Source organism: Chloroflexota bacterium (assembly GCA_013152435.1).
In the GTDB taxonomy this organism is placed as follows: Bacteria; Chloroflexota; Anaerolineae; order DUEN01; family DUEN01; genus DUEN01.
Genome location: JAADGJ010000106.1, coordinates 1 through 57,671 on the forward strand (window position 1 = coordinate 1; position 57,671 = coordinate 57,671).

A 57,671-nucleotide genomic window follows, 5' to 3' on the forward strand; every position below is an offset into this window, starting at 1 on the left:
TCATCCTGATCTCCTTGGTGTGGACGTGTTAGTATACGACTATGTTAGCAAACTCCCCCTTTCTTTGTAAACCTATATCAGGACGACACAACCCCCCTCAGACACCTTGCCGGTACATTTTCAGACACGCCCTTAGATGCCTATGGGGGTCAGCGTGCTGACCCCCTGCTTTTGGGAAACGAACCGTCAATGGAAAGTCGGAGATAGGGAGAAGCCATATGTCAGAACTCGATGCTGCCATCAACTACGCCAGGGAACACGAGCAGGCCTTCCTGGAAGATCTGAAGGCCCTGCTGCGCATTCCGTCGATCTCGGCCCTGCCCGAGTGGAAACCTGATATCCAACGGGCAGCCGAGTGGATCGCAGCCCAATTGCAGGACCTCGGCTTCGACGCCGTCCAGGTCATGCCCACGAAGGGACACCCGGTCGTGTACGGCGAATGGTTGAAAGCCGGCCCGGACGCGCCCACCATCCTCTTCTATGGGCACTATGACGTGCAACCCGCCGACCCCCTGGAGCTATGGGAGACCGATCCCTTCGATCCCCAGGTGCGCGGGGATAACATCTTCGCCCGCGGGGCCTCCGACATGAAGGGACAGGTGGTCGCCCACCTCAAGGCCATCGAGTCTCTGATCCGCACGACCGGGCTGCCAGTCAACGTGAAGTACATGATCGAGGGCGAGGAGGAGATCGGGTCGCCCAGCCTGGGGGCTTTCATCGAGGAGCACCGAAGTCTGCTCTCATGCGATCTGTGCCTGAACGGCGACTCGGGCATCCTGGCCCCGGATCTCCCCTCCATCGTCTACGCGCTGCGCGGCCTGGCCTATTTCGAGATCCACGTCCAGGGCCCGGCCAGCGATCTGCATTCGGGCACCTTCGGCGGCGTGGTGGAGAACCCGGCCCAGGCGCTGTGCCGACTCATCGCCGGGATGAAGGACGAGCGCGGCCGAATCACGCTGCCCGGCTTCTACGACGATGTGCGTCCGCTGAGCGAGGAGGAGCGAGCCGATCTGGCGAAGCTGCCGCAGACGGATGCCTGGTGGCAGGAGCAGACGGGCGCCCCGGCGCTGTTCGGCGAGGAGGGATACACGGCCACCGAGCGAGCGACCGCGCGGCCGACGCTGGACGTGAACGGCCTGCTCAGCGGATTCATCGGCGAGGGCACGAAGACGGTGCTGCCCTCGAAGGCGATGGCCAAGATCTCGATGCGGCTGGTGCCCGACCAGCACCCGGACCGGATCCACGAGGGATTGAGGGCCTACCTGGAGGCCAACGCCCCTCCGACGATCACGTGGGAGCTGGAGTACATAGCCAGCTGTCTCCCGGCGATCGTCGAGCGGGATTCCAAGGCCATCCGGGTCGCCAGCCAGGCGCTGGAGGCCGTGTGGGGCAAGCCGCCGCTCTTCACGCGGATGGGCGGCAGCGTCCCCGTGGTGGGCATGATCAAGGAGCTGTTGAACGTGGACAGCCTGATGTTGGGCTTCGGCCTGCCCGACGACAACCTGCACGCCCCCAACGAGAAGTTCCACCTGCCCAACTTCTTCCGGGGGATTGAGACGTATATCCGGTTCATGCACGAGATAGCAGTCTGATCGTCGCCACACCACGCCTAAGAGTGTCTCTGAGAAATGCCATTGCTTCTGCCGTGGGGAGGCCCGGAGGGGCGGCGGAGCCCCTCCGGAAAAAGCCTTTCTCCCGCCTTCAACCTGCCTGGCCTCGGCCTGGGCCCTTCGGAAAGGGCCGAGAAAGGCAGGTGCAGGCAGGAAAAAATAGGCTTCCGTGGAGGGGAGATCCCCTCCACACCACCCCCTGTAGAGCTGGTAGCTGAGGGAGACCCTCAGACACCGTGCCGGTAAATTTTCAGATACGCTCTCAGGGGGAACTCTCCTCCATACCTCCCTCTGGGGCGCGCCTACCGTGAAGACGCGACGAGGCCCCCGATCCGTCGGGGGCCTTACTGCTTCCAGCCGCTCATGAGATGGCCCGGGGAACCGCTCTAGCGATCCCCCTGCAACAGGTGCGCGTATTTCAGCCCGCTCCCGGTCAGGAAAAGTACCACCCGCTCATCGGGGGCGATCCATCCCTGAGCGAGCAGATGCCGGAGGGCGGCCAGGGTGGCGGCGGCCTCCGGAGCGACGAACAGCCCCTCCACGCGACCGATCTCCCACAACGCATCCAGGATCTCCTCGTCCGAGACGGCGATGGCCGTCCCGTCGCTCTCCCGAAGCGCCCGCAGGATGAGGAAATCGCCGATGGCCGATGGGACCCGCAGCCCGGCGGCGATGGTCGCCGCATGAGGCCAGGGTTCGGCCGTCTCCCGCCCGGCCTCGAAGGCCCGCACGATGGGGGCGCATCCGGCGCTCTGCACGCTCACCATGCGCGGGCGCTCCGGCCCGATCCAGCCCAGCGCCTCCATCTCCTGGAACGCCTTCCACATGCCGACGATCCCGGTCCCCCCGCCGGTGGGATAGATGATCACGTCGGGCAGGGTCCAGCCGAGCTGCTCGGCCAACTCGTACCCCATCGTCTTCTTTCCCTCCACCCGATACGGCTCACGCAGGGTTGAGACATCGAACCAGCGCCCTTCGGCAGCTCCCTCGCGCACATACCGGGCGCAGTCGGTGATCAGGCCGTCCACCAGCGTGACCTCGGCTCCTAGCGCTCGCATCTCCGTCACGAAAAGCGGAGGCGCATCACTGGGCAGGAAGATGTGAGCCGGCAATCCGGCGCGGGCGGCATAGGCGGCCAGGGCGCTGCCCGCGTTCCCCGCGCTGGGGATGGCCAGGGCCTCGACACCCAACTCGGCGGCGCGAGCGACGGCCAGGCACAGCCCCCGAGCCTTGAAGGAAGCGGTCGGGTTGGCGCTCTCATCCTTGGCATACAGGTTGGCCAATCCCAGCTCAGCCCCCAACCGCTCCAGCCGCAACAGGGGCGTGAACCCCTCCCCCAGGGTCAGCTGGTAGGCGGGATCCCGCACCGGCAACATCTCGGCGTACCGCCACAGCGTCGCCGGCCGATCCTGCAGCGCATCGACCGGGAATCCGGCGCAGGCCGCCGCCAGATCGTATCGGGCCAGCAACGGCCGTTCACAGGCCGGGCAGACGTTCCAGAGCCGATCCGCGTGATAGCTGGCCCCACACCACGAGCATTCCAGATGCGTCAAATAGGTCCGCATGCCCCACCATCCTCACCGCAGGATCACCCCGCCCGCTTTCGCCGGGCGATCAGGGCGCCGGCATCCCATTCTGCTGCGCCCACACCGGCTGCGTCCACGCCGATCGCCCTTCGAAGTCAACCACCTCGATCCGGAAGTACTCCTGACGCGGGTGCAACGTCACGGTCACCTCGGTGATCGGCTTCCCATCCCAGGCATGCACGGCGTTGGGACAATAGTTGTAGCCCCCGGTCACGTACACCGAGCGGGCAGGCGAGCACCGCACGGTCACATCACGTCCGTCCAGCGTCACATCATGGATCTCCGGCCCCATGCTGGCGTAGAAGGCCCCCGCCCGCAGCGCGTCCAGGATGGCCCTCGGCTCGTTCTCAGCCGTCCGCACCACCACCCATCCCTTCCCGTGATCCGGATAACGCCAGTGACAATCGTCCACGGCGAGGCCCCAGATGCGCTGGCCGCGTCGGAGCAACAGATCCCAGTGGACCAGCGAGTGCCCCTTCTGGATCTCCAGCCAACAGCCGGTGTTGAAGATCTCGATGCCCACGTGCCCATGCAGCGGGCGCAGGTCCTCCAGGGAATGATCGTGCCAGTACGGGTGGGCGATAAAGGCCAGCCCACCGGCCGCGTTGACCGCGTCGATGACCGCCTGCGGGTCCTCGCCGACGGCGATCGGCATCTCCGTGATCCCCAGGGCCACCACGTGATAGCCGACGTCGCCGCGCTGAGCGCTGATCTCCACGCCGGGGATCAGCGTGATGGGCGAGCCATCCACCGGCGGCGTGACCTGGTTGTGATCCGTGATGGCCAGGAAATCGTGGCCCTGTCCGGCGAACCAGTCGACGGCCTCGGCGGGGCTTACGCGACCATCGGAGGCCGTCGTATGCGTGTGCAGGTTCCCCTTCAGCCACACGCCCGGCTGGCCGAACGGAGGAATGGATGGCATGGATCACCTCCCAGCTCTTTGCAGTTCGCAGGGGCACACGGCCGCGTGCCCCAGGGGAAGCCCCTCCGAGCCACCCCAGAGATGCGGGGCCACGCTTCCGTATCGCTTAACTTGATACCTAATGAGGGCACACAGTCGCGTGCCCCCATCGTGCGATCGAGGCAACGCAGGCGTTACCCCGACATCACCCGAGGCGCAACCGCAACGTCCGGATCTGATATGGCGTGATATACAACGTGACGGCGTGGCCGTCAACCACGTCCAGCTCCGCCTCGTTCCGCTCGATGAGGTCGGTCTCCCACGCGGCCTCGATCGGCCGGCTGCATCGCAGCGTCACCGGCCCGCGCTGACGGTAGCACTCGTACAGGCGCAGGATCACGCCGTCCCCATCCTCGGCCTGCTTCACCGTCTCCAGGATGACGTTGGGCGCGTCGACCTGGAACAGGCTGTAGGCCAGGGGGAGTTCCCCACCCTGGCCGGTGAACGGTCGGACCACCAGGGGATCGTTCAGCTCGTAGCCGGCGCGCACCGTGCCGTTCCGCCAATCGCCGGAATGCGGGAACAGGGCATAGGTGAACTCATGCTGCCCCTCGTCCGCGTGGGGATCGGGGAAGTTGGGAGAGCGGAGCAGCGACAGCCGCAGCACGTTGTCCCGTACATCGTTTCCGTACTTGCAATCGTTCAACAGGGAGACGCCGTAATCGCCCTCGGACAGATCGGCCCACTTGTGCACGGCCGTCTCAAAGCGGGCCCAATCCCACGACGTGTTGCGATGGGTCGGTCGCTCCACGTTGCCGAACTGGATGTCGAACGTGGCTCGCGGTGAGAGGACATCCACCGGGAAGGCGACCTTGAGCAGAATGTCCTTCTCCCGCCAGTCCACTCGGGTGTGGAACTCCAGGCGGCGGCTATCGGCGTCCAGCGAGATGCGCTGCTCGATGGCGGAGTTCAGCAGCTTCAACCGCACGCGCAGCGTCTGGCGCAGCGGCCCTGCCTCGATCCGCTCGATCTCACCCGGTTCCTCCACCGTCCACATCTTGTCATCGAAGTAGACCTCCACATCCCACGCGGGCCAGTTCATCGGCTTGTCCTGGAAGGCCTGGAACTGGTTGGCGACGGCGCCCTCCGGCAGCACCTCCCGGTTGTGGTCCTTGTCGAACAGCCGGACGAGCTCACCCTTCTCGTTGAACTCCGCCCGGAGATGGGTGTTCTCCAGCACCAGCGGCTCCGCCGGGGCCGACGCCTCCCCCTCCTCCGGCGGCGCGTCCACGATCTTGTACACGCGATAGCCGGTGGCCGGGACATGCGCCTGGAAGAGGATGCGGTCGCCCGATCGCTGCATGGGCGCCAGCGCGTCGGTCTCCGCGTCGGCCACCGCCTTGCCCTCCGGCACCCAATCCGCGGGCACGTCGATGATCCCCCGCCGATCCCAGCCCAGCGCGTTGTAAACCAACAGCCCCGGCCGCCCGGCGGAGAGGCTCGTCGCCGCCGCGATGCGATCCAGCGCCTCGCGCAGCGCCAGCCGCCCGATGGATAACACCTGCTCGTACTCCCGGGTGCTGTCCTCGTACACCTCGTGGATGGAGGAGCCCGGGATGATGTCGTGGAACTGATTGCGACAGATGATGGTCCACGCCTCGGTGAAGTCCGCTGCCGGATAGGTCGCGCCCAACAGCGCGGCGCCCACCGCGGCCAGCTCCGCCTGGTGCATGAGCACCTCGCACTTGCGGTTGTATCGCTTATTGCGGGCCTGAGAGGTCAGCGTGCCCCGATGGTATTCCAGATACAGCTCCCCGTTCCACGTGGGCAGGTCCCGAGCGTTGCGCTCCAAACTGCGGAAGAACTCCTCCACGCTGCCCTGGCGCACCTGCGGCGTGCCGGGCACGGCGGCCAGGGCGCGGGCCCGCTCGATCATCTCCAGGGTGGGGCCGCCGCCGCCGTCGCCGAACCCATAGGCGGTCAGCAGCTCGTCGTGGTGCTCCTTCTGCTGGTAATTCTCCCAGGTGCCGATCGCCTGCTCGCCGGTCATCATGGCATTGTAGGTGGAAGCGTAGGCGCCGGGATCCGGCGTGGTGATGAAGTGGGTCAACACCCGGGTGCCATCCAGGCCCTGCCACCAGAAGGAGTCATAGGGCAGGCGATTGTACTGGCTCCAGCCGATCTTGATGGTCATGAAGTAGTCGAGGCCCGCCCGCTTGATGAGCTGGGGCAGCGCCCAGGCGTAGCCGAACACGTCGGGCAGCCACAGGACGGGGCTGTCCTCCCGGCCGAACTCCCGCTGGAAGAAGCGCCGGCCCAGGAGGAACTGTCGGGCCAGCGACTCAGCGCCGGAGATGTTGCAGTCCGCCTCCACCCACATGCCGCCGATGAGCTCCCAACGTCCCTCCGCCACCCGCTGTTTGATCTGCTCGTACAGGTGCGGGTAGTCCTCCTTGACGTACTGATAGAGCTGGGGCTGCGACTGGGTGAAGTGGAACTCCGGGTATTGCTCCATGAGGCGAAGCATGGTGGCGAAGGTGTGCGCCGCCTTCTCCCGCACCCGCTCCAGGGTCCACAGCCAGGCCACGTCGATGTGTGCGTGGCCGGTGGCCACGATCTTGACGGGCATCGGATCGTATCGGGCGAGGCCGGCCTGCAGCGCCTCCCATGCGGCGGCCACCGATCCGTAGAAGTCGCCGTTGACGCGGAAGTCCAGGAGCTGGAAGGCGTCGTCCAGGGCGTTGAGGATGGCGTGGCGGGCGAAATCGTTCTCGTCCATGGCGCGGGCGGCCTGCAGCGCGGCCTCCGCCGTGTGATAAAACCGCCGCGTGGCCATGTCCACCGTCACCAACTCGACGCCCTGGAAGATCTGCTCGAAGGGCCAGGTGGGGTTCCAGCGATGCATGGTACACCAGGCGTGCAAAGCCAAATCGAATCGCTCTCCGCCCTGCGCCGACTCGGCCAGCAACAGCTCCTTGTGATTGCGATCGATGCCCTGCACGGCCACGCCGTTCAGATAGGCCAGGGCTTCGGAGTGCACGGGCGCCATCGGATGGCTGAGGGCAACATGCGCAGCCACCCGCTGCCCGGCCCACTCCTCCGGGATGCGAAGCTCCGCCCGGAACCAGCGCCACTGATCCCAGCCGCCCCACATTTGCCCGTGCTCAATGATGGGCCAGGACGACGCATCGGCAGCGGCGCCATCCAGCAGATCCTCCGGGCTGATGCGCACGGTGACCGGCCTGCGCTCCCGGTAGATGCGCGCCTCCACGTCACGCAGCAGGCGCTCCAGTTTCTCCACGGTGAATCGGATACGATGTTTGCCCATTCGTCACCTCTATTATTGCGGTGTTACGTATTGCGTGTTGCGTATTGCGTACCGCGTATTGCGTTACGTGTTACGCTCCCCGCCCGACGTCTATCGTCACCACCAACCCGATGTGATCCGACGGGAACTCCCCGTCCTGGTCCGGCTGATCCGCCACCGGCTCAATAGCTCTCAGGTAGGGCACAAGCTCCGGGCTGGCCCAGGCGTAATCGATGCGCTGCCACGGCCCATCGGATCGATAGGTGTACCCGGGCTCGCGCGGCCTCAGCGCGGCCCACACATCTGTCCAGCCGGCATCGCGCAGCATCGCCATGGGCGCCTGATCCGGCAGCTCGTTCAGGTCTCCCACCAGCAGGCGAGGACCGGAAAACCGGTTCAGATAGGAAAGGGCCTCCCGCACGTTGCAAACCCGGGCCGCCCGGCTGAGTGATAGATGGGTATTGAAGAGGTGGAACAAGCCGTCCGGCAACTCGAAATGCGCGTGCAGCACGATCCGCTGGTGTCGATCCTCCGGATCATCCGAATCCCGGGAGAGGCACACCCAATCACGGCCGGCGAAGGGGATCCGGGACAGGAAGGCCAGCCCCTCCCACGCTCCAGTGGGGTAATACATGGCGGGCTGGAAGGCCAGGTGCGGGTACTCGGGGAGCCGGGCGGCGATCTGTTGCGCCTGGTTCAGCCGCTGCCCATCATCGTCCCGCTCATCCCGTTCGGGATCGCTCCGGATCTCCTGAAAGGCCACCACGTCGGGGGCCGCCGCGCGCACCGCCTGGACGATGAGCTCCCGGCGTCGCGGCCAGGGCTCGTTGTAGTTCCAGATGTTCAGGCTCATCACACGCATGGAGTTCTCCAGCACGAGAGTTCAAGGTGGACCGGCACCGGCGCTCCATCGCCAGCGGCCGGCGAGGCGGCGACAGGATACCATGACCGCAAACAGGGAGCAAGTACAGATCCGATGACACACGGCCGGAGGCTTTGCCCGGAGGGTAGGCCTATGCTATAATCGCGCCAGCATCGTATAGGAGTGCTGCGAATGGCGAAGCGCCGCCGCCGAAGCGCGGTGAGTCGATGGCAACAGTGGGTGTTCTGGGGGATCAGCCTTCTGGTGGTGCTGAGCATGATCCTGGCGTACGTGCTGACGGGTTCGCCACCTCCGCCGCCACCTACGCCGACCCCCACGCCCATTGTCCAGGCACCGTAATCGAAGAGGCTGGTCCGCCCCACGCGGCCGATCGCCGCGCGGGCTCACGCGGTGTACGAGATGATCTTTCGTCGCCTGTGCGATCTTCCACAGGCGACGAATTTTTGGGCTCGCCCTCCCGATAGAAACGCCCATGACACAAGACGAACGAATCGGCCTCCTCTGGGGCGCCCTCGCTGTGGTCTTCTTCTCCACAAGCCCCGTGCTCACCCGGTGGGCGGCCCCGCTCTCCCCCTACGAGATCACCGCGTGGCGCCTCGGCGTGGCCGCCTGCGCTGTGATCGGGCTGGCCCGCCTGAACCGGCAATCGCTGAGGCTGCCCAGGGAGGATTGGCGCCGATTCCTGGCGTTTGGCCTGGTGACCGCGCTCCATTTCCTGTTCTATATCGCCTCCCTGAGCTTCACCACCATCGCGCACTCGTTGGCCCTGGTCTACACGGCGCCCATCTTCGTCACCATCGCCTCGGCCTGGTTCCTGCGCGAGCCGATCCCACGGCGCAAGTGGGTGGGCGTCATCATCGTCGTGCTGGGGGTCGCCGTCCTGGTCGGGTTTGAGCCCCAGATGAGCCGCCGCATGTTTATCGGGGACCTGCTCGCGCTGGGCTCGGCCATCACGTTTGGGCTATACTCCGTGGCCGGACGCTCGCAACGCACCCAATACCCGCTGTTCACCTACGCGAGCGCGGTGTACGGGCTGGCCGCCTTCTGGATGCTGCCGGCCGCGGCGTTGACCTTCACGCCCTCCGGCTACGGGGGGCGCCAGATCATCTCCCTCATCGCGCTGGGGATCTTCCCGCTGGGCTTCGGCCACACCCTTTACAACGCCGCCCTACGACGCACCCATGCCACTTATGTAAATCTCATCGCCACCCAGGAGGTGACCGGCGGCATCCTTTTGGGCGTGCTGTTGCTGCGCGAGATCCCCAGCCTGAACGCCATCGTCGGCGCGATCGTGACGCTGATCGGCATCGCATTCGTCATCGTGTAAGCAGGAGGAGGGGAACATGACGGGATTCCAGCTCGCCTCCATCGCGGCGATCATCTTCTCGGGCCTGTGCCTGGTGATCGGCTTCGTATGGATCATGGCCGGCCGGGCGAAGTGGCAACGTGACGACCAGGCCGCCCCCACGCTGATGTCGGAGGAGATCGATGACGAGACCCTCATCGAACGCACAGCCTTCCGGGGCAAGGCCGTAGGCGCCTCCGGCGGCTACGAGATCAGCTTCGGGGAGATCCTCGAGATGCTGCGAGAGGGCCGATTCTACGAGGCAGCCCCGATCCTCCTCGCGTTCGTCGGCCTGTTCGGGATCCTCTGGTCCATCGGCCTGATCCTATTAGCCTTCCAGCAGACGATCATCGGTGCGATCATGCTGGCCATGGCCGCCTACACCACAGTGCAGACGACCCGATCGTTCCGTCGCTCCTCCCACGCACCAGGCGAGGGTCAAGACGCAGATGATGAATAACCTCTCCTCGTTACAACACATCCTGCCGATGACGGCGCAGGTGATCGACGGTCGGCTGTGGGTGGCGGGCTGTGATCTGACGGCGCTGGCCGACACGTATGGCACGCCGCTGTACGTCTACGATGCCGCCACGTTAGAGGCAGCGGTGGAAGCCTACGCGTCGGCCCTCCGTCGGCATTATCCGGGCCCCTGGGAGATCGCGTACGCGGCCAAGGCCTTCTGGTGCCTGGCGATGGCCCAATGGGCCTCGTCACGCGGCCTGGGGCTGGACGTGGTCTCGGGCGGGGAGCTGGCCATCGGTCTGCGGGCGGGCTTCCCGCCGGAGCGCATCCACTTCCACGGCAACTATAAGACGGACGCCGAGCTGGAGATAGCGCTGGACGCGAACGTCGGGCGCATCGTCCTGGATCACGAGGGGGAGATCGAGCGCCTGGAGCGGCTGGCCGCGGCGCGGGGGACCGTGGTGGAGGTCTGGCTGCGCGTCTCCCCGGGCATCGACGTTCACACCCACGATTACGTCGTCACCGGCCGCGCGGATACCAAGTTCGGGATCCCATTGATGGGTGGGATGGCGAGGGAGGCCGCCCGGCGCGTCCTGCGCTCGCCTCACCTGCGGCTGGTAGGGTTGCACACGCATTTGGGCTCCCAAATCCTCGATGCGACGCCCTTCGCCCGCGCCGTGCACACGCTCCTGGACCTCGCCGCCGACCTGGAGGACGAGGGGTTCACACTTCGGGAGTTGAGCCCCGGGGGTGGATGGGGCGTACCCTATCGGCCGGATGACCCGCCCACCTCCGTAGACGCCTACATCGCCGCCATCGGGGAGGCGGTGGTCACGGGATGCCGCGAGCGCGGATGGCCGCTTCCCCGGCTGGTGATCGAGCCCGGGCGCAGCCTGGTCGCCCGGGCCGGCATAGCGCTGTATCGGGTGGGCAGCGTGAAGCGCCAGCCGGGACGCACCTACGTGCTGGTGGACGGCGGGCTGGCGGACAACCCTCGCCCCGCGCTGTACGGAGCGGCTTACACGGCGCTGCTGGCGAATCGAATGGAGGAGAAGGCTACAGAAACGGTGGCGGTGGCCGGGCCATACTGCGAAAGCGGCGACATCCTGATCCGGGAGCTCAGGCTGCCTCCCGCCCGGACGGGAGACCTGCTGGCCGTCCCGGTGGCGGGGGCGTATCAGCTGAGCATGGCGTCCAATTACAACGCGGCGCGACGGCCGGCCGTCCTGTGGCTGGCCAACGGACGGGCTCACCTCATTCGGGAACGCGAATCATACGAGGATCTGATGCGACGGGATCGGCCGTTGCCGGCGGAGGGAAGCGGTTCATGGCGAGACAGGTGAACTGCCGCTACTATTACTACGACTACTTCCGGGGACAGGAGCGAGAGGAATGTCGGCTGATCACCCGGAATCCGCACTCCCGCCCGTGGCGCCGGAGCCTATGCGACACATGCCCGGTGCCGGGGATCCTCCGCGAGACGAACTGCCGCCACCTGGTGTTGGAGGCCACCGTCGTGCGCAAGTGGAAGCTATTCGATCGGGTCGAGGTCTTCGCCGTGTGCACAGGGGCGATGGAGGAACTGCGTGACCCCCGACACTGCCCATATTGCGCGGAGGAGGCCGACACCGGGTCCTCGTCGCCATCCGGCCAGGATTGACCCCTCTTGCGTCTCCCCAATCGGCTACAAACCGACTCCAAGCGCTCGATCGAACGATAACGGTCCTCTAATCCGACATGGGATCGGCAGGGACGTAGCGACACTGCATCCCATTGATATCAAGTTAAGCGATACGGAAGCGTGACTTCGCATCTCCGGGGTGGCTCGGAGGGGCTACCGCCTCTCCGAGGAAATCTATTTTCAGCCCCTCACCTGCCCCGTGGGGCCAGAGGCCATCGGCCAAAGCTCCAACCAGGCAGGGAAGAGGCGAGAGAAAGAGATTTTCTGCGGAGGGGCTTCCCCTCCGCACCTCTCCTTTCATTCGAGCCATCGGCTTTCATTATGCTCCCCCACACCCCAGAGGGGCATGGGCTCCTCCATCGCATCACATACCTATCATGGCCGATAGACACGTGTATCCGGCCGAAACGCGGCCCACGAGAACCAGAAGTGGTTGATGTTCACAACAGGAGTTAGCTGTTTCCCGGCCAGCTTGCCGCCAACGGCCCTGCCCAGCACATTCCACTCGCTGTTCGTCTGATCATCAATGACACGCTGACCGTCGTATCGGAACGTGAACACCTCGCCCTCCAGCTTCCGAGAGAACACATTTGCTGTGCCGACATCGCGCCCCTGCGCCACAGCGCCCACGTCCAGCGGCGATGCGATGCCCGGAGCCCAGAACACGACGATCGGGATGCCTCCCACCACATCGTTCACCACATGAACCCGCTGCAAGATGTCATAAGGGTACGCCACAGCCTCGCCGTTCAGATCCACGGTCACCACACGAGCCATGGCGGGCAAAACACCCGGCGTCTCGGGCCCGTCGTACAGGAACGGCGATTGATCCACATCATCGTAGCCGACATATGGATTGCGGCCGTAAGAACGCCGGTAACCGGTCTCGCGAGAGAGCACTTTGCCGTCGGGGTAGACGGTCTTGAAATCCGCCCAGGAGACGATCGCGGCGGGCAGAGGCATCAGACGACGCCCGGCGAAGTCGCCCGCTACGGCCTCGCCCGACGCCTGTTGCCACCAGGATTCCGTCTGTCGATCGTACATAATCAGATTGCTAAAGCGCAGCCGACCCGTGGTGCCGAAATCCAGAGCCCGTCCTCCAACCATTCGCTCAAAGGCGATGGCTGTATTGCACAACGGACAGAAGGTGACCACGACAGGGACGTTCCCCACTCGATCGTTGACGATCTCATGCCATATCAGGATCTGGATTGGATAGGCCCGCACATCGTCGCCCACCTGGAGCAGGATCACCGGCTCCCGGGGTTCGAGCCACGCATCGGCTTCCTCCACACCAACGAATCGAGGCTCGTCGATGGCCGGGATGCCGTCTTTGGGCGGCCCTCCGGACAGGATCTCCCGATATGAGACGGTATGTCTCGTGAAATCGGTGGTGAACTCTTCCTCGGCGCCGGCCGGAGGTGGCTCATCTGGGGACAAGAGCTCCTCCGCTCCAGGCGATGACTCCACCGGAGCAGGGGAGAAATCCGCCTCGTCAGAAGTCGAGGGGATCGCCAGCGAACTCCTCTCCGGGGCCGAATCTCCGGTGGGAAGCACCAGCGCGCAAGCCCCCACAATCAAAGCGAACAATACGATGCCCATCGATATGCTCAGTCGCATCAGTTTCCCTCCCACACGATCACGGCGGGAGATCCCGCCGCGCGTTCAGCCTCCACCCGGGAGATCCGTAAACACAACGCCTTGCGCTGCAATCCCAGCGCTCATGAGCATAGACGTGGCAAACCGGTGAACTCTTACTCACAGAACAGGGAATGAGAGAGGTGAGGGCACACGATTATGAGGGGAGCATACTCACAAGAGGAAAACAACCAGGAGAAGCCTCCGCCCATCTCGCTCAGAGCATGTCTGAAAATTTACCGGCAAGATGTCTGAGGGTCTCCCTCAACCCCGGCTCCACAGGGGGAGGTGTGGAGGGAACCTCCCCTCCACGGAAATCCCACTTTTCCGGCCTGTACCTGCCTTTCTCGGCCCTTCCCGAAGGATCCAGGCCGAGGCCAGGCAGGTCGAAGGCAAAAGAAGGGCTTTTTCCGGAGGGCTCCCCACAGCAGAAGCAACGGCATTTTTCAGGCACACTCTCAGGCAACGGCTTTCAGGGCAAGAAGAAGCGCCTCGAATTCCTCTCGGCAATCGTGGCAGCGATTCAGATGATCCTGGACTAAAGGCATCGCCTCGGCCGCGTCCTTGCCGGCCAGGGTCAACTCCACGAATCGATCCAACTGCTCGAAACACTCGTCGCAACCGATCTCATCCGGGCGCGTGGACAGGATCCCCCGGACCATCTGCCCGAGGGTCTCGGGATCGATCGGCATCCCGCCCGCGGGATCCTCCCGGCGGAAAACCTTGCGCAGCCACCGTCGAATCATCTTCCTCCCCCATCGATTCAGATGCCGCGAAGCGTCCTGCTCTTACCCCTCCGGCGGGCCAAACGCCGTCAGCAACTCCTCCGGCGACATCCCCTCGGCGATCATGCGGCGCTTCAGCCGCTGCCGGGCGTCATGCAGAAGCTTGTACAGGGCGTTGCGGTTGGTGCCCATCCGCCGCGCCACCTCCTCCAGCGGCATCCCGTGAATCCGCACGGCGACCAGGGCCAGCCGCTGCCGCTCGGTCAGCTCCTCCCGGATCATGCGGCCGAGCATCTCCAGCAACGAATTCTGCACCGCCCGCTGCTCCGGCCCCACGGCCGGGTCGGTCAACAGGCGCGGGACGAATCCGGCGCCGGCGGCCTTCTCCACCATCGCGTCCAGAGAGCGATCCCGCCATCGGCGGCGCCGCAGCTCCGTGAAACTCACTCGCACGGCGATCTTCTGCGCCCAGGTGGTGAAACGGCTCTCCCCCCGGAAGGAACCCAGACCGCTCAGGACCTTGAGGAGGGCCTCCTGCACAAAGTCCTCCAGGTCGGCCTCGCGCACGCCGTGGTCGGCCAGCGCGTATCCCAGCCCGCGCAGAAGGATGGCCCGCAAATCCGCCAGGGCCTCGTCACGCTGAGGCCCGCGCAGGGCGGCCAGCCACTCCTCGTTGGTGCGTTCGGCCATGAGGTCCCCTCCCCAGATGAGGGGCATTATAGCATGGCCGCGCTCGCGTGGGCAATCGATGATGAAATGAGGCAGGAGCGCCCACGCTGCCAACAGGCCGGGCATGAGAGCCCGGTCTGCTGACATCCCACAAGCACCAAGGGAGGGCAGATTTCCATATCTGCCCTCTACCATTGAAAGCAGCGGCAGCACCCACGCTGCCACCCGGCCAGCAGAGGCGGCTATGGAAAGCCGCCCTACTGCTATGATGTCGATCGCTCGGAACTCGTCAACACCAAGGGAGGGCAGATTTCCATATCTGCCCTCTACCTTTGAAAGCAGCGGCAGCTCCCACGCTGCCACCCGGCCGGACGTGGAGGCCCGGCCTGTTGGCATCCCACAAGCACCAGGTGAGGGCAGATTTCCCTATCTGCCCTCACCCCCGGAAATCGTCAGGCTGCTATGATATCGATCGCTCGGAACTCGTCAGTCCGGCTCGTGGCCCAGGTGGATGACCAGTCACCCGGCCGGGCATAGGAGCACCAGGGGAGGGCAGATTTCCATATCTGCCCTCTACCCTTGAAAGCAGCGGCAGCTCCCACGCTGCCACCCGGCCGGGCATGAGAGCCCGGTCTGCTGACATCCTACAAGCGCCAGGGGAGGGCAGATTCCCATATCTGCCCTCCCCCTTGAAAGCAGTGGCAGCTCCCACGCTGCCACCCGGCCGGGCATGAGAGCCCGGTCTGTACAAGCACCAAGGGAGGGCAGTATGGCAGAGGCGGCTATGGAAAGCCGCCCTACTGCTATGATATCGATCGCTCGGAACTCGTCAGTCCGGCTCGTGGCCCGGGTGGATGATCAGCCGATCCAGATCGCGCACGGTGACGAAGGGCACGTACCCCTTGGCCCTCGATCTGGCGTAGGCGTCGTCCACGTGCACCGGCGTGGTGGCGTAGTCGATGGTCAGCACGAGCTTGCCGGCGCGCTTGAACACATCCAGATACCGCTCCAACTCCGCGGTCACCTCCGGCGGCGTGGGCCGGTCGTCCCCCTCGTAGCCGTAATAGATGTCCTCCTGGCCGATGCCGTCCACGCTGTCCAGGTATCCCGGCACCCGCGTCGCCAGTTCGGGCGCGTTCTGCACGAAGATGTAGAAATCGGGATCGCGCCGGCGGGCATGAGCGGCGATGGCGGCTACGAAGTCGACCATCTCCCGGGCGGCCGACGTGCGACCCCGATCGGCGTAATACTCGTACGCGTCGATGAGGTCCAGGTACGCGCCATCGAATCCAGCATCGAGCAACCGATCCGTATATTGAAAGATGATCGCCTGCCAGGCCGGGTCCCAGTAATGCACCTTGTAGTTGCCCGGCCAGTCGGGATTCTCCCCATCCAGCCACGGCGGGTTGCCCGGGCGCCAGTCGTCCTGCCAGTAGAAGCGGTAATCCTCCGCCTCGCCGATGCTCATGTAGGCCAGCACGATCTTCTCGCCGCCGGAGCTGTGCTTCAGCACCTCAATCTGCGCGGCCGTGAACTCGCCCGCCTCCGTCCCATCCGCGGAGTAGTCCATGATGACCAGATCATAGGCCGTCGCACCGATGGCGGCCAGGTCCAGGTTCTGGAGCTGATACAGGAAATCGTTCACCAAGGAAAGGGCGGACGACGCGGAGCCCCCGGGGCCGCGCAGGATCACCGGCAGGAAGGCCCGGATCTCGGGCGGCCGATACTCATACGGGCCGATATCCGGCGCGCTCCCCACCGGCCGCGGGCGGCCGTCCAGGTCCCTGGGCGGCGCCCAGGCCGCGATCCCCGCGTCCACCGCGGGGCTGTCGGCCGTCAGATGGAAGTCCTTGCCGGCCGCGTTCACGAACAGCGGATCCGCGTAGGCGCTGTGCTCTCCCTGGCCGGATCGGGCGAACCAGGTGCCGTCGTTGATCTGGGCGCCGCTGAAGCAGGTGCCCGCGCCCAGGAAGTCGGCGCAGATGACGTCAGACTCCCGATAGGGGTTGTAGTAAAGGTTGTGGTCGGCCTGGAGCCGGACGCCGGACGAGAAGAAGACCGTCGTCCCGCCCATGACCGGGTTGTCGTTATAGAAGATGGTGTTGTACAGGCGGACGGGGGTCTCCGCGGCGTAGTCGTCCTCGCCGAACACGGCCAGGTAGCCGTACGTCCGCCGGTTGGCGATCAGGCTGTTGGTGATCGTGTAGCTGCCGCCGCCGGAGAGCACCAGATTGGTCAGGCCGGCGTCCACGGCCAGCCCGTTGATCAGGCTGCTGCGCTCGCCCCATAGCTTGATGTTGTTGCGAGCGTTGTTCCGGGCGATCACCCGGCGCAGGGTGGTGCCGGTGGACTTGAAGTCGAAGCCGTCGCCCGCGTTGCCCGACGCCTCGCAGTCCTCCACCAGGATGTCGTCGCCGCGCTCGATGGCGATGCCGTCCGCGGCGGTGTCCCCGCCCCCCGAGCCGTTGTTCATGGCGCGCACGCGGCGCAGGACCCAGTGCCTGCACGGCCCGATCCCGCAATCCATGCCCACCAACGTGTTATCGTGGATGTAGACGTCCTCCACGGTAATGTAGTCGCTGTCCTGGTAGAACTGGATCGCGCCGGAGCCGCAATCGTAGAACTCGGCGTTCCGCACCGTGATGTGGTCGCTATCCCGCCAGGAGGTGATGCAACTGCCGTCCCCGCCCTCGTCGTGCCAGTGGCGCATGTTCAGCCCGACGATGGTGATGTGGGACACGCCGTCGCCCAGGTCGAACGCATATTTCCAATCAATGCCCTGGCCGTCTAGCCAGACCGTCTCGCCCGGGTAGGCCGCGTAGGTGATGGGCCGGCCCGGCTCGCCGGAGCGGGTCAGCCGGACGTGTTGATGGTAGACGCCGCCGCGCACGTAGACGGTATCGCCGGGCTGGAGCACGTCGGCGGCGTGTTGCAGCGTGGCCCAGGGCCGGGTCAGCGTACCGGGGTTCGCGTCATCGCCGTCGAGGGCGACGTAGTAGGTGGACCCGAGGAGGCCGGCCGAGCGCGCGGCGACGACGGGGGACGAGCCGCTCACCGGCGGCGCCGGCATGCAGGCATCCCACAGGAGGATCAGCGCCAGCAGGAGCGGAACGAGCCTGCCGGGCATTGGCCCAATCATCACTCCTCCTTTAAAGCGCCGTCTGCAACTGCTCGTCGAAGGTGACGAGAGGGATCCCCAGGGAGCGCGCCAGGTAGAGATAGGCGGCGTCGTATGTGGTCAGGCCCGTCTGCAGGGAAAGAAGCAAAACGGCCTCGTGATCCACCTCCACCCGATGAAGATCGAGTTGGAGTCCAAGGCTCACGGCCTTAAGAAGCTCTTCCTTTTGCTCGGGATACTTCAGTATCTTCTTACGGGCGATGCGGATCAGCTCGTAGTCGAGGAGTGAGGGGGCGTAGAGATCGGATCCCTGGAGGAGGGAGAGAGCTTCCTCGGCTCTCGGTTCTCCGAAGAGCAGGGCTCCCAGGACGGAGGCATCCACGACCTTAGCGGGCATCCCGGTCCTCCCGGATCATCCGGGCCGCCTCCGACTCGGTCTGAAGCCCCAGTTCCCTGACGCGTCGATAAGCCTCCTCCAGGGTGAGCCGCCTCCTCCAGGATGGTCAGCAACTCCCCTTGCAGTGAACGATGATGACGCCTGGCCCGCTCCCGCAATCGCTCGACCAACTCCTCAGGCACGTTCTTGATGGACAGGTTGATAGCCATCGTCACCCCCGAGTGGTTCCATTTCAGATGCATTATAGATCCTGCCAGGGAGTCGGTCAAGCCACTGTCTTCAGCGGTGATGACTCGCATCTCACCGCGGAGTCGCAGAGGGCACTGAGGAGGGAAGATAAAGAGAGCCGCTCATAAGAATAGGCAACACCCGCTTCCTAAAAAGCGTGTTTTGTAGGGGCGACGCATGCGTCGCCCCTACCGTGAGGAAATCGCCTGTGTTACCGAGGCGTGGCCGGATCGGCCGGGTGGGATTACGAGGAGGCCTGCCGATCGCGCAGCCGCTGCCATACCAGGCCGCGGCCGGGCGCCAACAGGAACGCCAGCAGGAACAGCGCCGTGCAGGTGAGCACGATGGCCGATCCCGACGCGATGTTCATGTAGTACGACAGGTACAGGCCGACGACGCCCGAGCCCGCCCCGATGAGCGCGCCCAGCACCATCATGACGGGCAACCTTCGGGTGAGCATATAGGCCGTGGCCGCCGGCGTCACCAGCATGGCCACCATCAGGGCGATGCCAACCGTCTGCAACGAGACGACGATGGTGATCGCGATCATGACCAGCAACAGATGGCGGAGGAAGGTGTCCGGCAGCCGCAATGTCTCCGCCAGGATCGGGTCGAAGGAGATCACCAGGAACTCCTTGTAGAAGGCCAGTACCAGGAGCAGGACGAGCCCACCGAAGATCGCCGTCAGATACAGGTCCGCGTCGGTCACGCCCAACACGTTCCCGAAGAGGAAGTGGGTCAAATCCACCGTGTAACTGCGCACGGACGAGATCAATGCGATCCCCAAGGCGAACATGCCGGCGAACAGGATGCCGATGGCCGTGTCCTCCTTGATCTGCCCCCCGCGGGTGATGGCGCCGATCCCCAACGCGGTCCCCACGCCGGCCACCAGGCCGCCCCAGAACAGCGGCCCCTGCGCGCCGCCCCCCAGCAGGTAGGCGATCGCGACCCCCGGCAGGATGGCGTGGGCCAGCGCGTCCCCCAGGAAGGCCATCCCGCGCAGCACAACGTAGGTGCCGACCACCGCACACACGGTGCCCACCAGGATGGCGGCCGCGAGGCCCCGGATCATAAAGGTGTAGCGCAACGGCTCGATCAACCACTCAAACATGATCCGCCCCCGGGCTACAGCAGGTATCGGGCACGACCATCGTGCCCTGCTCGGTGTTCAGCGTCGTGAGCCGACCGCCATATGCCGCCGCGAGGTGGGTGAGATCCAACACCTCTTCGGCGCGCCCGATGGCGATCAGCCGCCGGTTCAGCAGCAGGATGCGATCGAACCGATCGGCCGCCTGGCTGAGATCGTGAGTGGAGATCAGGACCGTGACCTCCCGCTCCCGCAACTGGTCGAGGACGTGCAGGAGGGCCTCCTGCGAGGGCATGTCCAACCCGGTGAACGGCTCGTCCATCAGCAGGATCTCCGCCTCCTGGGCCAGCGCCCGGGCAATGAAGATCCGCTGCTGCTGCCCGCCGGAGAGCTCGCCGATCTGGCGATCAGCCATCTCCTCCATGCCCACCAGCCGCAGGCTCTCATGGACGATCTCCCAATCCCTGCGACGCGGCCATCGCAGCAGCCCCAACCGGCTCACCCGCCCCATCATCACCACATCGGCCACAGTGACGGGGAAGGACCAGTCCACCTGGTTCCGCTGCGGCACATAGGCGATGCAGATGTGGCCGCCCGGCTCGTGGCCGTAGATATCCACCCGGCCGGACGTGGGGTGCAGGATGCCAGCGATCACCTTGAGAAGCGTGCTCTTCCCCGCGCCGTTGGGCCCCACGACCGCCACCCGCTCGCCCCGCTGCAGGGTGAAGCTGATGTCCTCCAGGACGGGCGATCCACCGTTGTAGCGCACGGTGACGTTCGTCAGCCGAATGACCGGCTCGGCCTCCCGATGCGGAACCGGTCGCTGGAAAAGCTGCGTGATCCCCACGCCAGAACCCTTCCCTCTCCCTCGTCTGCTCATGAACGGGTCAACCCCTTCACAATGGTCTCCACATTCGTACGCATCATGCCGATGTAGTCCTCCGCGCCGCTCCCCGGCTCCCCCAACGACCCAATGTAAAGCGACAGCACGCGAACGCCCGCCTCCTTCGCCAGCACCTGGGTCATGCGAGGGTTCGTCGTCCGCCCGACGAAGACGGCCGGCACCCCCGCCTCGCGCACCTGAGCCGTCAGCCTGGCCAGGTCAGAGGCGGAGGGCTCGGCGACGGTGCTGAAGCCGGGGATCACCGCGCCGATGACCTGGAATCCGTAGCGGGCGGCGAAGTAGCCGAACGCCAGGTGATCGGTGACCAGCTTACGCCGCTCCGGCGGGATGCGCTCCACCTGCTCACGGATGTACGCGTCCAGCTCTCGCAACTGCTGACGATACGCCTCCGCCCGCGTCGCGTAGTCGGACGCGTGGGCCGGATCCAGGGCGGACAGCGTGCCCTCGATGTTGTCCACCCACACGAGGACGTTGTTGGGATCGAACCAGGTATGGGGGTCCGGCCGACCCGACTCCCCGTGCTCCGAGGAGTTCATCGTCAGCGTCTGCACGCCCGCGGATACCGGCACCACCGGCTGGCCGCGATCGGCGGCCGCCCGGATGGTCCGCTCCAGCCCCTCCTCGAGCCCCAGGCCGTTGATGAAGATCACATGCGCCTCCGAGATGGCGGCGATGTCCCTGGCCGTCGGCTCGTAGCTATGGGGATCCTGTCCCGGCCCCATGAGCACCGTCAGATCGATGAGGTCGCCCCCCACATGCGCCACCACATCGCCGACGATGCTCGTGCTGGCCACCACGTGCAGCCTCTCCCCATCCTCCAGCGCCACCGGCGTCAGCGTCGGCAGAGCCTCCTGGCCGCCCTCCTCGGCTTCTCCCGCCGCCTCCGTCGGCGCAGGTCCCGCCTTCTCCCCGGAGGCGCACCCCGCCACCCACACCATGCCGATTAATAAAATGAGCAACAGAGCCCGATACACGGACCGCGATCCCATGATGTTCAACTCTCCCGGATATTCTGGCACTCATGACACAGCCCGAAGAACTCCACCAGGTGCCCCGTGATCCGGAACCCGGAGGAGGCGGCCACCTCCTCCGCGAGCTCGACCAGCGGGCACTCGGGCAGCTCGACCATGGAGCCACAGTGTGTGCAGATCACGTGGTGATGATGCCCTCCCCGCACGACCATGTACCGTTGCTCCCCCTTGCCCAACGGGAGGGGACGCAACAACCCCAGCAGGACCATCTGATGGATGGTGCGAAAGGTCGTCGCCCGCCCCAACGGCCGGTACAAGGAACGGGCCCTCTCCCATATCTCCTGGGTGCTCAGATGCCCGGGATACTCGCTCAGCACCTGCACGATGGCGAGACGGGGACGGGTGAGCTTCAACCCGTGTTTCGCCAGTTGCTTCGCCAGCGGCAGATCAGCCGCACTTCGATGATCCCACATCGCCCCATCCGTAAATGATACTCAATCTCAGTACATCGAGTATAACACAGGGGCAGGGAAGGCACAAATACGCTGGCGACGTCGGGCCCTTCGTGGCAGTGGGTCGATGCTGCGCCTATGTCGGCATCGCCCCATCCCCGCCGGGGCCCAGAACGGTTACGGCGTCCCCCCTTCTTTGACACCTTCTCCGTTTTGTAATAGAATGCACGAAATTTCGAGGGAATAGGGAAAGGGATCGAGGTGCCAGCCGTCTCTCTTTCGGCGCGGCCGGCGCTATCACTATGGGAGGGAACATGCTCGTCGATTACGTGCCGATCCTGATTTTGCTCTTCCTCTCCACGGCGTTGGCCGTGATCGCTTTGCTTTTTCCCACCCTGTTAGGACCTAAGCGTCCAACCCCCACCAAACTGGAGCCATACGAGTCGGGCTTGCGGCCCTTCTCTCTTCCCCGTCGCCGCTTCCCCGTGCACTACTACATGGTGGCCATCCTCTTCGTGCTGTTCGATATCGAGGTGCTCTTCCTGTATCCGTGGGCCGTCCTCCTGCGTCGCCTGCGCTGGTTCGGCATCATCGAGATGGCCGTCTTCCTGGGGATCCTGCTGGTAGGTTACATCTACGCGTGGCGAAAAGGGGGATTGGATTGGCTGTAACGCCCACCAGCGCCTGCCGGGCGTTTTCCACCGGCAGTTGGATCTGACCTCACCGCCTCGATCCATATCGCTCAGAGCGAAACAACCGATTGCATATCCTACCCGATCAGGGTTGACGACGCCGACGGGACGAAAGTTTTGTCAGAGGAGCTCAACCGAAGCCGGAGATGAAAGCGAGGCGGAAGCCACAGGCATCCGCCCATGAGGAGCGAGCGATGGAGCATGACTTTTCCCTGGCCGCAGGGCAAGAGGGCATGAACTCGCAGGGATATGTGCTGACCACTCTGGAACAGATGATCAATTGGAGTCGGCGCTACTCGGTCTGGCCGCTGCTGTTCGGCCTGGCCTGCTGCGCCATCGAGATGATCACCTCCGGCACCAGCCGCCACGACATCTCCCGCTTCGGCTCGGAGGTCTTCCGGGCCTCCCCACGACAGGCGGACCTGATGATCGTGGCCGGGCGGGTGTCCAACAAGATGGCCCCCGTCATCAAGCGCCTGTACGACCAGATGCTGGAGCCCAAGTGGGTCATCGCCATGGGCATCTGCGCCTCCGCCGGAGGGCCCTTCAACAACTACGCCATCATCCAGGGGGTGGACAAGATCATCCCGGTGGATGTGTATATCCCCGGCTGCCCTCCCAGGCCGGAGGCCCTCTTCTACGGCCTGGAGAAGCTGCAAGCCAAGATCTCTCGTGAGCGGGCGGCCATGCGCGGGGACCTCCCCTGGCTACGCAAGCAGGCCGCCATGCCGGAGGAGGGGTAAACCGTGGCTTATAGGGCCATGAGCGAGACGGTCATGTCAGTCCCCTATAGCCCCGACGTGGAAGGGGAACGCCGGGTGGTCAACGAGCTCCAGAGGCGCTTCCCGGACGCCGTCCTGGCGACCGAGGAGTGCTGCGGCGACCAGATCGTGACCATCCAGCCCGACCACCTGCTGGAGATCGCTCGCTTCCTGCGGGACGATCCGGAGATGCGCTTCGATCACTGCGTGGACGTCACCTCCTACGACCGGCTGGGCCTGGGCGAGGAGCCCCGCTTCGTAGCCGTCTACCAGCTTCACTCCATTCCCTTCAACCGCCGCCTGCGGCTGTTGGTCCCCCTATCCGGCCGGGACAAGCCCACCGTCCCCTCGGTCGTGGATATCTGGCCGACGGCTAACTGGCTGGAGCGAGAGGTCTACGACTTGATGGGGATCCGTTTCCAGGGGCATCCGGACCTGCGCCGCATCCTGATGCCCAACGATTGGGAGGGACACCCCCTGCGCAAGGACTACCCGCGCGGGGGCGAGCCGATCCCCTTCACGGTAAACTGGTCCGACCCGGAGTTCGAGAGCCTGGGCCGCCAGATCCTTCGGCCGGAGATCCCGCCGCAGGAGATCCCCCCGGGCATGAACCCGGAGCAGCACCTGATCATCAACATGGGGCCACAGCACCCCTCCACCCACGGCGTGCTGCGGCTGATCGTGGAGCTGGAAGGGGAACGGGTCGTCCGGGTGACGCCGGACGTGGGCTACCTGCACTCCGGCTTTGAGAAGCAGGGGGAGAGCGTTCGCTACAAGGATTTCGTCTACTACACCGACCGCCTGGATTACACGGCGGCCATGAACAACAACCTGGGCTACGTCCTGGCCGTCGAGAAGCTGCTGGGGATCGAGGTGCCGCCGCGGGCGCAGGTCATCCGCGTTATCGTGGCCGAACTACAGCGCATCGCCGCCCACCTGGTCTGGCTGGGCACCCACGCCATGGACATCTCGGGCACCATCCACGCGCTGCTGATGTACGTCTTCCGGGAGCGGGAGATGATCCTGGACATGTTCGAGATGATCTGCGGCGCCCGGCTGACCACCTCCTACATCCGCATCGGCGGCGTATGGCGCGATCTACCGCCCGCCTTCGAGTCCCGGGCGCGGGACTTCCTGGCGCTGATGCCCGCCCGCCTGGACGAGTACGAACGCATGCTGACGGACAACCCCGTCTGGCGCAAGCGCACCCAGGGGATCGGCAAGCTGACGGCGAAGCAGGCCATCGCCCTGGGCGTCACCGGCCCCCTGCTGCGAGCGGCCGGCGTCCCCTATGACCTGCGCAAGGTGCGCCCCTACTCGGGGTATGAGAACTACGATTTCGAGATCCCGACGTCAACCGACGGGGACGCGTACGCACGCTACCTGGTGCGCGTGAACGAGATGCGCCAGAGCCTGCGTATCATCGAGCAGGCTTTGGACAACCTCCCCGACGGGCCGTACAAGACGAGGAACCACAAGGTGGCGTTGCCCCCACGGGAGGAGCTGGACACCAGCATGGAGGCTCTGATCCACCACTTCAAACTGGTCACCGAGGGGCTCAAGCCGCCGCCCGGACAGGTTTACATGAGCACGGAGAATCCCAAGGGAGAGTTCGGGATCTTCATCGTCAGCGATGGCAGCGCGCATCCATATCGGCTGCGGGTGCGCGGCCCCTCCTTCGTCAACCTCCAGGCGCTGGACCCCATGTCCCGCGGCCATCTGGTGGCGGATCTGGTGACCAACATCGGCTCCGTGGACATCGTGCTGGGCGAGGTGGATCGGTAAAGCGCGAGACCAGGGGGACAGGAGCGCGGCGTAACACGTAAGGCGCGGGGGAACCATATGCTTTCGGACGCAACCAAGCAAGAGATCCAAACCCTGATGCGAAGATACCCTCATCCCCGCTCGGCGTTGGGCCCGGCCCTCCACGTGGTGCAACGAGAGCTCGGCTGGGTGCCGCCGGAGGTGGAGGAGGAGGTGGCCGAGCTGTTCGGCCTGGACCCCGCGGAGGTACACGCCTTCGTCGGATTCTACAACATGTACTACAAAGCGCCCAAGGGGCTCTACCACCTGGAGATATGCACCAACGTCTCCTGCAAACTCCGCGGGGCGGACGAATGCGCTCGTCACTTAATGGAGAGGCTGGGGTTGAAGGGATGGGGAGAAACCACCGAGGACGGCCTCTTCACATTGGATCACGCCGAATGCCTCGGATCGTGCGGGACCGCCCCGGTGATGAGCGTGCGCAAGCGGGGCCAGGAGCTCCCCCGCTACTACGAGGCGCTGACCCCGGAGCGGATCGACGAGATCCTGGCCGAGCTGCGAGCTAACGCCGAACAGCCCCTGCCCGTGGAGCCGGAGCCGATGGGGCCGGCCCACTTCGGGGGCATGGAGCCCAAGGTCCTGCTGGCGCGGGTGACGAAGCCGGACTCCCATCGCCTGGCGACCTACGTGGAGGACGGGGGATACCAGGCGCTGCGGAAAGCCCTCTCGGAGATGACGCCCGAGCAGGTGGTCGAGACCGTGAAGCTCTCCGGGCTGCGGGGGCGCGGCGGCGCCGGCTTCCCGGCGGGCGTGAAGTGGTCCTTCATCCCCCAGGGCGTCTTCCCACGCTACCTGGTGTGCAACGCCGACGAGAGCGAGCCGGGCACCTTCAAGGACCGCATCCTGATGGAATACGACCCCCACCAGGTGCTGGAGGGGATCATCATCGCCGCATACGCCATCCAGGCGGAGAAGGCGTTCATCTACATCCGGGGGGAGTACGGGTTCCCATACGCCCGGCTGCAGCAGGCGATCCAGGAGGCCTACGAGAACAACTACCTGGGGCGGAACATCCTCGGGAGCAACTACAGCCTGGATGTGATCGTCCATCGCGGCGCCGGCGCGTACATTTGCGGCGAGGAGACGGCGCTGCTCTCCTCGCTGGAGGGACAGCGCGGGCACCCGAGGCTGAAGCCCCCCTTCCCCGCGTCGGAGGGGCTCTACCGCAAGCCGACCATTGTGAACAACGTGGAGACCCTGGCCAACGTGCCACACATCGTGAAGCACGGGGTGGAATGGTATCGCTCCTTCGGGACGGAGAGGAGCCCAGGCTTCCGCCTCTTCGCCCTCAGCGGCGAGGTGCGAAAGCCCGGCGTCTACGAGCTGCCCCACGGCATCACGCTGCGGGAGCTGATCTACGAGCACGCGGGGGGGACGCTGGATGATCGGCCGGTGAAGGCCATCGTCCCTGGCGGCCTCTCCATGCCCATACTGACCGCAGAGCATCTGGACACCCCCCTGGACTTCGAGTCCGTGCAGGAGGTCGGATCGCTCCTGGGCTCGGCCGGCATCATCGTCATGTGCGAAGGCACCTCGCTGATCGAGGTCATGGAGCGTACCATCGCCTTCTACCGCGAGGAGTCGTGCGGGAAATGCGCCCCCTGCCGTGAGGGGACGGGATGGCTGGAGAAGATCCTCCAGCGTATCCGCTCCGGGGAGGGGCGCAAAGAGGACCTGGACGAGATCCTTCGCCTGGCGAAGTTCATCGAACAGCAGACCTTCTGTCCCTTCGGCCCCGCAGCGGTCTGGGGGATCACCAGCGCCATCAAGCGATTCCGGGCGGAGCTGGAAGCGTATATTGAAGAGACGAACCCTACCGGCGAAGTCCCTCCATTGCCCGTGCGACCGGTCTATCGGCCGGATGTGGGGATGCCGGCGCACGAACGCGACTGAGCTGGGCTGGCAGAGGATGCGTGCATGACCGAATATGTCACCATCACGATAGACGGCAAAGAGATCAAGGCCCCCAAGGGGATCCCCTTGACGCGTGCGGCCAAAGCGGCCGGCATCGACATCCCGACCTTCTGCGCCCATCCAAAGCTGGAGCCCATCGGTGCCTGCCGCATGTGCCTGGTCGAGATCGAGACGCCGCGCGGGCTCCGGCTGACGACGGCGTGCACGACGCCCGTCACGGAGGGCCTGACGGTCCATTACGACAGCCCTCGCGCCCGAGAGGCCCGAGAGGCCACGCTGGAGTTCATCCTCGCCAACCACCCCCTGGATTGCCCCATCTGCGACAAGGGCGGCGAGTGCATCCTCCAGGACCAGGCGATGGAGCACGGGCCGGGAGAGAGCCACTTCATCGAGGAGAAGGTACACAAAGACAAACACCGCCTCATCTCCGACCTGATCCTGCTGGACCAGGAGCGCTGCGTCGTCTGCTGGCGTTGCATCCGCTACCTGGAGGAGTGGGAGGACAAGCCGCAACTGGGGCTCTACCATCGGGGCGGGGAGACCGTGATCGACATCCACCCGGATCACCCGGTGACCGCCAAGACCAGCGGCAACATCATCGACATCTGCCCCGTGGGGGCGCTGACCAGCCGGATCTCCCGCTTCCAGTACCGGCCCTGGCGCCTGACCCGGGTGCCCAGCGTATGCATCCACTGCTCGCAGGGGTGCAATCTGCGCATCGATGTGCGCACCAACCAGGTACGGCGCATCGTCAGCCGGGAGAACGCGGCCGTCAACGATCAATGGATCTGCGACAAGGGGCGGTTCGCCCAGGGATTCTTCCACCATTCCGAGCGGCTCAGCCAGCCGCTCATCCGGGAGGGCGGAGAACTGCGTCCGGCCACATGGGACGAGGCGCTGCAGCGGGTCGTGGATGAGCTGTCCCGCAGGGCCCGGGAGCAACCGGAGGCGGTGGGCGCCATCGGATCGCCCAAGGCGAGCAATGAGGCCAACTACCTGCTGCAGAAGTTCTTCCGCCTGATGGTGGACACCAACAACATCGACCATCGGGGCGGCGGGGACGTCCTGGCCGATCCCCGAGGGCTGTCCTCCATCGAGGAAATCCACCGGGCGGACCTGTTCGTCCTGGTGGGCGTACATCTGGCAGAGGAGCCGCCCGTCCTGGCCATGTTCTTCAAGCGGGCCGTCAAGCGGAACGGCGCCAGGGTGATCGTCATCCACCCGCGCCGGACCGAGGACGCGGCCTACGGATTGCACCTGCCCGCGCTGCCGGGCACGGAGGCGGTGGTCCTGAACGGCCTGATGGCCCTTCTGATCCAGCACGAGCGCTTCGAGCGGCTGGTGCGGCGCATAGCGGGCGGGCGAGAGCTCCTGGCGGAGCTGGAGGCGTTCCCGCCCCAGGTCGTCGCGGGCCTGAGCGAGGTGGACGCGAGCGCGCTGCAACAGGCGGCCGCGCTCCTACAGGAAAGCGAGCGTCCGCTGGTCCTATACGGCCCCGACGTGGTGCGCGGCCGGGAGGCCCAGGCCAGCGCGGCCGCGCTGGCCAATCTGGAGCTCCTGCTCGGGCGCGATCGTGTGGCCTACATGGGCCCCGACGCCAACAGCCAGGGCGCCCGAGACATGGGCGTGTTGCCCGCCTATCTGCCCGGCCATATGCCCGTCACCGACGCCGGGGCACGAGAGCGGCTCCGCCGCCTGTGGGGTAGCGAGGTGCCGGAGGAGCCGGGCCTGACCTATACGCAGATGCTGACGGCGGCCGCGAACGGCGACCTGAAGGCGCTGTACGTCATGGGCGCCGACCCCGCGTCGGAGGGGGCCTGGGCAGCCGCCGCGCTGGAGAACCTGGACTTCCTGGTCGTCCAGGACGCGTTCCTGACCGAGACGGCGAAGCGGGCCGATGTGGTGCTGCCCGCGACGACGTACGCGGAGACGAACGGCACCTACACCAATCTGGAGCGCCGGGTGCAGCGGGCGCCTCAGGCCTTTCGCCCCTGGCAGCAGGCGCGGCCGGATTGGGAGATTCTCACCGAGCTGGCCCGCCGCTGGCCTATCCGAACGGCCGGGGAGACGCGCCGACGCAAGCGCAAGAAGGCAAAGCGCTCCCCGCAGGAGCGATGGAGCTACGCCTCTATCCAGGAGGTGCTGCGCGAGATCACGCGAGCGGTGCCCCAATACGCCGGGCTGGAGTGGGAGGCCCTGGGCGAGCAGGGGCAGCAGTGGCCGCTGGACGACCTCGGCAGGCCCCGGAGATTCCAGGAGGTGGCCCCACCGCACGCACTCACGGATCCGGAACGCCCATTCCGGCTGCTGGTCGATCGGCTCCTGTACGACCACGGGACGCTGATCCGCACGACGCCACAACTCGGCAGCCTGCTGGCGGAGCCGGCGGCGCGCCTGAACCCCGAGGATATGAAGCGTCTGGGGATTCAGGACGGGGATCCGGTGCGGGTGTCCTCGCCGCACGGGGCTGCCCGCCCGGCCGGATCGCACGGTGCGCCCGGGCGTGGTGGCCCTGGCGTACAGCCTGCCCGGGGCGCCGGCGGAGACGCTGATGGGGACCACCGGGCCGGGGATACTCGTCGACGTCCAGAAGAGGGGATAAGGATCTGGTATGTCTACGAGAGAACAGATCATTGAACTGCTCCGTGAGCATTACCCTTTCCTTGCCGCTGAATATGGCGTCAAGAGGGTGGGGATTTTTGGTTCCTACGCCAAAGGCCAACCCGATGAGACCAGCGACGTGGACATCATTGTGGAGTTTGAGCATCCCATTGGGTTCAGGTTCATCGAGCTTGTAGAGTACCTGGAACGCTTGCTGGGCAGAAGGGTAGATGTATTAACTCCCGATGGCCTTCGAACAATCCGGATATCCCGCGTTGCCCAGGACATTGCGGAGAGCATCATATATGTCTGAGCGGGCAGATAGGGACTTTCTAAGCGACATTCAAGAAGCTATTCGCCGCATAGGGGAATACATCACAGGGATGACATATCAAACCTTCTCGGAGGACACAAAGACGCAAGATGCTGTCATTCGTAATCTGGAAATCATCGGCGAAGCGACCAAGAATCTGACGAGAGATTTACGGGAAAGGCATCCGGACGTTCCATAGGAAGGGTATGGCCGGGGTCCGAGATCGGCTAATTCACCATTACTTCGGTGTCAATCTGGACATTGTGTGGCAAATCGCCGTAGACGAGTTGCCCAAGGTGGCCTTGCAACTGGAAGAGATTTTGCGAGAAGAGAGTGACGTTTAACATCCGTGGCAATCCTTTGTCGAGATTCTAAGGGGGTGGCCTTGCGCCAGGCCTCGAGGGACCGTGGAGTCGCCTTATGGATTGGATAGGGCTCATCGTCATACCAGTAATCAAGGGCATCATCATCCTGTTGGCGCTGCTGGCCGCTACAGCCTACCTGACCCTGTTCGAACGCAAGCTGGTGGCGCGTTTCCAGATCCGGTACGGCCCCAACCGGGCGGGCAAATACGGGATCCTGCAGCCGCTGGCGGATGCGGGGAAGCTAATGCTGAAAGAGGAGATCATTCCGGGGCACGTGGATAAGCCAGTCTACCTGCTGGCCCCGATCCTGGCCATGGTGCCGGCGTTCGCCATCTTCGCGGTGGTGCCCATCGGACCCGATCTCCATCTGTTCGGCCGGGTGATCCCGCTGCACATGGGGGACGTGAACGTGGCCCTGCTCTACGTGGCGGCCATCGCCTCGGTGGGCACGTATGGGGTGATGTTGGCCGGCTGGGCCAGCAACAACAACTACTCCCTGCTGGGGGCCCTGCGCACCAGCGCCCAGATGATCTCCTACGAACTGCCGATGGGGATCATGGTGGCCAGCCTGCTGCTCATCACCGGCACCCTGAGCCTGGTGCAGATCGTGCATGGCCCTCGCCCGCTGTGGGCCTGGATCTGGCTGTGGCTGGGATTCCCCTTCTACTTCATCTGCGCCCTGGCCGAAACGAACCGCTCGCCGTTCGACCTGCCGGAGACGGAGAACGAGCTGGTCGCCGGGTATCAGACGGAGTACGGCGGCATCAAGTTCGCCCTGTTCTACCTGTCCGAATACCTACACATGATCACGTCCAGCGCCATCATGGCGACGCTGTTCTTCGGCGGCTGGCGCGGCCCCTTCGTGGACCAGCTGCCCTTCCTGTCGGTGATCTACCTGGGCATCAAGATCGTCCTGCTGCTCTTCCTGTTCGTCTGGGTGCGGTCCAGCATCCCCCGCGTGCGCTACGATCAACTGATGAACTTCGGCTGGCGGTACCTGCTGCCGATGTCGCTGATCTACCTGGCCATCACGGCGATCCTGGTCGTGATGCTGGGATAAGGCGCAAAGGAGTAAAGCGTAGATGTCGATCAAGGACTTCATCGAGGGGACACGAGAGATCGCGAAGGCGATGGGGGTGACGCTGAAACACCTGGCGACGCCTCCGCTCACCGTGGAGTCCCCCGATCAGCCGATCCTGGTGTATCCGCGCTTTCGCGGGCGCCACTATCTGCGGCGATACGAGAACGGACTGGAGCGCTGCATCGGATGCCAGCTATGCGAGGCAGCGTGCCCTACGGGGGCGATTTACGTGGAGGCGGCCGAGGACGATCCGGAGAATCCGGTCTCGCCCGGCGATCGCTATGCCCGGGTATACGAGATCAACCTGCTGCGCTGCGTCTTCTGCGGCGATTGCGAGGAGGCCTGCCCGGTGGAGGCGATCGTGCTGGGACACGAATACGCGCTGGCGAATTACGATCGCAAGGACTTCGTCCTCACCAAGGAGGACCTGCTCAACCCGCCGGAGCCCAACGTGATTATCCGGCCGGAGGAGTAAGCCCATGGAGTGGTTCCTGTTTATTCTCTTCGCCTTGACCGCCGTGGCCGGCGGCGCGGGCGTGGTGCTGAGCCGCAACGCGGTCCATAGCGCCCTGTTCCTGCTCCTCAACTTCGCCTCCATGGCTCTGCTGTACCTGTTGCTGGGCGCGCAGTTCCTGGCCATGGCGCAGATCCTGGTATACGCCGGAGCGATCGTCGTGCTCTTCATCTTCGTCGTCATGCTGATCGGGAACGAATCGGTCAACGACATCGTAGCCCGGGAGAGATCGGTGCTTCGAGCCCTGGCCCTGGTGCTGGCGATCCTGTTCCTGGGGGGCGGGACCTACGCCCTGATCACGGGAGCGCAGGGCTCGCCGGCGGGTGCACCGGAGCAGGGGAGCATCCAGGCGGTGGGCTACCTGCTGTACACGCGCTACCTGCTGCCGTTCGAGCTGGCCTCGGTGCTGCTCCTGGCTGCGATGATCGGCGCCATGGTGGTCGCAAGCCGTATCAAGCCGCCGTTAGGACGGCCGAAGGAGTAGGGGATGGTCTCGACAACGCTCTACCTGGTCCTGGCAGGGGTCATTTTCACCATCGGAGCGCTGGGGGTGCTCGTCCGGCGCAACGCCCTCATCATCTTCATGTGCATCGAGATGATGATGAACGCGGTGAACCTGACCTTCGTCGCCCTGTCACGCCAGTTCGGCACCCTGGACGGTCAGGTATTCGTCTTCTTGATCATGGCTGTGGCAGCCGCGGAGGTTGCCATCGGGCTGGCCATCGTGATGGGGATCACCCGACACCGCGATACCACCAACGTGGACCAGATTCACCTGCTGCGCTGGTAATCTCCCATCCCCAATCTCCCATCGCTCATCTCTGAGGCTGGAGATTGGGGGATAGCGAGGAAGCGTAAGGGACTATGATGGAATACGCCTGGCTTTCACTGGCATTCCCCGTGCTGGGGATCATTCTGAACCTGGCCTTCGGGCGTCGCTGGGGAAAGAACGTCACCGGCATAGTGGCCTCGGCCGCGGTGTTGCTCTCTTTCCTGGTGGCGGTGGCCCTGTTCATCGCCCTGAACGGCATGCCGCCCGAGGAGCGAACCGTAGAGCAGGTGCTGTGGCGCTGGATCACCATCGGCTCATTCCAGACGGACATCGGCCTGCTCATCGACCCCCTGTCCGTGCTTATGACGCTGGTGGTCACCGGCGTGGGGTTCCTGATCCACGTGTACTCCATTGGCTACATGTGGGAGGACGAGCGCTACGTGCGCTACTTCGTCTACCTGAACCTCTTCGTCCTCATGATGCTCACCCTGGTCCTGGCCAACGACTTCGTCCAGATGTTCATCGGCTGGGAGGGCGTAGGGCTAGCCTCGTACCTGCTCATCGGGTTCTGGTTCTTCAAACCGAGCGCGGCAGACGCGGGCAAGAAGGCCTTCCTGGTCAATCGCATCGGCGACGCGGGGTTCATCATCGCCATGATCTGGATCTTTGCGCTCAGCGGCCAGCTGAACTTCCAGGCCCTGTTCGAGCCCCAAGCCCTGTCCGCCCTGGGGCTGTCGGCCACAGCGATCGGGCTCCTGCTGCTGGTGGCCGCCACGGGGAAATCCGCTCAGATCCCCCTGTACGTCTGGCTCCCGGACGCCATGGAGGGCCCGACCCCGGTCAGCGCCCTCATCCATGCGGCGACCATGGTGACGGCCGGCGTGTACATGATCGCCCGCATGGCGCCGCTCTACGCCATGACGCCGACGGCCATGACCTGGGTGGCCACGATCGGCGTGCTGACGGCCTTCTTCGCCGCCACCATCGCGCTGGCCCAGACGGACCTGAAGCGCATCCTGGCCTATTCCACCGTCTCGCAACTGGGGTACATGTTCCTGGGCGTCGGCGTGGGGTCCTTCACCGCCGGCATCTTCCACCTCTACACGCACGCCTTCTTCAAGGCGCTGCTCTTCCTGGGCGCCGGAAGCGTCATGCACGCGCTGCACGGAGAGCTGGACATCCGCCGGATGGGCGGGCTTAGGGACAAGCTGCCCACCACGTACAAGACGTTCCTCGTCGGCGCGGCCGCGCTGGCGGGATTCCCGCTGCTCTCCGGCTTCTTCTCCAAGGATGAGATCCTCCTGGGCGCGTGGGAGCGCTCCCCCCTGTTGTGGCTGATTGGGATCGCGACCGCCTTCATGACGGCCGTGTATTCCTTCCGAGCGGTGTTCACGGTCTTCTGGGGCACCCCGCGTGACCGCCGGCTGCATACACACGCGCACGAGGCCCCCCGGGTGATGACGGTGCCGCTGATCATCCTGGCCGTCGGCGCCGCGATCGGAGGGGTGATCGGCCTGCCGCACCTCTCCTGGCTGCACGGCTGGCTGACGCCCGTCTTCGAGGGGGTCATGCACGAGGGGGAGGCGGGGGCCATCGCCTGGGCCCTGATGGGCGTCTCCGCCCTGGTGGCCCTGGGTGGCATCTATTTCGCCTACTACGCCTTCGTGAGCCATCCCCGCCTGGTGTCCGATATCCGGCAGACGCTGGGGCCGCTGGACAGCCTGGTACAACACCGATACTACGTGGACGAGATCTACATGGCCGCCATTGTGAACCCGCTGAAAGCCCTGGGCGACTGGCTGGCGCAGTCCTTCGATCAACAGGGCATTGACGGAGCGGTGAATGGCGTGGCCCAGGGCACCGGCTGGATCGGAGATCGCGTGCGGCGGCTGCAGACGGGATGGGTGGGCACGTACGCCCTGACGCTGTTCACGGGCGTCGTCCTGCTGGTCCTCTACTTCCTCTGGGTGGCACGTTAGGTGCGGGAAGCCACAGGAGATCAGAGATCGGAGACGGAGACTTATGACATCGGCTAGTGGCATACCGTGGCTGAGCCTCATCACGTTCCTCCCGCTGGTGGGAGCGCTGATCCTGTTGCTGCTTCCCAGGCAGGGACGTACGCCCTGGTACTGGGCGATGCTGGTCACGACGGCGACGTTCCTGATCTCCCTGCCGCTGTTCTTCCAGTGGGAGATGGGCGAGGCCGGATATCAGTTCGTGGAGCGGCTGCCCTGGGCTCCGGAGCTGGGCCTGAATTACATCCTGGGGGTCGATGGCATCAGCCTGCTCCTGGTGCTGTTGACCACGTTCCTCGGCCCCATCGTGATCCTCTCCTCGTGGAACAGCATCACGGATCGCCCGGTTACGTATCTGTTCCTGATGCTGGTGCTGGAGACGGGGATCCTGGGGGTGTTCCTGGCCCTGGATCTGGTGCTTTTCTACCTGTTCTGGGAGGCGACCCTGATCCCCATGTACTTCATCATCGGGGTATGGGGCGGGCCACGCCGGATCTACGCCGCGGTGAAGTTCTTCATCTACACCATGGCGGGCAGCGCCCTCATGCTGGTCGCCATCCTGGTGCTCCGCCAGGCGACCGGCACCTTCGACCTGACGGCCATCCTGGGACAGGCGCAGCTGGACCCGAACCTGCAGCGCTGGTTGTTCCTGGCCTTCGCCCTGGCCTTCGCCATCAAGGTCCCTCTGTTCCCGTTCCACACCTGGCTGCCCGATGCGCATGTGGAGGCCCCCACCGCGGGCTCGGTGATCCTGGCCGGCGTCCTGCTGAAGATGGGCACGTACGGCTACGTGCGCTTCGCGCTACCCCTGTTCCCGGAGGCGGCGACCAGCCTGGCCGAGCTGTTCATCGTGCTGGCGGTCATCGGCATCCTCTACGGCGGGATCGTGGCGCTGCGCCAGCGGGATTTCAAGAGCCTGGTGGCCTACTCCTCGGTCGCCCATCTGGGGTTCGTCATGCTGGGCATCTTCGCCATGACGCCCCAGGGGCTGAGCGGCGCCGTGATCCAGATGGTCAACCATGGGCTGAGCACGGGGGCGCTCTTCCTCCTGGTGGGCATGATCTACGAGCGACGGCACACCCGCCTTCTATCGGACTTCGGCGGCGTGTGGGCGGTGATGCCGATCTATGGGGCGTTCCTGCTGGTGACGATCCTGAGCTCGGCCGGGCTGCCGGGGCTCAACGGCTTCGTGGGCGAATTCAGCATCCTGGTGGGCGCCTTCCAGACCCACCGCTGGGCGGCCGCCCTGTCAGCGCTGGGCGTGATCGTGGCCGCCTGGTACCTGCTTCACGCCTTCCGGGAGGTCATGCAAGGGCCGCTGGACAAGCAGGAGAACAAGCACCTGACGGACCTCTCCAGGCGAGAGGTGCTGATCCTGGTGCCCATCACGGTCATGTTCCTCATCATCGGGCTGTTCCCGAGCCTGTTCCTGGATCGCATCAACCCGACGGTGATGGAGCTCCAGCAGCACATCGCCCAATATCAGGCGCCCGCCATCACGTTCCTGTGGAAGTAGAGGGCGAACATGCCGGACATGGAGGACGGCAGATCGCACACGATCGTACCCAATCGCCGTGTTTGATTCCTGCACGTTGCACGCCTGAGAACAGGTGAACCCGTATGGATAGCATTCAAGTTTCGCTCGTTCCCGTGTTACCCGAAGTCATCCTTCTGGTCACCGCCATCGCGGTCCTGGCCGTGGACACCCTCATCGGCGACAAGCGGTGGCTGACGTGGGTCGGCCTGCTGGGGGTCGTCCTGGCCGGGGGCGCCGCGTACAGGCTGGCATCCCAGCCCCCGCAGGACTTCCAGGGGATGGCCGTATCCGACGCGTATACGGCGTTCTTCCGCCTCATCATCTTCACCGCCACCGGCCTGGGCCTGCTGGTGGCGATGAACTGGCTGGACGCCCACGGCGAGCAGCAGGGGGAATACAACGGATTGCTCTTGCTGGCAGCCCTCGGCATGACATTGATGGCCGCGGCCACGCACCTGGTGCTGGTCTTCGTCGCCCTGGAGGTGCTCTCCCTGAGCCTGTATATCCTGGCCGGCTTCGAGCGTGAGCGGGCGACTTCCGGAGAGGCCGCGCTGAAGTACCTGTTGCTGGGCGCCTTCTCCTCGGCCTTCTTCCTCTACGGAATCGCGCTGGTGTACGCGGGCACGGGAGCGCTGGATTTCGCCGGCATCGCGCAGGCCGCCTCCCTCACGCCCACCTTCCTGATCGGCATCGCGCTGCTGATCGTGGGCTTTGGGTTCAAGGTGGCCGCCGTCCCCTTCCACATGTGGACGCCGGATGTGTACCAGGGCGCGCCAACCCCCATCACGGCGTTCATGTCGGTGGGGGCCAAGGCGGCCGGGTTCGCCGCCTTCCTGCGCCTCTTCACGGGGGCGCTTCAGGCCGGCAGGGCGACGTGGGTGCCCGCGATCGCGGCGCTGGCGGTGCTCACCATGACGGTGGGCAATCTGGCCGCGCTGCGACAGAGCAGCCTCAAGCGTATGCTGGCCTACTCCTCCATCGCCCACGCGGGCTACATCCTGATCGGCCTGGCCGCGGCCAACGCCAGCGGCGTGGCCGCCGTGCTCTTCTACCTCTTCGTGTACGCCTTCATGAACATCGGCGCGTTCGCCGTCGTCATCGCCCTGGAACGCCAGGGGGAGGGGGACGTGCTGGCCGACCAGGCCCGGGGCCTGGCCCGGTCCCACCCCGTACTGGCGGCGGCCATGGCGATCTTCATGCTCGCCCTGACCGGGATCCCCCCTCTGGCGGGGTTCTTCGGCAAGCTCTACCTGTTCCAGGCGGCCGTGGAGGCGGACCTCGCCTGGCTGGCCATCGTCGGGGTGATCAACTCGGCCATCTCCGCCTACTACTACCTGCGCGTGGTGGTGGCCATGTACATGTCCGAGGAGGAGGTCCCACCGACGGTGGCCTGGCGACCGGTCCTGGCGGTGGTCACCGGGATCGCGGCCCTGTTGGTCATCATCATCGGGCTGTACCCGGGGGTGTGGCTGGACCTGGCCCAGCGCGGTATCCAGGCCATCCTGGGGTGATCCCCCGCAGATCATTACGACAACAAAAGGGCCTCTGTCAGCTAAGACAGAGGCCCTGGTGATTTCATCGGGATCAGCACCGGCTACGAGGCCAGCGCCTCCTCCTTGATCCCCTCGTACGTGCGGTCCTCCAGCTCGGCGATGAACTTCTCCGCCTCCATCGCCGCCGCACATCCCTGTCCCACGGACGTGGCGACCTGTCGGAAGATCCGATCCTGGATCTCGCCGGCGGCGAACACGCCGGGCACGCTGGTATGTCCACGCTTATCGGTGATCACATAGCCCAGATCGTCCATCTCCAGCTGGCCTACGAAGAGCTCGCTGTTGGGCACGTGGCCGATGTAGATGAAGACGCCGTCGGTCTTGAGCTCGCTCACCTCTCCCGTCTTCACGTTCTTCAACGTGACCGACTGGACCATGCTGTCGCCGTTGATCGATGTGACCACCGAGTTCCAGATGAACTCGATCTTGTCATTGGCAAACGCGCGACGCTGGAGCACCTGGCTGGCGCGCAGTTGATCACGGCGATGAACGATGCGCACCTTGGAGGCGAAGCGGGTCAGGAAGATTCCTTCCTCCAGCGCGCTGTCCCCCCCACCTACGACCACGATCTCCTTTCCACGGAAGAAGAAGCCATCGCAGGTGGCGCAATAGGAGACGCCTCGCCCGGTGAACTCCTGCTCTCCCGGCACGCCCAGCTTACGCGGCGTGGCACCTGTCGCCACGATCACGGCTTTGGCCGCGTATTGCTTCCCGCTGGAGGTCTCCACCACAAAGGGATGCCGCTGGAAATCCACCTTCGTCACGTAATCATACTCAATGCGGCAGCCGAACTTCTCCGCCTGTTGCTGCATGCGCTCCACCAGCTCAGGGCCGGTGACCCCCTCCGGAAACCCGGGGTAGTTCTCCACCTCGTTCGTGATGGACACCTGACCGCCCACCTCGTTGCCGGTGAACAGCAAAGGGTTCAGCTCCGCCCGGGCCGTATACAGCCCGGCCGTGAGCCCTGCCGGTCCGCTACCGATGATGATGACGTTCTCCACCTGCTCGCTCATCTCTTTCTCCTCGCCATGAAAATTCGCAATAGGATCCCATCTTTTTCTCATCGCAATCCACGATGCCCACCCGACCCGGCTGCCGGAACGACTACGCCGCATGGACGCCCGGCGGCGCCAGCTCGCCCGCGTGGTACATCACCAGGGCCACGGCCACGATGGCAGCCGTCTCCGCACGCAACGTGCGCGGCCCCAGCGAGAAGGGGAGGAGCCCCTGGGCCCTCGCCAGCGCCACCTCCTCCGGCGTGAATCCGCCCTCCGGGCCGATCAACAGGGCCACGTCGCCCGGCCGGTCGGTGAACAGGGAGTCCAGAGAGCGCTGCGATTCCCCCGCCCAGCCGATCAGGCCCAGATCAGCCGTGGCCGCCTGCTGACAGGCGGCCGCAAACGTCACCGGCTCCACGATCTGGGGGACGCGGGCCCGGCCGCACTGCTCGGCGGCCTCCTGCGCGATGCGCTCCCACCGGGCCATCCGGTGAGACGAGAGGGGGAGATCACGAACCACGGTCCGCTCGGTGACCATCGGCACGAAGCGGGCCACGCCCAACTCGGTCCCCTTCTGCACGATCCACTCAAAGCGAGAGCCCTTGATCAGCGCGGCGTACAGGACCAACGAGACACGGGGCTCACCGGTCGCATCCTCCCGTCCGACCACCCGGCCGACGGCCTCATCCCGCTCCACACGCTGCAGGGTCACGCGATAGAGCGAGCCCCGCCCGTCCAGCACGGCCACCATGTCGCCCGGCCGTAACCGGAGCACCCGGGCCATCTGCCGCGCCGCGGGTTTCGGGAAACGGACCTGTCCCTGCCGGATCGCCTCGGGGGGCACAAAGAAACGATGCATCAGCCTGCATCCGGGGCCCGAGCCGCCAGCGCAGCCCAGTCGCCCTCCTCCTGCTGCTCCAACACGCGCAATCCACACGACGTGATGGCCGAGACCACATCGTCCACCTGTGAGGTGAGCATCCCGGAGGTGATCAAGACGCCGTTCGCCTTCAACCGATCGGCCAAACCGTCCGCCAACAGTTTGATGACGACATCGGCCAAAATGTTACACAGGATCAGATCATAGCGGCCCTCCGGGGGGAGGGCTCCCATGGTGACCTGGATCCGATCGCTCAGGCCATTGCGCTCCGCGTTCTCCCGGGTCGCCTGGACCGCAGCCGGATCGATATCCCGGGCGTGAACCCGGGCAGCGCCCAGTTTGGCGGCCGCCAGGGAGAGGATGCCGGATCCCGAGCCCTGGTCCAGGACGCAGATCCCCGGGCGAAGGTAGCGCTCCAACAGCCTCAGACAAAGACGTGTGGTCGGGTGTAGCCCGGTGCCGAACGCCATGCCCGGGTCGAGCTCGATCACCACGTCGTTCGGGGAGGGCTCCCAGGCGTGCCAGCTCGGCTTGATCACCAGGCGAGCTCCAACGCGCAACGGCTGGAACTGGGATTTCCAGCCGTCGATCCAGTCCTCCTGGGCCAACTCCCGAAACTGGGGCTCAGGGATCGGATAGATCTGCCCCAGATGCCAAAGGCCCTCCTCCACGCGCTGCCGGATCGCATCCACGCGCTCGTCGATCGGCAGATAGGTCTTCACGACGACGGAGGAGTCTTTGAGCTCGCCGCGAGCGTCGTATCCATTGATCTCGACCACCGCGCCGCCGTTGCCCTCCGGAGGAGCGAACCGATTGAACAGCTCACAGACGGCCTCGGCTGCCTCCTGGTCCACGCGAACGCTGATCTCCAGCCACCTCATCGCTCGCCGGCCTATGACTCTGAGCCTTTGAAGGCATCTCCAATGGCATCCACGATCTTATCGAATACGGTCCGGGTTTCCGTATTGAGGTTCTTCGTGCCCAGCGTCTCCCCCAGCTTTCGCAAGAGCTGACGCTGCTCCTCCGTCAGCTCGGTGGGGACGACGACGCGCACGGATACCAACAGATCCCCACGGCCGCGACGTCGCAGATAGGGGACCCCCTTCTCCTTCAGGCGGAAGACGCGACCATGCTGCGTGCCGGGCGGGATCTTGAGCTTCACCGGCCCATCCAGCGTGGGCACATCCACCTCCGCGCCCAGGGCCGCCTGCACGATATCGATGGGGAGCTCCAGCAGGATATCGTAGTCCTGCCGCTGGAACAAGGGGTGCGGCTCGACGCTGAGCACGACGTAGAGGTTGCCCGGCGGGCCTCCGTACAGGCCGGCCTCGCCCTCGCCCGCCAGCCGGATCTGGGTGCCATCGTCCACCCCCGCCGGGATATCCACCTGGATCCGACGCGTACGACGCACCCGCTTGGCACCACGGCATTCGCGGCACGGCGTCGTGACGACCTCGCCGGTGCCCTCGCAACGCGGGCAGGTTGTGCGGGTCACGATGGTCCCGAAGAGCGGATTATGCTGGCGGCGCTGGATCTCGCCCAGCCCGTTGCACTGAGGACAGCGGACGGGGGTCGTGCCGGGCTCCGCGCCGGACCCGCCACAATGCGGGCACGTCTCCGAGCGAGGGATCTCCAGCTCCTTGGTACAGCCGAAGACGGCCTCCTCGAAGGTGAGCCGCACATCTACTCGCAGGTCCGCCCCGCGGGTGGGAGTACGCCGCGCGGCCGAGGTACGCATGCCGAAGCCGCCGAACAGGTCCTCGAAGATGGACCCGAAGCCGCCGAAATCGGCGAAATCCCCGAAACCGCCAAAGCCGGCACCCTGAGTCGCCGCGTGCCCGAAGCGATCGTAAACGGCGCGCTTCTCCTCATCACTCAGCACCTGATAGGCCTCGTTGATCTCCTTGAAACGGGCCTCCGCGTCCGGTGACTTGTTGATATCCGGATGGTATCGACGCGCCAAACGCCGGTACGCCCGCTTGATCTCCTCTTGCGTCGCGTTCCGGCTTACGCCCAGCACTTCGTAGTAATCGCGTTTGCCGTTGCTCATATCCGCCCAGGTGCCTTTTTCTCTTCACAAACTCAGCCCCCCTATCGTTATCACATACGGAACGAGACGGGGGGCTCATACTGCTATACCGGACAAACCGCTAGCATCATACGTCAAGATCTGTTGTTTGTCAATGTGGCAAAAGTCCGCTATTTCCGCCGAAACAGGCGCATCTTCCACGCCGCGATGGTGTATCCTTTTCGGTGGAAACGCGGCAGGAGCCTTGAGGGGCACACCCCCTCAAAAGAAACCTCCCGGTTTCCGCCTCTCACCCGCCTCGACCGACCTCGTCCACCCGAATCAGGCCGGGAAAGGGCAGGTGCCAGGCAGAGAAGAGGGTGATTGGGCGGAGGGAGGTCCTTCCGCATCTCCCTTGAGGGCTTGCGATGAGGTCGCGGGTCGTCTCGCGGAATTCCCACCATTTTGGATACACTATCGCGCCCACCGGGCAAGAGCATCGCAGATATGGTACACTATGTAGGATCCTAAGTCAGTGAGGAGGGAACATGAACGTGATCGTGCTCAGCTCCAGTCCAAATCGAGATGGCCTGACGGCAGCCTGCGCGGCCGCGGCGGTAGAAGGCATCCGCCAGGCCGGCGGCCAGGCCGAAGAGGTACGGCTCAACGACCTGGACATCGGATTGTGCCAGGCATGTGGCAACGGCTGGGGAACCTGTCTGAACGAGCATGAATGCCAGGAAGAGGACGATTTCCAACCCCTGCACGCTCGCGTCCGGGGGGCGGATGCGCTGGTCCTGGTCACCCCGGTCTACTGGGGGGATCTGAGCGAGTCCGCGAAGGCGTTCACGGACCGGCTGCGACGATGTGAGGCGCCCCGGCGGGAGGAAAGCGCCCTCTTCGGGAAGCCGGTCATCGCCGTGGCAGCCGCTGGCGGCAGCGGCGGCGGCATGATCACCTGTCTGCTGAGCATGGAACGCTGGATCCAGCACATCCGGGCCCGCGTGTTCGATCTCATCCCGGTGAACCGCTGGAGCCGAGACTACAAGCTGGTGGCGATCCGGGAGGCCGCCCGGGCGATGGCGGAGGAGTTGATGTCCTGAGGGCTCCGTCGCGGGGAGGGGGTTTGCGATGCGCACATTTGGATTTCTGGCCTCTCTGGACTTCTCCAGCTGGAGGCCTGAGGAGGTCGTTCGTGAGCTGGGCTACCAGGCCGTGGAATGGCCGCTGGATCACTATCACCCTCAGCGGAAGGGACGCGATGCGCTGTCCCATCTGGTGAAGGTGTCGGCCGAGGCCGGGCTGGAGGTATCGGAGGTCGTCGCACAGCATGACATACTGACGCCGGACAGGGACCTGCATCGCACCCGCCTGAACCTGGTGCGGGAATGCATCCAGGTGGCCGGAGATGCGGGGGTACAGGTCGTCAACGTATTCACCGGGCCGGCCCCCTGGGATCCCCAGGCGCCCAGGCTGGGGGTGGACATCAGCGAGGGGGAGGCCTGGGACATCCTGCAGCGGGCCTTCGACGAACTGGTGCCGCTGGCCGAGCGCTCGGGTGTCTACCTGGCCGTCGAGGCCGTGTTCGGGCATCTGGCCCACGACTACTACACCGTCCAGGAGCTTCTGCGGCGCTACGACAGCCCCCATCTGGGGATCAACATGGACCCCTCCCACTACCGCCTCTACGACAACGACGTCCCGTGGGTCATCCGACAGCTTGGCCCCCGCATCTACCACGTCCACCTCAAGGACGTGATCGGTCGGCCGGGCGTGCACGGCCGGGATTTCATGTTCCCCATGCTGGGCGAGGGGATGATCGACTGGGAGGCGTTCGCGTCGGCCCTCGACGAGGTAGGGTACACGGGGGCGCTCTCGGTGGAGTTCGAGTCGTTCACCTACTACCGGACCGTCCTCAAGGGCGATCCGGCGAAGGCCGCGGCCATCAGCATGGAACAGATCCGGGCGCTGTTCCCGGCCTAGGAGTGTGTCTGAAATTTACCGGCAAGGTGCCTGAGGGGGCTCCCTCAGCTACCAGCCCCACAGGGGGAGGTGTGGAGGGGGCCTCCCCTCCACGGAAATCCCACTTTTCCGGCCTGCACCTGCCTTTCTCGGCCCTTCCCGAAGGACCCGGGCCGAGGCCGGGCAGGTCGAAGGCAGAAGAGGGACTTTTTCCGGGGGGCTCCCCACAGCAGAAGCAACGGCATTTCTCAGACGCGCTCTAGGGGATACTGACAAACCGCAGAGACGCCGGGGGCGCGGAGAATTGAGCATCTCCACGCTCTCTGCGCCTCGGCGGTGCATCTTCATCATCAAACTCCTAGCCTTCACTGCACATGAAAGTGCCCAACCAGATTTGGGCAGGAGGCGACCATGGGTCTTCATGTGGGTCTTATCGGCGGGGGGATGGTGGCCCGCGTCCACCTGGACGCGCTGGCCACCCACCCGGATGTCACGGCCATCTCCCTGGCGGAGCCAAATCGAGCGGCGCAGGAGGCGATGGCTCGCCAGCACACCCTGCGGCGGATCGAGTCCGATTACCGCCGGCTGTTGGAGGATCCCTCGATCGATGTGGTGGACATCTGCCTGCCTCACGACCTGCACCACCCGGTGGGGATCGCCGCGCTGGAGGCGGGCAAGCACCTCCTCAGCGAGAAGCCGATCGCGCTGACGCTGCAGGAGGCAGATGAACTCATCGCCGCGGCCGAGCGGGCGGGAAAGCGCTATTTCGTGGCGCTGAACCAGCGCTTCCTGCCGGCCCACGAGGAGGTCCAGCGCCAGCTCCGCGCGGGGGCCATCGGGCGCCCGTTCATGGCGACGGTGACGGTCATCGGGAACGAGCTGGAGCGCATGAACCAGCCAGGGCACTGGAAGGGATCCTGGGCGAGGGCCGGTGGGGGCGTGCTGGCCGATACCGGCACCCACGTGGTGGATCTGATGCTGTGGTGGTTCGGCGCGCCCGAACGCGTGACGTGTCGCTGGCAGCGCACGGTGGTCGAGGCGGAGGACAAAGGGGACGACACCACCGTCGTCGTGATGGAATACCCGGACGGCCCGCTGGTCACGCTGGCGATGACCTACGCCGCGGCCGACCCCTGGAGCGAGCGCAAGCGGATCTACGGGACCACCGGATCCCTGCACGTCGTGAGCGAGGATGCCGAGCCGCTCGTCATCTTCCAGGGCGGCGAGCGCAAAGTCCTCCCGGTGGAGCACGATCCGAACTGGTGGCCCTTTTCGGTGAAGCGTGGGGTGCATCACTTCGTGGACTGTCTGGTCCACGAACGGGAGTTCCGCGTCACGCCTCAGGACGCCCGGGAGACGCTGCGGGTGATCCTGGACGCATACCAGGCAGCACGAAGGGAGGTGTGAGCATGTTGACCGGATCGGAAGTGATCGTTGAGTATCTGGTTCGTGAGGGGGTCCCCTATGCGATCGGCATCCCGGGCCACGGGAACCTGGGGCTGGTGGACGCGCTGCGCCGCCGCCAGGACGCGATCCGCACGATCCAGGTGCGCCATGAGCAGGCAGCCGCCCACCTGGCCGATGGATACTTCCGCGTGGCCGGCCGGCCGCTGGCCATCTTCACCTCCATCGGCCCGGGTGCGATCAACACTGTCGTGGGGGTGGCCACCGCCTACGTGGACTCGACCGCCATGCTGGTGCTGACGGGCAACGTGCACACCTACATGCGCGGCACCGGCGTCCTGCAGGAGATCGAACGGGTGCGCTGGGCGGACTGGCCGCGCATCCTGGAGCCGGTCGTGAAGGCGTACTGGTCCGTGACGCGTGTGGATCAACTCCCCCGCATCCTGCCGCAGGCGTTCAGCTCCATGCTCCACGGCCGGCCGGGGCCCGTGCTGATCGACCTGCCCATGGACATCCAGTGTGAGGCGGCCGAGGTGGAGCTGCCGCTGCCCATATCGGCCCGCGTCGCGGGCGGGCCGGGCGGCGATCCGGAGGCCATCGCCCGTGCGGCCGATCTCCTGTGGAACGCACGAAGGCCCGTGATCCTGGCCGGTGGCGGCGTCATCCTGGCCCGCGCGGAGGGGGAGCTGCGGCGCCTGGCGGAGCACCTGGGCGCGGCCGTGGTCACCACCATGATGGGCAAGGGCGCCTTCCCGGAGGATCACCCGCTGTACGGATGGCACGTCGGCGCCAACGGCTCCACCGTGGGCAACGCCCTCTGCACGTCGGCCGATGTGTTGCTCGCCGTGGGCTGCCGCTTCTCCGACAAGACGGCCTCCTCGTACAAGCCGGGGGCTTCCCTCGCCATCCCGCCCACCCGGCTGATCCACGTGGACCTGGACCCGCACGAGATCGGCAAGAACTACCCGGTAGAGGTCGGGATCATCGGAGACGCCCGCGCCACGCTGCAGGCGCTGGCGGACGCCGTCGCCGAGCGCGGCCCGGCCAGAGATTACACGGACAGCGAATACACCGTGGAGATCCGCTCGCTCCGGGAGGAGTGGCTGACGACGGTGCGAAAGGCACAGGAGGCCGACGTGCGCCCGATCACCATCGCCCGCGCCCTGAAGGAGCTGCGACGGGTCCTGCCCGAGGATGCGATGGTGCTCACCTCGTCGGGGCACTCCCAGGCCGAGGTCTTCCAGTCCATGGCGTTCACCCGGCCGCGCACCTACCTCAGCGCGGGGGGCTTCTCCACGATGGGATGGTCGGTGCCCGCGGCGATGGGGGCCAAGCTGGCCGCTCCCGAGCAGCCCGCCGTCGCCATCGTGGGGGATGGCGATTTCCTGCAGACGGTCCAGGAGCTGGCGACGGCCGTGCAGTATCACATCCCCATCCTGGTGGTCGTCATGAACAACGCCGGGTGGCAGTCCATCACGGATTTGCAGATCGCCGCCTTTGGGCCGGAGAGTGCGTTCGCCACCCGGTTCCACGGTCCGAGCGGCGAGCCCACCACGCCCCATCTGGCCGACGTCGCCCGCGCGTTTGGGGTGGAGGCCGTGCGCGTGACTGAGCCCGATGAGCTGGCCGACGCGGCCGCACGCGCGCTGAAGCAGGAGGCGCCCTTCGTGATCGAGGTGATGGTGAACCGCGAGTTCGGCCTGAGCGGCGGCGTCGCGGCCGGCTGGTGGGACGTGCCGGTGCCTGTGTATCTGAAGGAGCGCTACGAAGCCTACACCCGCGAGCGGACCCGGGAGCGCGTGTTCGCCGAGTGAAAGGCGATCACAGGCCGCAGGGGGTGAGATAGACCTCAAAACTGTTGACATTCCATGGCTCCCGCCCTATACTGGGCACACGTCTGGACACGCTCGCGGTCGGATCCGGCCGCGAGCCCATACGATAAGATCACGGAACCCGAGAGATCATCCCATGACGGTGCCACAAGAGAACATCACGACCGCTCCAACGAAGCTGACCGAGGATGGACGGATGTGGGCGGCCCGACTGCACGGGCCACGGGACATGCGAGTCGAGAGGGTGCCGCTACCGCCCGAGCCGGGCCCGGGCGAGGCGCTGTTGCAGGTCACGGTGACCACCATCTGCGGATCGGACCTGCACACCTACCTGGACGCGCGCATCGGGGACACGGACCTGCAATCCCCCCTGATCCTGGGGCATGAGTTCGCCGGCGTGGTGATCGCGGTGGGGCCGGACGCCCGCGACGGTAACGACGAGCCCCTGCGACCCGGGCAGCGAGTCGCCGTGGACCCGTCCATGCCCTGCGGCCACTGCGAGTTCTGCAAAAAGGGGCACCCCAACCTGTGTACCCGCCTGCGCTTTTGCGGTCTGTGGCCGGACGATGGATCGCTGTGCGAATACATGGTGATGCCCGCGCATAGCTGCTTCCCAGTGCCGGACACGATCAACGACACCGAGGCCGCCCTGTTAGAGCCGCTGGGCATCGCCATCCACGCGGTGGACCTGGCCAAGCTGAAGGTAGAGGAGAGCGTGGCCATCCTGGGAGCCGGCCCCATCGGGCTCATGATCCTGGAGATGGCCCGAATCGCCGGGGCGCACCCCATCTTCGTGACGGAGCGATTGCCATGGCGGGTGGAGCTGGCTCGTCGCTACGGGGCCGATGCGGTGGTGAACGTCCAGGAGGCCGATCCCGTGCAGGCGATCATGGAGGCCACCGACGGGCGCGGGGTGGATGTCGTCTTTGAAGCGGCGTGGGGCAGCGAGACGGTGGCGGAAGCGGCGGAGATCGCCTGTCTCGGCGGGCGGGTCATCCTGGTGGGCATCCCCAGCGAGGACGTGATGACCATGCGCGCCTCGGCCGCGCGGCGCAAGGGGCTGACCATCAAGATGTGCCGCCGTATGAAGCACACCTACCCGCGGGCCATCCGGCTGGCCGAGCAGCGCAAGGTCGACCTGATGAGCCTGATCACCCACCGCTTTCCTCTATCCCAGGTCGCCGAGGCCTATGAGCTGAACGCCGAATACCGAGACGGCGTCGTGAAAGTGGCGGTGGAGGTCACGTGACGATGAAGGTAGCGGTCACCGGAGGAAGCGGCCGCATCGGGGGCTTCGTCATCAAGGAGCTGCTGGCGCACGGCCACGAGATCGTGAACCTGGACGTGACACCGCCTTCCGAGCCGAGCGGCCGCTTCGTTCGCACCGATCTGGAGGATCTGGGCCAGACCTACGGCGGGTTATCCGGGATGGACGCGGTGATCCACCTGGCGGCCATCCCTCACCCCCTAAGCGACCCGCCAGAGGTGGTGTTCCGTAACAACGTGATGAGCACGTACAACGTGCTGGAGGCCGCCAGCGCGTTGGGCATCTCGCGCGTGGTGTTGACTTCCAGCGACTCCGCCGTGGGGTTTCCCTTCGCCCGCCACGCCATGGCGCCCGAGTACGTCCCCATGGATGAGGACCACCCGCTGTGGCCCCAAGACCCCTATGGCCTCTCCAAGCAGGTGGGCGAGGTGATCGCGGACAGCTTCGTTCGTCGCACGCCCGCGATGACGGTGATCACGCTACGTCCCTCGTTTGTGGTCTTCCCCGAGATGTACGCTCGCTTTCCACAGGAGTGGCAGGATCCCGCCCGCGGCAGCTTTAACCTGTGGGCCTACACCGATGTGCGCGACCTGGCCACCGCCTTCCGGCTGGCCCTGACGGCGCCTCTCACCGGCCATCACCGATTCTTCATCGCCGCGCCCAACTCGCGCATCAAGGACGTGCCCACGGCCGATCTGGTTCGGCGCTACTTCCCGGATACCAAGCGCATCGAGCTGACGGGGACACAGTCGGCGCTGGATTGCCGCCGAGCCGAACGGCTTCTGGGCTGGCGGGCCCAACATACCTGGGAGATGTACGTCTAATCGGATTCATCACCATGCCCCCGCGGGCCGCCATGAAGTCATGAAGTGATGAACAATGAGCGCGGGACCGCCGGGGGCACGGTCAGGAGGCCGGCTCCGACAAGCTCGTCCTTCGCTCTTCGTCTATCGTCGCATTTTCAGACAGGAGGCAGACCATGGGTACCCGCAAGTACGTGATCGGCATCGACTTCGGCACGGAATCCGGGCGGGCGTTGCTGGTGGACGTGGCCGACGGCAGCGAGATCGCCACGGCCGTCCACCCCTATGCCAACGGCGTCATCGATGAGAAGCTCCCCGGGACAGATATCCGCCTGGAGCCGGACTGGGCGCTGCAAGATCCCAACGATTACATCGAGGTACTCAAACAGGCGGTGCCGGCCGTCCTCCAGGAGAGCGGCGTGGACCCGGAGGACGTCATCGGCCTGGGCATCGACTTCACAGCGTGCACCATGCTCCCCACCAAGGCCGACGGCACCCCGCTGTGCTTCCTGCCCGAGTGGCGTGACCATCCCCACGCCTGGGTCAAGCTCTGGAAACACCACGCGGCCCAGCCGGAGGCCAACAAGCTGAACGAGATCGCCCGGGAGCTGGGATACAAGTTCCTGGATCGCTATGGCGGCAAGATCAGCTCCGAGTGGTTCTTCCCCAAGGCGTGGCAGATCCTGGACGAGGCACCGGAGATCTACGAGGCCGCCGATCGGCTGATCGAGGCCGCGGACTGGATCGTGTGGCAGCTCACCGGCGCCGAGAAGCGGAATCTGTGTACCGCGGGCTACAAGGCCATCTGGTCCAAGCGAGAGGGGTTCCCGCCGAACGAGTTCTTCAAGGCGCTGGATCCCCGCATGGAGCACATCGTCGACGAGAAGATGTCCCGCACGATCTACCCGCTGGGGGCGAAGGCCGGAGGGCTGACCGAGCAGGCCGTCCAGTGGACGGGGTTGAAGCCGGGCACCGCGGTGGCCATCGCCAACGTGGATGCCCACGTCTCCGTCCCCGCGGCCACCGTCACGGAGCCTGGCCGAATGGTCATCATCATGGGGACCTCCAACTGCCACATGGTGCTGGGCACCGAGGAGCGCTTCGTCCCCGGGATGTGTGGCGTGGTGGAGGACGGCATCATCCCCGGATACTTCGGCTTCGAGGCCGGGCAGTCGTGCGTGGGCGATCACTTCGCCTGGTTCGTGGAGAACTGCGTGCCGGCCGCATACGAGGAGGAGGCCAAAGCTCGTGGGCTGAACCTCCATCAACTGCTGGAGGAGAAGGCCGCGCGCCTGAAGCCGGGGGAGAGCGGGCTGCTGGCCCTGGACTGGTGGAACGGGAACCGCAGCGTCCTGGTCGACGCGGAGCTCACCGGCCTGCTGATCGGCGCCACGCTGGCCACCAAGCCGGAGGAGATCTACCGGGCGCTGATCGAGGCCACGGCCTACGGCACGCGGGTCATCATCGAGACGCTCGGCGAGTACGGCGTGACGGTGGACGAGATCGTCGCCACGGGCGGGCTGCCGGATCGCAACAAGCTGCTCATGCAGATCTACGCCGACGTCACCGGCCGGACGATCCGGGTCGCGGAGACACGCCAGGCGGGCGCGCTGGGCTCGGCCATGCATGGCGCCGTCGCGGCGGGCAAGGAGGCCGGCGGCTATGAGACGATCGCCGAGGCCGCCAAGCACATGGCCCGGTTGGGGGACGCCGTCTACCACCCGATCCCCGAGCACACGGCCATCTACGACCGTCTCTACGCCGAGTACATCACCTTGCACGACTACTTCGGGCGTGGCGCCAACGACGTGATGAAGCGGCTGAAAGCGCTCCGGGCGGAGATCCTGGCAGGATAGAAGAACGGAGATAGGAGAATCCCCAATCTCCATCTCAAGGAGGCTCCTGCATTGCTTGAATCCCTGCGCGAGGAACTGTGGCGGCTGCACCTGGAGCTCCCGAAGAACCACCTGGTGACCTGGACCAGCGGCAACGTGAGCGCCCGTGACCCCGAGACCGGCTACGTGGTCATCAAGCCCTCGGGGGTACGCTACGAGGAGCTGCGGCCGGAGCACATGGTCGTCGTGGACCTAGAGGGGAACGTCATCGAGGGGAAGCTCAAGCCGTCGTCCGACACGGCCAGCCACCTTTACATCTACCGCCACCGGCCGGACGTCAACGGCGTCGTGCACACGCACTCCCCCTACGCCACCGCCTTCGCCGCGCTGGGGCGCCCGATCCCCGTCTACCTGACGGCCATCGCCGACGAGTTCGGCGGCCCGATCCCATGCGGCGGGTTCGCGCTCATCGGCGGCGAGGAGATCGGCCGGGTGGTGGTGGAATCCATCGGCGACTCGCCCGCCGTGCTCTTGAAGAACCACGGCGTCTTCACCGTCGGCCCCAGCGCGGAGGCCGCGGTGAAGGCGGCGGTGATGGTGGAGGACGTGGCGCGCACGGTGTGGATCGCGCTGCAGATCGGACAGCCAGACGAGATCCCACCGGAGGACGTGGCGAAGCTGCGGCAACGATACGCCACGGAGTACGGGCAGCCATAGAGCGCATGACGAAAGACCAAGGACGGACGACCAGGGGGATAAGCCCTCGGCCGTTCGTCCTTCGTCTATCGTCTTTTCTCACCCGCCTCTGACATGGACAGAACCACAACGCGAGGGCCGGAAAAGGAAGTGGAGGAACACACGATCGAACAACAGCCACGCGCCGTCTTATGGGATCTGGATGGCGTCATCGCCGACACGAAAGCGTTGCACCTGGAGAGCTGGCGCGTCACGCTGGCGGAATTGGGCGTCAGGCTGGATGAGGAAGCGTTTCACCAGGCCTTCGGCATGCGCAATAGCGAGGGAATCCCCCGGATGCTGGGGAGGCCGGCCTCATCAGAGGAGATCCAGCGCATCGGACAGCGCAAAGAGGCGCTCTTTCGGGAGATGTTGCGCGGCCGCCTGCAGCCCGTGCCGGGAGTGCGCGAGTGGATCGCCCGGCTGCGAGAGCGGGGATGGCGACAGGCGGTGGCCTCCTCGGCGCCACGGCGGAACATCACCGCCATGCTGGAGGAGCTGGGATTGAGCGAGGCGTTCGATGCCACCATCTGCGGCGAGGAGCTGAACACGGGCAAGCCCGATCCGGAGATCTTCCTTCGGGCTGCGGAGGCGGTGGGCGTGCCGCCGGAGCGATGCGTCGTGGTAGAGGACGCTATGGTGGGGGTCGAGGCGGCCCGCCGGGCAGGCATGAAGTGCATCGCTGTGACCACGACGCACCCCGCGCCCGACCTGGTCGCGGCCGATCTCGTCGTGGATACGCCGGCGGCGTTGCCAGACGACGCCTTCGACGCGCTGCTAGACAGATGAGGATAAAGCCTCAACAGAAAAAAACCCGGCGCCTCTGGGGCGCCGGGTTTTCGCATCTCATTCTCCCCCACGCGCCGCCTCATACACCAGGTCTAACGCGCGCTGAACGGCCGCGGTCGGAACGAAGCCGCAGCCGGGGGCCGGCCGGATCACCCACGCCCCCTCACGAGGGACGATCTCGATCCAAAAGCTCTGCGTCAGCCCCTCCTCCGCCGCGATCACGTGGACCATCCCCGTCTGGCGCTTGGGGTCATAGAGAAACGACTTGAAGACGACCGTGATCTCCCCTCGCGCCTCCGCCGGCTGAAAGCGATCCGGATCGAAACGATCGATGCGATATGTCCTCAACGAGATGTCCTCTTTGACCGGGATATCGATATGAGCCTGCTTGGACAGCGATAGTTCGTAGAATCGCCTCTGCCCCTGTTCGGACCACTTGCGCTCATACTTGGTGCCGAAGCGAGGGGGAACCTCCTCCACCCGGACCCCGAACCCGGTGTCCGGCACCTGCTCGAGGATCCAATCCACGTAAGGCCGATAATCGGTGACCACCTGAACGTCCCCACCATCGACCAGCCGGCTGTTCAGCAGCCTGAGGAAACCGTGGCCGAACAGGCGATGCTTGACGTGCTTCTCCTTGCGCCAGGGACAGGGGAACAGGGAGTAGACATGCTGCACGGATCGTTGGGTAAAGAGCCGTTCGAACGCGACCCGGGCGTCCACCTGGATGATCCGGACGTTGGACACGCCCGCCTGAGCGATGCGCCGCAGCCCCCTCTGGACGGAGGGCCATTCCATCTCGATCCCGACGAAGTCCCGGTCCGGATGCGCCAGGGCCTGCTGCACCAGATACGCGCCGTTTCCAAACCCGATCTCCACGATCAACGGCGCTTCACGGCCGAACCGCTGTCGCCAGTCGATGGGCCGCTCCGACTGCCGCCAGGGAATGAAAGGCTCCAGCGAAAGATAACGTCGTCTCATCGAATCGATATTAGCCCATCCCATGAGGGCGGGATCCCTCCCCCTCTACCAACTCTTCAGGATATCCCGCCCTCATGGATCGCCACCAGCGTTTCTCAGCTCCCATAGAGCAGATCGGCCACCCAGCTAATTCCCAGCTCGCGCAGCTTGCCCGCGGTGGGCGCTCCCGTCTCCTTGTCCCATCCGTTCATCTCATAATAGAGCTCGATCGCCTCCTGGATATCCTCGGCGGGCACGGCCACTCCCTTCGCCGGGCCGGACTCGAACGGCGTGGAGAAGCGCCAGGGCGCCACGTCGTCCTTGGCAGTAAACCCCTCCCGATAGTTGAAGGCACGGGCCATAGCCAGCGCCCGCTCTCCCACCTTCATCAGCTCGAAGACGGAGCTATTCCACCCCGTCACGCCCCTCACGATGTCCCGCATCTGCTCCTTGCTATAGGGCATGAACATGCACAGCCCCATGCAGTTCCAGAACACCTGCCAGTCGATATGGTACTTGGCCAGACGCACCTTCTCGATGCCCAACGTGTCGGCCGGCAGGGGATCCAGGATGCCCAAAGAGCGCATATCCTGAATGGCCTTGCCCTCCGATTCGTAGCTGGTGTCGTGGATGTTATGCATGTGATCGGCGCCGGTGGGCGAGGTGGCATATCCCAGGTCCAGGGCGAACTTGATTCGGGGCTCGTGCATGGGGACCTCCTGGCCCTTGACCTGCATGGCGTACTTCTCGGTCCCACGACCGATCTTCTGAGCCGCCCGCAAGGAGCCCTCCGCCAGCAGATCGCCGAACCCCTCGCGACGAGCGATCTGCTCGAGCAGGGTGATCATGGCCTCCGCATTGCCGAAGTGCAGGTCAAGCCCGCCCGTGTCTTCCTTGGTCAGTAGTCCCCGCTCAAAGCACTCCATAGCCCAGGCGATAGTCACACCGGCGGAGATGGTGTCCATCCCATAGGCGTTGCACAGCTGGTTCCCGTAAGAAATGGCCTCCAGATCGTCGATGCCGCAGCAGGAGCCCAGCGAGCCCGCCGTCTCATACTCCGGCCCTCCATAGACCGGGTCCACCTTATACCGGTTATCCGTCTTCACCTTGCGCTTACAGGTCACCGGGCAGGCATAACAGGTATCGCGGCCCACCAGGATGGTGTTCGTCATCGTCTCGCCGGTGATCTTCTGCGCGCCCTCAAAGGCCCCCTCCTGGAAGTTGCGGGTGGGCAATCCGCCCGACTCGCTGAGGAACAACAGCCCGCCATCGGTGCCATGGTCATGCAGGCCGCCCGTCCACTCCTCCATGAAGTGCTCCCGCAGCCAGCCGCCCACTTCCATCACCTTCTCCCGATCGGCGAGCGCCACCTGCCCCGTCCCGCGCACGGCGATGGCCTTGAGTCGCTTGGAGCCCATCACCGCGCCCAGCCCGGTGCGACCGGCGGCCCGGGTGGTGTCGTTGATGACGCAGGCATAACGGACCAGATTCTCGCCGGCCAGGCCGCACTGAGTCACCCGAAGGCGGCCGTCCCCCAACTCCTCCTTCAGGAGATTCTCCACCTCGGCGGTCTCCTTGCCCCACAGATGAGAGGCATCCCGAATCTCCACCTGGTCATCGCGGATCCACAGGTAGACCGGCTTCTCAGCTTGCCCCGTGACGATGATCGCATCCCATCCGGCGTGCTTCAGCTCCGCTCCCCAGAAGCCGCCCACATCCCCCTCGCCGAAGCCACCGGTGAGCGGAGATTTCGCCCCCACAGCGTTGCGGCCGCTGCCGCCGATGGGGATGCCCGTGGTGACTCCCGGGGCGAAGATGAGCAGGTTCTCCGGCCCCAGGGGATCGGTGCCCGGCTTTAATTCCTTGAGCAGATAATAGGCGATGAGCCCCCAACCACCCAGATAGGTACGGAAGAACTTCTCGCCCGGCTGCTCAATTCGGGTCTCTCCCGTCGACAGATCGACACGCAGGATCTTGTTGTGGAATCCATAAGGCATGAGGCTTCCTCCTTCACTTGTCTGGACATCGATCACCCATTAAAAGCATCACACACCGAACCACCGAGAGAACCCAGTTCCCCAACGCGAGTGGACCCAATCCCCCTCGGGGTCAGATGCGACCCGGGGACCACCTGATAACCATAGCCTATACAATTTAGGGGCATTCGTCAAGCAGGGTCATTCGCGTCAACTTCAAGACTCTTCTCAGCCTTTCCTTGCCCGGCTGGAGCGGGGGCTCTGGCCTACGGCCCAAGCTCCGCCGGACAACAGTCCGGCGACTCCAAGCGGACTGTCGTCCGCTTGGAGCACGTATGGGCAGGTGGGGTATTCGTCAAGCAGGGTATGAATCCGGACGCGATCATGAGGATGGGGCTCGGGCGAAGACAACTTCCTGGTTTCCAACGGCAGCATAATACGCCGTCAGCCCTCCGGCGACAACGGGATCGATCACCGGGCACCCCAACTGCTCCTGAAGATATGGGGCCAGGCCAATGGTCGAGAATCCCGTGCAGGCCAGGAGGATCACGCCGGCACCGCGATCGAGCAGGCGCCGGGCCGCGACCACGGCGCGCTCCTTCCCCTCCGGCGACATTAGATCCAGGGTCGTCTTCACGCCATCCGGCACCCCCCAACCGACCAGGCGATCGCCGAGCACCCCGGCGACCGGGGCCAGCACGCCCTCTACGATACTGATGGCGCCCACCGGCCTCCCCAGGGACAACGCCATGGCAGCCGCGGCCGAGCCAGCACCGACGACGGGTACCGACACGGCCTGGCGCAGCTCCGGCACGCCAGGATCCGCCGCACAGCTCACGAACAGCGCATCGGCTCCAGCATCCCGCACCAGGGCCTGCCCCAGAGCCACGATGGCGGGCACCGCCTCTCGCTCCAACCGTTCATTCCACAATCCTTCTGGATAGCCCTCAATGCACCGATTGACGACCCGCAGTTCCGGGTCGTCGATGAACGCCTCGATCAACCGCCCATGCCGAGCCAGGACGTCCGGATCGTCGGTGGTCAGCACGCGAATCAGGCCGATGGTGGTCATAGAGCCAGCTCCCTTCAGAAGAGATGAGTCATGGAGCCCACACAGTCGCGCTCCACATGAAAGCGGACCTCATTGTATCACGTCGCCCATGGGCCTCCAAAGTCACACCGATCCAAAACCCGCCGATGGCGTATCCAAACGGGCGGGGTAGGTCAAAGACGGAAACAGGGAGGTTTCGCTCCCCGCCGCATTTCACCGAAAAAGATACACGACCAACCCACCGAACGCGTTGACAGGCGCGAGTGCCTGTGTTATTCTGCGCGGGCGTTCAGCCCGAGTGGGCTGAACCTACCCCGAGGCGGAGATAACAACGGTGAAACGGCCACAGCAATGGGGTCTCCCTCATGTGACAACCTGGTGGGTGGGGATCCAGCGAATCGCCACGGGCGGTGACGAGATCGGCCGGGTCGTGAACCAACTGGCCTGGCCGGTGATCATGGAGAACCTGCTACAGACGCTGTTGGGCGTCGTCGACATGATGATGGTCTCCCACCTGGGCGCCAGCGCGGTCGCCGGGGTAGGGGCGGCCAATCAGGTGATCTGGGTGCTGGGCGCCTCCTTCTCCGCGGTGATGGTGGGCACGACCGTGCTAGTCGCCCACGCCATCGGGGCGGGCGATCGGGCACAGGCGAACCGAGTCGTGAAACAATCGGTGCTGCTGGCCCTGCTCATCGCCGCCGTCCTCGGCACCCTGGGCCACCTCTACGCCGAGGAGATCATCTTCCTCATGGGCGCGGAGCCGGATGTAGCCGCGGCGGGCGGCACCTACCTGCGGATCATCATGCAGATGGTCTTCTTCATGATCACCATGTTCGTGGTGGGCGCCGCCCTGCGCGGCGCCGGGGACACCCAAACCCCCATGAAGGTGACCGCCTTCATCAACCTGGTGCATGTCGCGATCGCCTACGGGCTGATCTTCGGCCACTTCGGCCTGCCACGTCTGGGCGTGGCGGGCTCGGCATGGGCCGCCAGTTTCTCCCGCATGACGGGCACGGCGATCCTGGTGGCCGTCCTGCTCCGCGGCAGAGCCCCCGTCAGCCTGCGCGGCCGGGGCGGATGGCGGCCGGATCTGCAACTAATCCAGCGGCTGTTCCGTATCGGGGTCCCCTCCATGGTCGAGCAGGGGCTTCTCAGCGTCGGCATGCTCCTGTACGGCGTGCTGGTCATCCGGATGGGGACCAAGATCTATGCCGCCCAGCGGATCACCTTCCAGATGATCTCCCTGTCCTTCATGCCGGGCATCG

At 65.3% G+C, this 57,671-nt stretch carries 49 protein-coding genes and 2 pseudogenes (1 of these 51 running past the window's edge); 30 read left to right on the forward strand and 21 right to left on the reverse strand.

Annotated elements, in window-relative coordinates:
- Positions 1-218 precede the first annotated feature (218 nt).
- Positions 219-1,592: a dipeptidase gene (locus tag GXP39_14785; protein NOZ29300.1), complete on the forward strand. Its 1,374-nt coding sequence runs from the start codon at positions 219-221 to the stop codon at positions 1,590-1,592.
- A 404-nt stretch (positions 1,593-1,996) separates the two neighbouring features.
- Here the strand turns inward: GXP39_14785 and GXP39_14790 are convergent, their stop codons facing one another.
- The 4 genes from GXP39_14790 to GXP39_14805 all read right to left on the reverse strand — a co-directional run bounded on the left by GXP39_14790 (position 1,997) and on the right by GXP39_14805 (position 8,266).
- On the reverse strand, positions 1,997-3,175 hold the full coding sequence (locus tag GXP39_14790; GenBank protein ID NOZ29301.1) for a threonine synthase: 1,179 nt from the start codon (positions 3,173-3,175) through the stop codon (positions 1,997-1,999).
- A 49-nt stretch (positions 3,176-3,224) separates the two neighbouring features.
- A complete protein-coding gene (locus GXP39_14795; protein ID NOZ29302.1) occupies positions 3,225-4,118 on the reverse strand; it encodes a CehA/McbA family metallohydrolase in 894 nt (297 codons plus the stop codon).
- 184 nt (positions 4,119-4,302) lie between these two features.
- The gene (locus GXP39_14800; protein NOZ29303.1) at positions 4,303-7,425 is read right to left on the reverse strand and encodes an alpha-mannosidase; all 3,123 of its coding nucleotides are present in this window, start codon (positions 7,423-7,425) and stop codon (positions 4,303-4,305) included.
- 70 nt (positions 7,426-7,495) lie between these two features.
- Positions 7,496-8,266, reverse strand: coding sequence for a hypothetical protein (locus GXP39_14805; GenBank protein ID NOZ29304.1), 771 nt, complete (start codon positions 8,264-8,266; stop codon positions 7,496-7,498).
- A 192-nt stretch (positions 8,267-8,458) separates the two neighbouring features.
- On the opposite strand from GXP39_14805, the gene GXP39_14810 reads away from it, so the two are divergent.
- The 5 genes from GXP39_14810 (at position 8,459) to GXP39_14830 (ending at position 11,754) form a co-directional block, all read left to right on the forward strand.
- Complete coding sequence (locus GXP39_14810) at positions 8,459-8,626, forward strand: hypothetical protein (protein NOZ29305.1); 168 nt, start codon at positions 8,459-8,461, stop codon at positions 8,624-8,626.
- Positions 8,627-8,759: 133 nt separating this feature from the next.
- On the forward strand, positions 8,760-9,614 hold the full coding sequence (locus tag GXP39_14815; GenBank protein ID NOZ29306.1) for a DMT family transporter: 855 nt from the start codon (positions 8,760-8,762) through the stop codon (positions 9,612-9,614).
- 16 nt (positions 9,615-9,630) lie between these two features.
- On the forward strand, positions 9,631-10,092 hold the full coding sequence (locus GXP39_14820; GenBank protein ID NOZ29307.1) for a hypothetical protein: 462 nt from the start codon (positions 9,631-9,633) through the stop codon (positions 10,090-10,092).
- Positions 10,085-11,437, forward strand: coding sequence for a diaminopimelate decarboxylase (lysA, locus tag GXP39_14825; GenBank protein NOZ29308.1), 1,353 nt, complete (start codon positions 10,085-10,087; stop codon positions 11,435-11,437). Before GXP39_14820 ends, lysA begins: the two co-directional genes overlap by 8 nt.
- Positions 11,422-11,754, forward strand: coding sequence for a hypothetical protein (locus GXP39_14830; protein NOZ29309.1), 333 nt, complete (start codon positions 11,422-11,424; stop codon positions 11,752-11,754). Before lysA ends, GXP39_14830 begins: the two co-directional genes overlap by 16 nt.
- A 396-nt stretch (positions 11,755-12,150) precedes the next feature.
- On the opposite strand, the gene GXP39_14835 is transcribed toward GXP39_14830, so the two are convergent.
- From GXP39_14835 to GXP39_14880, 10 genes and pseudogenes are all read right to left on the reverse strand, one after another.
- Positions 12,151-13,377: a DUF3179 domain-containing protein gene (locus GXP39_14835; protein NOZ29310.1), complete on the reverse strand. Its 1,227-nt coding sequence runs from the start codon at positions 13,375-13,377 to the stop codon at positions 12,151-12,153.
- A gap of 494 nt (positions 13,378-13,871) precedes the next feature.
- On the reverse strand, positions 13,872-14,159 hold the full coding sequence (locus GXP39_14840; protein NOZ29311.1) for a hypothetical protein: 288 nt from the start codon (positions 14,157-14,159) through the stop codon (positions 13,872-13,874).
- A gap of 42 nt (positions 14,160-14,201) precedes the next feature.
- The gene (locus tag GXP39_14845; protein NOZ29312.1) at positions 14,202-14,954 is read right to left on the reverse strand and encodes a sigma-70 family RNA polymerase sigma factor; all 753 of its coding nucleotides are present in this window, start codon (positions 14,952-14,954) and stop codon (positions 14,202-14,204) included.
- A 682-nt stretch (positions 14,955-15,636) separates the two neighbouring features.
- Complete coding sequence (locus GXP39_14850) at positions 15,637-17,946, reverse strand: hypothetical protein (protein ID NOZ29313.1); 2,310 nt, start codon at positions 17,944-17,946, stop codon at positions 15,637-15,639.
- A 10-nt stretch (positions 17,947-17,956) separates the two neighbouring features.
- Entirely contained in the window at positions 17,957-18,322 is a 366-nt protein-coding gene (locus tag GXP39_14855; GenBank protein ID NOZ29314.1) for a type II toxin-antitoxin system VapC family toxin, read from the reverse strand.
- A pseudogene (locus GXP39_14860) lies at positions 18,312-18,525 on the reverse strand (Arc family DNA-binding protein). Before GXP39_14860 ends, GXP39_14855 begins: the two are co-directional and overlap by 11 nt.
- 269 nt (positions 18,526-18,794) lie before the next feature.
- Positions 18,795-19,661 carry a metal ABC transporter permease gene (locus tag GXP39_14865; protein ID NOZ29315.1) on the reverse strand — a complete coding sequence of 289 codons (867 nt, stop codon included), beginning with the start codon at positions 19,659-19,661 and terminating at the stop codon, positions 18,795-18,797.
- Positions 19,654-20,517 (reverse strand): metal ABC transporter ATP-binding protein, encoded by an 864-nt coding sequence (locus GXP39_14870; GenBank protein ID NOZ29316.1) that lies wholly within the window; start codon positions 20,515-20,517, stop codon positions 19,654-19,656. The genes GXP39_14865 and GXP39_14870 overlap by 8 nt, the downstream gene beginning before the upstream one ends.
- Entirely contained in the window at positions 20,514-21,530 is a 1,017-nt protein-coding gene (locus GXP39_14875) for a zinc ABC transporter substrate-binding protein (GenBank protein ID NOZ29317.1), read from the reverse strand. Before GXP39_14875 ends, GXP39_14870 begins: the two co-directional genes overlap by 4 nt.
- Before the next feature lie 5 nt (positions 21,531-21,535).
- Positions 21,536-21,985, reverse strand: a complete 450-nt coding sequence (locus GXP39_14880; protein NOZ29318.1) for a transcriptional repressor — start codon at positions 21,983-21,985, stop codon at positions 21,536-21,538.
- 293 nt (positions 21,986-22,278) lie between these two features.
- Between GXP39_14880 and ndhC the strand changes: the two genes are divergently transcribed.
- The 14 genes and pseudogenes from ndhC to GXP39_14950 all read left to right on the forward strand — a co-directional run bounded on the left by ndhC (position 22,279) and on the right by GXP39_14950 (position 37,864).
- A complete protein-coding gene (gene ndhC / locus GXP39_14885) occupies positions 22,279-22,635 on the forward strand; it encodes an NAD(P)H-quinone oxidoreductase subunit 3 (GenBank protein NOZ29319.1) in 357 nt (118 codons plus the stop codon).
- 215 nt (positions 22,636-22,850) lie between these two features.
- Positions 22,851-23,399, forward strand: coding sequence for an NADH-quinone oxidoreductase subunit B (locus GXP39_14890; GenBank protein NOZ29320.1), 549 nt, complete (start codon positions 22,851-22,853; stop codon positions 23,397-23,399).
- A gap of 33 nt (positions 23,400-23,432) precedes the next feature.
- Entirely contained in the window at positions 23,433-25,202 is a 1,770-nt protein-coding gene (gene nuoD, locus GXP39_14895) for an NADH dehydrogenase (quinone) subunit D (GenBank protein ID NOZ29321.1), read from the forward strand.
- A gap of 96 nt (positions 25,203-25,298) precedes the next feature.
- Positions 25,299-27,134, forward strand: coding sequence for an NADH-quinone oxidoreductase subunit NuoF (gene nuoF, locus GXP39_14900; GenBank protein NOZ29322.1), 1,836 nt, complete (start codon positions 25,299-25,301; stop codon positions 27,132-27,134).
- A gap of 24 nt (positions 27,135-27,158) precedes the next feature.
- Positions 27,159-29,792 carry an NADH-quinone oxidoreductase subunit NuoG gene (gene nuoG, locus GXP39_14905; GenBank protein ID NOZ29323.1) on the forward strand — a complete coding sequence of 878 codons (2,634 nt, stop codon included), beginning with the start codon at positions 27,159-27,161 and terminating at the stop codon, positions 29,790-29,792.
- Positions 29,767-30,069 (forward strand): nucleotidyltransferase family protein, encoded by a 303-nt coding sequence (locus GXP39_14910; protein NOZ29324.1) that lies wholly within the window; start codon positions 29,767-29,769, stop codon positions 30,067-30,069. The genes nuoG and GXP39_14910 overlap by 26 nt, the downstream gene beginning before the upstream one ends.
- Positions 30,062-30,413: pseudogene (locus tag GXP39_14915) on the forward strand (DUF86 domain-containing protein). The gene GXP39_14910 and the pseudogene GXP39_14915 overlap by 8 nt, the downstream one beginning before the upstream one ends.
- A 76-nt stretch (positions 30,414-30,489) precedes the next feature.
- Positions 30,490-31,494, forward strand: a complete 1,005-nt coding sequence (gene nuoH / locus GXP39_14920) for an NADH-quinone oxidoreductase subunit NuoH (protein ID NOZ29325.1) — start codon at positions 30,490-30,492, stop codon at positions 31,492-31,494.
- A 22-nt stretch (positions 31,495-31,516) separates the two neighbouring features.
- Positions 31,517-31,990 (forward strand): NADH-quinone oxidoreductase subunit NuoI, encoded by a 474-nt coding sequence (gene nuoI / locus GXP39_14925; GenBank protein ID NOZ29326.1) that lies wholly within the window; start codon positions 31,517-31,519, stop codon positions 31,988-31,990.
- A 4-nt stretch (positions 31,991-31,994) separates the two neighbouring features.
- On the forward strand, positions 31,995-32,513 hold the full coding sequence (locus GXP39_14930; protein ID NOZ29327.1) for an NADH-quinone oxidoreductase subunit J: 519 nt from the start codon (positions 31,995-31,997) through the stop codon (positions 32,511-32,513).
- A gap of 3 nt (positions 32,514-32,516) precedes the next feature.
- Positions 32,517-32,819, forward strand: a complete 303-nt coding sequence (gene nuoK / locus GXP39_14935) for an NADH-quinone oxidoreductase subunit NuoK (protein NOZ29328.1) — start codon at positions 32,517-32,519, stop codon at positions 32,817-32,819.
- Positions 32,820-32,893: 74 nt separating this feature from the next.
- Positions 32,894-34,780, forward strand: a complete 1,887-nt coding sequence (nuoL, locus tag GXP39_14940; protein NOZ29329.1) for an NADH-quinone oxidoreductase subunit L — start codon at positions 32,894-32,896, stop codon at positions 34,778-34,780.
- A gap of 43 nt (positions 34,781-34,823) precedes the next feature.
- Positions 34,824-36,332, forward strand: coding sequence for an NADH-quinone oxidoreductase subunit M (locus tag GXP39_14945; GenBank protein NOZ29330.1), 1,509 nt, complete (start codon positions 34,824-34,826; stop codon positions 36,330-36,332).
- 104 nt (positions 36,333-36,436) lie between these two features.
- Positions 36,437-37,864, forward strand: coding sequence for an NADH-quinone oxidoreductase subunit N (locus GXP39_14950; GenBank protein ID NOZ29331.1), 1,428 nt, complete (start codon positions 36,437-36,439; stop codon positions 37,862-37,864).
- 83 nt (positions 37,865-37,947) lie between these two features.
- Here the strand turns inward: GXP39_14950 and trxB are convergent, their stop codons facing one another.
- From trxB to dnaJ, 4 genes are all read right to left on the reverse strand, one after another.
- Complete coding sequence (trxB, locus tag GXP39_14955; GenBank protein NOZ29332.1) at positions 37,948-38,919, reverse strand: thioredoxin-disulfide reductase; 972 nt, start codon at positions 38,917-38,919, stop codon at positions 37,948-37,950.
- A 91-nt stretch (positions 38,920-39,010) separates the two neighbouring features.
- Entirely contained in the window at positions 39,011-39,763 is a 753-nt protein-coding gene (locus GXP39_14960) for a 16S rRNA (uracil(1498)-N(3))-methyltransferase (protein NOZ29333.1), read from the reverse strand.
- Positions 39,763-40,665 (reverse strand): 50S ribosomal protein L11 methyltransferase, encoded by a 903-nt coding sequence (gene prmA, locus GXP39_14965; GenBank protein ID NOZ29334.1) that lies wholly within the window; start codon positions 40,663-40,665, stop codon positions 39,763-39,765. The genes GXP39_14960 and prmA overlap by 1 nt, the downstream gene beginning before the upstream one ends.
- A gap of 11 nt (positions 40,666-40,676) precedes the next feature.
- On the reverse strand, positions 40,677-41,834 hold the full coding sequence (gene dnaJ, locus GXP39_14970; protein ID NOZ29335.1) for a molecular chaperone DnaJ: 1,158 nt from the start codon (positions 41,832-41,834) through the stop codon (positions 40,677-40,679).
- Positions 41,835-42,340: 506 nt separating this feature from the next.
- On the opposite strand from dnaJ, the gene GXP39_14975 reads away from it, so the two are divergent.
- From GXP39_14975 to GXP39_15015, 9 genes are all read left to right on the forward strand, one after another.
- Positions 42,341-42,895 (forward strand): flavodoxin family protein, encoded by a 555-nt coding sequence (locus GXP39_14975; GenBank protein NOZ29336.1) that lies wholly within the window; start codon positions 42,341-42,343, stop codon positions 42,893-42,895.
- Between the two features lie 28 nt (positions 42,896-42,923).
- The gene (locus GXP39_14980; protein NOZ29337.1) at positions 42,924-43,775 is read left to right on the forward strand and encodes a sugar phosphate isomerase/epimerase; all 852 of its coding nucleotides are present in this window, start codon (positions 42,924-42,926) and stop codon (positions 43,773-43,775) included.
- 390 nt (positions 43,776-44,165) lie between these two features.
- The gene (locus GXP39_14985) at positions 44,166-45,161 is read left to right on the forward strand and encodes a Gfo/Idh/MocA family oxidoreductase (protein ID NOZ29338.1); all 996 of its coding nucleotides are present in this window, start codon (positions 44,166-44,168) and stop codon (positions 45,159-45,161) included.
- Between the two features lie 2 nt (positions 45,162-45,163).
- Complete coding sequence (locus tag GXP39_14990; GenBank protein ID NOZ29339.1) at positions 45,164-46,972, forward strand: thiamine pyrophosphate-binding protein; 1,809 nt, start codon at positions 45,164-45,166, stop codon at positions 46,970-46,972.
- 214 nt (positions 46,973-47,186) lie between these two features.
- A complete protein-coding gene (locus GXP39_14995) occupies positions 47,187-48,239 on the forward strand; it encodes an alcohol dehydrogenase catalytic domain-containing protein (GenBank protein NOZ29340.1) in 1,053 nt (350 codons plus the stop codon).
- Complete coding sequence (locus GXP39_15000) at positions 48,236-49,081, forward strand: NAD(P)-dependent oxidoreductase (GenBank protein NOZ29341.1); 846 nt, start codon at positions 48,236-48,238, stop codon at positions 49,079-49,081. Before GXP39_14995 ends, GXP39_15000 begins: the two co-directional genes overlap by 4 nt.
- Before the next feature lie 155 nt (positions 49,082-49,236).
- The gene (gene araB / locus GXP39_15005) at positions 49,237-50,916 is read left to right on the forward strand and encodes a ribulokinase (GenBank protein ID NOZ29342.1); all 1,680 of its coding nucleotides are present in this window, start codon (positions 49,237-49,239) and stop codon (positions 50,914-50,916) included.
- Between the two features lie 51 nt (positions 50,917-50,967).
- Complete coding sequence (locus tag GXP39_15010) at positions 50,968-51,612, forward strand: L-ribulose-5-phosphate 4-epimerase (GenBank protein NOZ29343.1); 645 nt, start codon at positions 50,968-50,970, stop codon at positions 51,610-51,612.
- A 129-nt stretch (positions 51,613-51,741) separates the two neighbouring features.
- Entirely contained in the window at positions 51,742-52,419 is a 678-nt protein-coding gene (locus GXP39_15015) for a beta-phosphoglucomutase family hydrolase (protein NOZ29344.1), read from the forward strand.
- 57 nt (positions 52,420-52,476) lie between these two features.
- Here the strand turns inward: GXP39_15015 and trmB are convergent, their stop codons facing one another.
- From trmB to GXP39_15030, 3 genes are all read right to left on the reverse strand, one after another.
- Positions 52,477-53,424, reverse strand: a complete 948-nt coding sequence (trmB, locus tag GXP39_15020; GenBank protein ID NOZ29345.1) for a tRNA (guanosine(46)-N7)-methyltransferase TrmB — start codon at positions 53,422-53,424, stop codon at positions 52,477-52,479.
- Positions 53,425-53,495: 71 nt separating this feature from the next.
- A complete protein-coding gene (locus GXP39_15025) occupies positions 53,496-55,376 on the reverse strand; it encodes an aldehyde ferredoxin oxidoreductase family protein (protein ID NOZ29346.1) in 1,881 nt (626 codons plus the stop codon).
- A 361-nt stretch (positions 55,377-55,737) separates the two neighbouring features.
- Entirely contained in the window at positions 55,738-56,427 is a 690-nt protein-coding gene (locus tag GXP39_15030; protein NOZ29347.1) for a hydantoin racemase, read from the reverse strand.
- 313 nt (positions 56,428-56,740) lie between these two features.
- Between GXP39_15030 and GXP39_15035 the strand changes: the two genes are divergently transcribed.
- Positions 56,741-57,671: the 5' portion of an MATE family efflux transporter gene (locus tag GXP39_15035; protein NOZ29348.1), read on the forward strand. The gene runs 473 nt beyond the window's last position; only the first 931 of its 1,404 coding nucleotides appear in the window; the start codon lies at positions 56,741-56,743; the stop codon falls past the right edge of the window.

Excerpts from the sequence above, each read along its gene's own strand:
- GXP39_14785 (NOZ29300.1), top strand. The coding sequence starts at position 219 with ATGTCAGAACTCGATGCTGCCATCAACTACGCCAGGGAACACGAGCAG.
- GXP39_14790 (NOZ29301.1), bottom strand. The coding sequence starts at position 3,175 with ATGCGGACCTATTTGACGCATCTGGAATGCTCGTGGTGTGGGGCCAGC.
- GXP39_14795 (NOZ29302.1), bottom strand. The coding sequence starts at position 4,118 with ATGCCATCCATTCCTCCGTTCGGCCAGCCGGGCGTGTGGCTGAAGGGG.
- GXP39_14800 (NOZ29303.1), bottom strand. The coding sequence starts at position 7,425 with ATGGGCAAACATCGTATCCGATTCACCGTGGAGAAACTGGAGCGCCTG.
- GXP39_14805 (NOZ29304.1), bottom strand. The coding sequence starts at position 8,266 with ATGCGTGTGATGAGCCTGAACATCTGGAACTACAACGAGCCCTGGCCG.
- GXP39_14810 (NOZ29305.1), top strand. The coding sequence starts at position 8,459 with ATGGCGAAGCGCCGCCGCCGAAGCGCGGTGAGTCGATGGCAACAGTGG.
- GXP39_14815 (NOZ29306.1), top strand. The coding sequence starts at position 8,760 with ATGACACAAGACGAACGAATCGGCCTCCTCTGGGGCGCCCTCGCTGTG.
- GXP39_14820 (NOZ29307.1), top strand. The coding sequence starts at position 9,631 with ATGACGGGATTCCAGCTCGCCTCCATCGCGGCGATCATCTTCTCGGGC.
- lysA (NOZ29308.1), top strand. The coding sequence starts at position 10,085 with ATGAATAACCTCTCCTCGTTACAACACATCCTGCCGATGACGGCGCAG.
- GXP39_14830 (NOZ29309.1), top strand. The coding sequence starts at position 11,422 with ATGGCGAGACAGGTGAACTGCCGCTACTATTACTACGACTACTTCCGG.
- GXP39_14835 (NOZ29310.1), bottom strand. The coding sequence starts at position 13,377 with ATGGGCATCGTATTGTTCGCTTTGATTGTGGGGGCTTGCGCGCTGGTG.
- GXP39_14840 (NOZ29311.1), bottom strand. The coding sequence starts at position 14,159 with ATGATTCGACGGTGGCTGCGCAAGGTTTTCCGCCGGGAGGATCCCGCG.
- GXP39_14845 (NOZ29312.1), bottom strand. The coding sequence starts at position 14,954 with ATGTCAGCAGACCGGGCTCTCATGCCCGGCCTGTTGGCAGCGTGGGCG.
- GXP39_14850 (NOZ29313.1), bottom strand. The coding sequence starts at position 17,946 with ATGATTGGGCCAATGCCCGGCAGGCTCGTTCCGCTCCTGCTGGCGCTG.
- GXP39_14855 (NOZ29314.1), bottom strand. The coding sequence starts at position 18,322 with ATGCCCGCTAAGGTCGTGGATGCCTCCGTCCTGGGAGCCCTGCTCTTC.
- GXP39_14865 (NOZ29315.1), bottom strand. The coding sequence starts at position 19,661 with ATGTTTGAGTGGTTGATCGAGCCGTTGCGCTACACCTTTATGATCCGG.
- GXP39_14870 (NOZ29316.1), bottom strand. The coding sequence starts at position 20,517 with ATGAGCAGACGAGGGAGAGGGAAGGGTTCTGGCGTGGGGATCACGCAG.
- GXP39_14875 (NOZ29317.1), bottom strand. The coding sequence starts at position 21,530 with ATGGGATCGCGGTCCGTGTATCGGGCTCTGTTGCTCATTTTATTAATC.
- GXP39_14880 (NOZ29318.1), bottom strand. The coding sequence starts at position 21,985 with ATGTGGGATCATCGAAGTGCGGCTGATCTGCCGCTGGCGAAGCAACTG.
- ndhC (NOZ29319.1), top strand. The coding sequence starts at position 22,279 with ATGCTCGTCGATTACGTGCCGATCCTGATTTTGCTCTTCCTCTCCACG.
- GXP39_14890 (NOZ29320.1), top strand. The coding sequence starts at position 22,851 with ATGGAGCATGACTTTTCCCTGGCCGCAGGGCAAGAGGGCATGAACTCG.
- nuoD (NOZ29321.1), top strand. The coding sequence starts at position 23,433 with ATGTCAGTCCCCTATAGCCCCGACGTGGAAGGGGAACGCCGGGTGGTC.
- nuoF (NOZ29322.1), top strand. The coding sequence starts at position 25,299 with ATGCGAAGATACCCTCATCCCCGCTCGGCGTTGGGCCCGGCCCTCCAC.
- nuoG (NOZ29323.1), top strand. The coding sequence starts at position 27,159 with ATGACCGAATATGTCACCATCACGATAGACGGCAAAGAGATCAAGGCC.
- GXP39_14910 (NOZ29324.1), top strand. The coding sequence starts at position 29,767 with ATGTCTACGAGAGAACAGATCATTGAACTGCTCCGTGAGCATTACCCT.
- nuoH (NOZ29325.1), top strand. The coding sequence starts at position 30,490 with ATGGATTGGATAGGGCTCATCGTCATACCAGTAATCAAGGGCATCATC.
- nuoI (NOZ29326.1), top strand. The coding sequence starts at position 31,517 with ATGTCGATCAAGGACTTCATCGAGGGGACACGAGAGATCGCGAAGGCG.
- GXP39_14930 (NOZ29327.1), top strand. The coding sequence starts at position 31,995 with ATGGAGTGGTTCCTGTTTATTCTCTTCGCCTTGACCGCCGTGGCCGGC.
- nuoK (NOZ29328.1), top strand. The coding sequence starts at position 32,517 with ATGGTCTCGACAACGCTCTACCTGGTCCTGGCAGGGGTCATTTTCACC.
- nuoL (NOZ29329.1), top strand. The coding sequence starts at position 32,894 with ATGATGGAATACGCCTGGCTTTCACTGGCATTCCCCGTGCTGGGGATC.
- GXP39_14945 (NOZ29330.1), top strand. The coding sequence starts at position 34,824 with ATGACATCGGCTAGTGGCATACCGTGGCTGAGCCTCATCACGTTCCTC.
- GXP39_14950 (NOZ29331.1), top strand. The coding sequence starts at position 36,437 with ATGGATAGCATTCAAGTTTCGCTCGTTCCCGTGTTACCCGAAGTCATC.
- trxB (NOZ29332.1), bottom strand. The coding sequence starts at position 38,919 with ATGAGCGAGCAGGTGGAGAACGTCATCATCATCGGTAGCGGACCGGCA.
- GXP39_14960 (NOZ29333.1), bottom strand. The coding sequence starts at position 39,763 with ATGCATCGTTTCTTTGTGCCCCCCGAGGCGATCCGGCAGGGACAGGTC.
- prmA (NOZ29334.1), bottom strand. The coding sequence starts at position 40,665 with ATGAGGTGGCTGGAGATCAGCGTTCGCGTGGACCAGGAGGCAGCCGAG.
- dnaJ (NOZ29335.1), bottom strand. The coding sequence starts at position 41,834 with ATGAGCAACGGCAAACGCGATTACTACGAAGTGCTGGGCGTAAGCCGG.
- GXP39_14975 (NOZ29336.1), top strand. The coding sequence starts at position 42,341 with ATGAACGTGATCGTGCTCAGCTCCAGTCCAAATCGAGATGGCCTGACG.
- GXP39_14980 (NOZ29337.1), top strand. The coding sequence starts at position 42,924 with ATGCGCACATTTGGATTTCTGGCCTCTCTGGACTTCTCCAGCTGGAGG.
- GXP39_14985 (NOZ29338.1), top strand. The coding sequence starts at position 44,166 with ATGGGTCTTCATGTGGGTCTTATCGGCGGGGGGATGGTGGCCCGCGTC.
- GXP39_14990 (NOZ29339.1), top strand. The coding sequence starts at position 45,164 with ATGTTGACCGGATCGGAAGTGATCGTTGAGTATCTGGTTCGTGAGGGG.
- GXP39_14995 (NOZ29340.1), top strand. The coding sequence starts at position 47,187 with ATGTGGGCGGCCCGACTGCACGGGCCACGGGACATGCGAGTCGAGAGG.
- araB (NOZ29342.1), top strand. The coding sequence starts at position 49,237 with ATGGGTACCCGCAAGTACGTGATCGGCATCGACTTCGGCACGGAATCC.
- trmB (NOZ29345.1), bottom strand. The coding sequence starts at position 53,424 with ATGGGATGGGCTAATATCGATTCGATGAGACGACGTTATCTTTCGCTG.
- GXP39_15025 (NOZ29346.1), bottom strand. The coding sequence starts at position 55,376 with ATGCCTTATGGATTCCACAACAAGATCCTGCGTGTCGATCTGTCGACG.
- GXP39_15030 (NOZ29347.1), bottom strand. The coding sequence starts at position 56,427 with ATGACCACCATCGGCCTGATTCGCGTGCTGACCACCGACGATCCGGAC.